General features: G+C 57.1%; 47 protein-coding genes and 1 riboswitch (2 of these 48 cut by a window edge). Of the genes, 17 read left to right on the top strand and 30 right to left on the bottom strand.

Annotated features, from left to right (window positions below; translation table 11 throughout):
* Both CHB83_RS16775 and CHB83_RS16770 read left to right on the top strand, forming a co-directional pair.
* Positions 1-1,165, top strand: partial view of a molybdopterin oxidoreductase family protein gene (locus tag CHB83_RS16775; RefSeq protein WP_089333455.1) — the 3' portion only. 1,139 nt of this gene lie to the left of the window's left edge; 1,165 of the gene's 2,304 nt are visible here — the last part of the coding sequence; the start codon falls outside the window, past its left edge; its stop codon occupies positions 1,163-1,165.
* Positions 1,166-1,178: 13 nt separating this feature from the next.
* Positions 1,179-1,640: a molybdopterin oxidoreductase gene (locus CHB83_RS16770; protein ID WP_089333454.1), complete on the top strand. Its 462-nt coding sequence runs from the start codon at positions 1,179-1,181 to the stop codon at positions 1,638-1,640.
* Between the two features lie 145 nt (positions 1,641-1,785).
* On the opposite strand, the gene CHB83_RS16765 is transcribed toward CHB83_RS16770, so the two are convergent.
* A complete protein-coding gene (locus CHB83_RS16765) occupies positions 1,786-2,892 on the bottom strand; it encodes an alkene reductase (RefSeq protein WP_089333453.1) in 1,107 nt (368 codons plus the stop codon).
* Between the two features lie 130 nt (positions 2,893-3,022).
* On the opposite strand from CHB83_RS16765, the gene CHB83_RS16760 reads away from it, so the two are divergent.
* From CHB83_RS16760 to CHB83_RS16750, 3 genes are all read left to right on the top strand, one after another.
* Complete coding sequence (locus tag CHB83_RS16760) at positions 3,023-3,445, top strand: winged helix-turn-helix transcriptional regulator (RefSeq protein WP_089333452.1); 423 nt, start codon at positions 3,023-3,025, stop codon at positions 3,443-3,445.
* A 425-nt stretch (positions 3,446-3,870) separates the two neighbouring features.
* Complete coding sequence (locus tag CHB83_RS16755; protein WP_089333451.1) at positions 3,871-4,848, top strand: Na/Pi cotransporter family protein; 978 nt, start codon at positions 3,871-3,873, stop codon at positions 4,846-4,848.
* A gap of 253 nt (positions 4,849-5,101) precedes the next feature.
* Positions 5,102-5,746, top strand: coding sequence for a thiamine phosphate synthase (locus CHB83_RS16750; RefSeq protein ID WP_089333450.1), 645 nt, complete (start codon positions 5,102-5,104; stop codon positions 5,744-5,746).
* A 34-nt stretch (positions 5,747-5,780) separates the two neighbouring features.
* Here the strand turns inward: CHB83_RS16750 and thiH are convergent, their stop codons facing one another.
* From thiH to CHB83_RS16635, 24 genes are all read right to left on the bottom strand, one after another.
* A complete protein-coding gene (gene thiH / locus CHB83_RS16745; RefSeq protein ID WP_089333449.1) occupies positions 5,781-6,890 on the bottom strand; it encodes a 2-iminoacetate synthase ThiH in 1,110 nt (369 codons plus the stop codon).
* Between the two features lies 1 nt (position 6,891).
* Positions 6,892-7,665, bottom strand: a complete 774-nt coding sequence (locus CHB83_RS16740) for a thiazole synthase (RefSeq protein ID WP_089333448.1) — start codon at positions 7,663-7,665, stop codon at positions 6,892-6,894.
* Positions 7,662-8,288 carry a thiamine phosphate synthase gene (locus tag CHB83_RS16735; protein WP_089333447.1) on the bottom strand — a complete coding sequence of 209 codons (627 nt, stop codon included), beginning with the start codon at positions 8,286-8,288 and terminating at the stop codon, positions 7,662-7,664. Before CHB83_RS16735 ends, CHB83_RS16740 begins: the two co-directional genes overlap by 4 nt.
* Positions 8,289-8,292: 4 nt before the next feature.
* A complete protein-coding gene (gene thiD, locus CHB83_RS16730) occupies positions 8,293-9,057 on the bottom strand; it encodes a bifunctional hydroxymethylpyrimidine kinase/phosphomethylpyrimidine kinase (RefSeq protein WP_179225548.1) in 765 nt (254 codons plus the stop codon).
* 4 nt (positions 9,058-9,061) lie between these two features.
* Positions 9,062-10,933, bottom strand: a complete 1,872-nt coding sequence (thiC, locus tag CHB83_RS16725; RefSeq protein WP_089333446.1) for a phosphomethylpyrimidine synthase ThiC — start codon at positions 10,931-10,933, stop codon at positions 9,062-9,064.
* A gap of 30 nt (positions 10,934-10,963) precedes the next feature.
* Positions 10,964-11,167, bottom strand: a complete 204-nt coding sequence (thiS, locus tag CHB83_RS16720; RefSeq protein WP_089333445.1) for a sulfur carrier protein ThiS — start codon at positions 11,165-11,167, stop codon at positions 10,964-10,966.
* Positions 11,168-11,247: 80 nt separating this feature from the next.
* Positions 11,248-11,344: riboswitch (TPP riboswitch) on the bottom strand.
* Between the two features lie 274 nt (positions 11,345-11,618).
* The gene (locus CHB83_RS16715; RefSeq protein ID WP_089333444.1) at positions 11,619-11,921 is read right to left on the bottom strand and encodes a DUF3861 domain-containing protein; all 303 of its coding nucleotides are present in this window, start codon (positions 11,919-11,921) and stop codon (positions 11,619-11,621) included.
* A 121-nt stretch (positions 11,922-12,042) separates the two neighbouring features.
* The gene (locus tag CHB83_RS16710) at positions 12,043-13,431 is read right to left on the bottom strand and encodes an efflux transporter outer membrane subunit (protein WP_089333443.1); all 1,389 of its coding nucleotides are present in this window, start codon (positions 13,429-13,431) and stop codon (positions 12,043-12,045) included.
* 91 nt (positions 13,432-13,522) lie between these two features.
* On the bottom strand, positions 13,523-16,708 hold the full coding sequence (locus CHB83_RS16705; RefSeq protein ID WP_089333442.1) for an efflux RND transporter permease subunit: 3,186 nt from the start codon (positions 16,706-16,708) through the stop codon (positions 13,523-13,525).
* A gap of 18 nt (positions 16,709-16,726) precedes the next feature.
* Positions 16,727-17,908, bottom strand: coding sequence for an efflux RND transporter periplasmic adaptor subunit (locus CHB83_RS16700; RefSeq protein ID WP_089333441.1), 1,182 nt, complete (start codon positions 17,906-17,908; stop codon positions 16,727-16,729).
* 508 nt (positions 17,909-18,416) lie between these two features.
* Positions 18,417-19,178, bottom strand: a complete 762-nt coding sequence (locus CHB83_RS16695; protein WP_089333440.1) for a LytR/AlgR family response regulator transcription factor — start codon at positions 19,176-19,178, stop codon at positions 18,417-18,419.
* The gene (locus CHB83_RS16690) at positions 19,175-20,317 is read right to left on the bottom strand and encodes a sensor histidine kinase (protein ID WP_089333439.1); all 1,143 of its coding nucleotides are present in this window, start codon (positions 20,315-20,317) and stop codon (positions 19,175-19,177) included. The genes CHB83_RS16695 and CHB83_RS16690 overlap by 4 nt, the downstream gene beginning before the upstream one ends.
* Before the next feature lie 269 nt (positions 20,318-20,586).
* Positions 20,587-20,985 (bottom strand): response regulator, encoded by a 399-nt coding sequence (locus CHB83_RS16685; protein ID WP_089333438.1) that lies wholly within the window; start codon positions 20,983-20,985, stop codon positions 20,587-20,589.
* 5 nt (positions 20,986-20,990) lie between these two features.
* Positions 20,991-22,301, bottom strand: coding sequence for a sensor histidine kinase (locus CHB83_RS16680; protein ID WP_089333437.1), 1,311 nt, complete (start codon positions 22,299-22,301; stop codon positions 20,991-20,993).
* Positions 22,274-22,426: a PAS domain S-box protein gene (locus tag CHB83_RS24415; protein WP_143437166.1), complete on the bottom strand. Its 153-nt coding sequence runs from the start codon at positions 22,424-22,426 to the stop codon at positions 22,274-22,276. The genes CHB83_RS16680 and CHB83_RS24415 overlap by 28 nt, the downstream gene beginning before the upstream one ends.
* Positions 22,427-22,653: 227 nt before the next feature.
* A complete protein-coding gene (locus CHB83_RS16675; protein ID WP_089333436.1) occupies positions 22,654-23,286 on the bottom strand; it encodes a hypothetical protein in 633 nt (210 codons plus the stop codon).
* 824 nt (positions 23,287-24,110) lie between these two features.
* Positions 24,111-24,749 carry a DUF1349 domain-containing protein gene (locus CHB83_RS16670; RefSeq protein ID WP_245855376.1) on the bottom strand — a complete coding sequence of 213 codons (639 nt, stop codon included), beginning with the start codon at positions 24,747-24,749 and terminating at the stop codon, positions 24,111-24,113.
* 318 nt (positions 24,750-25,067) lie between these two features.
* Positions 25,068-26,594: a carboxypeptidase regulatory-like domain-containing protein gene (locus CHB83_RS16665; protein WP_089333435.1), complete on the bottom strand. Its 1,527-nt coding sequence runs from the start codon at positions 26,592-26,594 to the stop codon at positions 25,068-25,070.
* A 167-nt stretch (positions 26,595-26,761) separates the two neighbouring features.
* Positions 26,762-27,274, bottom strand: coding sequence for a hypothetical protein (locus CHB83_RS16660; protein WP_089333434.1), 513 nt, complete (start codon positions 27,272-27,274; stop codon positions 26,762-26,764).
* A gap of 79 nt (positions 27,275-27,353) precedes the next feature.
* Positions 27,354-28,874 (bottom strand): hypothetical protein, encoded by a 1,521-nt coding sequence (locus CHB83_RS16655; RefSeq protein WP_089333433.1) that lies wholly within the window; start codon positions 28,872-28,874, stop codon positions 27,354-27,356.
* A gap of 165 nt (positions 28,875-29,039) precedes the next feature.
* Positions 29,040-30,395, bottom strand: a complete 1,356-nt coding sequence (locus tag CHB83_RS16650; RefSeq protein WP_089333432.1) for a hypothetical protein — start codon at positions 30,393-30,395, stop codon at positions 29,040-29,042.
* 80 nt (positions 30,396-30,475) lie between these two features.
* Complete coding sequence (locus tag CHB83_RS16645) at positions 30,476-31,870, bottom strand: CsgG/HfaB family protein (protein WP_089333431.1); 1,395 nt, start codon at positions 31,868-31,870, stop codon at positions 30,476-30,478.
* Positions 31,871-31,887: 17 nt separating this feature from the next.
* Positions 31,888-32,319 (bottom strand): curli production assembly/transport component CsgF, encoded by a 432-nt coding sequence (locus CHB83_RS16640; protein WP_089333430.1) that lies wholly within the window; start codon positions 32,317-32,319, stop codon positions 31,888-31,890.
* 31 nt (positions 32,320-32,350) lie between these two features.
* The gene (locus CHB83_RS16635; protein ID WP_089333429.1) at positions 32,351-32,959 is read right to left on the bottom strand and encodes a CsgE family curli-type amyloid fiber assembly protein; all 609 of its coding nucleotides are present in this window, start codon (positions 32,957-32,959) and stop codon (positions 32,351-32,353) included.
* A gap of 373 nt (positions 32,960-33,332) precedes the next feature.
* Here CHB83_RS16635 and CHB83_RS16630 point away from each other — a divergent pair, with 373 nt between their 5' ends.
* From CHB83_RS16630 to CHB83_RS16590, 9 genes are all read left to right on the top strand, one after another.
* Entirely contained in the window at positions 33,333-35,321 is a 1,989-nt protein-coding gene (locus CHB83_RS16630) for a tetratricopeptide repeat-containing sensor histidine kinase (RefSeq protein WP_089333428.1), read from the top strand.
* A 109-nt stretch (positions 35,322-35,430) separates the two neighbouring features.
* Entirely contained in the window at positions 35,431-36,054 is a 624-nt protein-coding gene (locus tag CHB83_RS16625) for a response regulator transcription factor (RefSeq protein WP_179225547.1), read from the top strand.
* Between the two features lie 237 nt (positions 36,055-36,291).
* Positions 36,292-36,504: a hypothetical protein gene (locus CHB83_RS16620; protein WP_089333426.1), complete on the top strand. Its 213-nt coding sequence runs from the start codon at positions 36,292-36,294 to the stop codon at positions 36,502-36,504.
* The gene (locus CHB83_RS16615; RefSeq protein WP_089333425.1) at positions 36,501-37,355 is read left to right on the top strand and encodes a UDP-2,3-diacylglucosamine diphosphatase; all 855 of its coding nucleotides are present in this window, start codon (positions 36,501-36,503) and stop codon (positions 37,353-37,355) included. Before CHB83_RS16620 ends, CHB83_RS16615 begins: the two co-directional genes overlap by 4 nt.
* 16 nt (positions 37,356-37,371) lie before the next feature.
* On the top strand, positions 37,372-38,391 hold the full coding sequence (locus tag CHB83_RS16610) for a glycosyltransferase family protein (RefSeq protein ID WP_089333424.1): 1,020 nt from the start codon (positions 37,372-37,374) through the stop codon (positions 38,389-38,391).
* 97 nt (positions 38,392-38,488) lie between these two features.
* Positions 38,489-39,922 (top strand): GH1 family beta-glucosidase, encoded by a 1,434-nt coding sequence (locus CHB83_RS16605; protein ID WP_089333423.1) that lies wholly within the window; start codon positions 38,489-38,491, stop codon positions 39,920-39,922.
* 58 nt (positions 39,923-39,980) lie between these two features.
* On the top strand, positions 39,981-42,704 hold the full coding sequence (locus CHB83_RS16600) for a choice-of-anchor I family protein (RefSeq protein ID WP_089333422.1): 2,724 nt from the start codon (positions 39,981-39,983) through the stop codon (positions 42,702-42,704).
* 209 nt (positions 42,705-42,913) lie between these two features.
* Positions 42,914-43,987, top strand: a complete 1,074-nt coding sequence (locus CHB83_RS16595) for a fatty acid desaturase family protein (RefSeq protein WP_089333421.1) — start codon at positions 42,914-42,916, stop codon at positions 43,985-43,987.
* 288 nt (positions 43,988-44,275) lie between these two features.
* A complete protein-coding gene (locus CHB83_RS16590; RefSeq protein WP_089333420.1) occupies positions 44,276-44,698 on the top strand; it encodes a hypothetical protein in 423 nt (140 codons plus the stop codon).
* 53 nt (positions 44,699-44,751) lie between these two features.
* On the opposite strand, the gene CHB83_RS16585 is transcribed toward CHB83_RS16590, so the two are convergent.
* Positions 44,752-44,955, bottom strand: coding sequence for a hypothetical protein (locus CHB83_RS16585; protein WP_089333419.1), 204 nt, complete (start codon positions 44,953-44,955; stop codon positions 44,752-44,754).
* A 1,152-nt stretch (positions 44,956-46,107) separates the two neighbouring features.
* On the opposite strand from CHB83_RS16585, the gene CHB83_RS16580 reads away from it, so the two are divergent.
* Both CHB83_RS16580 and CHB83_RS16575 read left to right on the top strand, forming a co-directional pair.
* Complete coding sequence (locus CHB83_RS16580) at positions 46,108-49,122, top strand: SusC/RagA family TonB-linked outer membrane protein (RefSeq protein WP_089333506.1); 3,015 nt, start codon at positions 46,108-46,110, stop codon at positions 49,120-49,122.
* 25 nt (positions 49,123-49,147) lie between these two features.
* Positions 49,148-50,737, top strand: a complete 1,590-nt coding sequence (locus CHB83_RS16575; protein WP_089333418.1) for a RagB/SusD family nutrient uptake outer membrane protein — start codon at positions 49,148-49,150, stop codon at positions 50,735-50,737.
* A gap of 322 nt (positions 50,738-51,059) precedes the next feature.
* Here CHB83_RS16575 and CHB83_RS16570 read toward each other — a convergent pair whose 3' ends face one another.
* The 3 genes from CHB83_RS16570 to CHB83_RS16560 all read right to left on the bottom strand — a co-directional run bounded on the left by CHB83_RS16570 (position 51,060) and on the right by CHB83_RS16560 (position 56,312).
* Entirely contained in the window at positions 51,060-52,412 is a 1,353-nt protein-coding gene (locus CHB83_RS16570; protein ID WP_089333417.1) for a BNR repeat-containing protein, read from the bottom strand.
* Between the two features lie 30 nt (positions 52,413-52,442).
* A complete protein-coding gene (locus CHB83_RS16565; RefSeq protein ID WP_089333416.1) occupies positions 52,443-52,817 on the bottom strand; it encodes a hypothetical protein in 375 nt (124 codons plus the stop codon).
* Positions 52,818-53,144: 327 nt separating this feature from the next.
* Entirely contained in the window at positions 53,145-56,312 is a 3,168-nt protein-coding gene (locus CHB83_RS16560) for a glycoside hydrolase family 2 TIM barrel-domain containing protein (protein ID WP_089333415.1), read from the bottom strand.
* A 276-nt stretch (positions 56,313-56,588) separates the two neighbouring features.
* Here CHB83_RS16560 and rhaM point away from each other — a divergent pair, with 276 nt between their 5' ends.
* Positions 56,589-56,969 (top strand): L-rhamnose mutarotase, encoded by a 381-nt coding sequence (gene rhaM / locus CHB83_RS16555; protein WP_317044796.1) that lies wholly within the window; start codon positions 56,589-56,591, stop codon positions 56,967-56,969.
* A gap of 58 nt (positions 56,970-57,027) precedes the next feature.
* On the opposite strand, the gene CHB83_RS16550 is transcribed toward rhaM, so the two are convergent.
* Positions 57,028-57,671 carry the end of an alpha-N-arabinofuranosidase gene (locus CHB83_RS16550; RefSeq protein WP_089333413.1) on the bottom strand. It continues 961 nt past the right edge of the window, so only the last 644 of its 1,605 coding nucleotides appear in the window; the start codon falls outside the window, past its right edge; the stop codon is at positions 57,028-57,030.

Below are 57,671 nucleotides of genomic sequence, written 5' to 3'. Positions count from 1 at the left end.
GCCAGGCTTCCGCAACTGGGGTAACGAAGAGCATATTCAGCAGTTGGCCGACCTGTGGAACGTTCATCCCGACCAGATTCCGCATTGGTCGCCACCCACGCACGCCATGCAACTCTGGCGCTACTGCGAGCAGGGCTCCATCAAGATGCTGTGGATCAGCGGTACCAACCCGCTAGTTTCGCTGCCCGACCTGGCACGAGCCCGCAAGATTCTCGCCAAGGAAGACTTGTTCGTGGTAGTGCAGGATGCCTTCTCCACGGAAACCACAGCCCTGGCCGACGTAGTACTGCCCGCCGCTATTTGGGGGGAGAAAACCGGCTGCTTTACCAACGTGGGGCGCACGGTGCATATTTCCCATAAGGCCGTTGACCCGCCGGGCGAAGCCCGCTCCGACTTCGATATCTTCGTGGAGTACTCCCGGCGCATGGATTTTCGAGACAAAGATGGTAATCCACTGCTGACCAGCACCTGGCAAACGACTGAAGACGCCTTCAATGCCTGGCGCGAGTGTACCCGTGGCCGCATCTGCGACTACACCGGCATGAGCTACGCCAAACTCACGGGCGGTTCGGGCATTCAGTGGCCCTGCAACGAGCAATACCCCAATGGCAAGACCCACTTGTACGAAGATGGTGTTTTCAGCACCGACATCGACTACTGCGAAACCTACGGTCACGACCTCGAAACCGGAGCACCTCGCACCAAGGACGACTACAAACTCCTTGACCCCAAAGGCAAAGCCTTTTTGAAAGGCGTGGATTATGAGCCTCCCCACGAGGAGCCCGACGAGAGCTATCCATTGTGGCTAACCACGGGCCGGTTGGTGTACCATTTCCACACGCGCACTAAAACGGGCCGTTCGAAAGAACTGCACGCTGCGGCACCGGATAGCTACGTGCAACTCGCTACCGAAGACGCCGCCCGCTACGGCATTGTTGAGGGCGATATGATAGAAGTGGAGTCACGCCGGGGCAAGATATTGGAGCCTGCTCGCGTGGGCGACATTGAGCCGGGGCTGGTTTTTATTCCCTTTCACTATGGTTACTGGGACAAGTCTGATCGGCCGCGCGCGGCTAATGAACTGACGTTGACTGAGTGGGACCCGGTCAGCAAGCAGCCCCACTTCAAGTATGCTGCCGTCCGGATTCATAAAGTTCACGCCTAGTTCCGTTCTACTTATGCTTCTTAGCCACTACCTAGGGCTGCTTGAAAATAGCGAAAAGCAGCTCTCCGACGCCTTTGAGTACGTTTCCCGGAAGCACAAAGATGAGCCGGATATTGAGCAAATCTGCCAAAAGCTCTCGGCTTGGTCGCGTGAGCACCATGGCAAAGTCATGAGCTTTTGCCAGAAGTACTCCGAACAGCAAAGCAGCGAGCCTGATAAACTAAAGCGCGACTTGTTTGCCGAGAAGCGTAGCGGGAGCCTAACCCTGTTGCGCGACCTGCACGACTTGTGGCTACTAGCTCAGGAAGTACAGTTGTGCTGGATTGTCATCCGCCAAGCGGCTTTGGGCCTGCGCGATGAGGAACTGAAAGCCACCCACGAGTTTTGCAACGCCCGCACCAAGCGTCAAAGTGACTGGCTACTCGGCCGCATCAAACAAGCTGCACCCCAAACGCTGCTGGTGGCCGAGCAATAGGCTAGCTTTCGCCTGTGTTTCTTTACAAGAAGGATACTGCGTTGTACTTACTTGAAACAGGACGTTCTTTTTAGTACCTCGTGCAGCTAAGCATATTGTTCATGGCAAAAAGGTAGCCGTTCCCGGTTTTGAGACGACAATTGTACTAACGCGCTCTGGGATAATCGACATACCCTTTTTCTTCGCCAGCATAGTACGTATTCTGGTCTCCCTGCGCCAGCGGCAGGTGGTGTGCGAAACGCTCTACCAGGTCTGGATTGGCAATGTAAGGGATGCCAAATGACACCAAGTCAGCCAGACCGGCTTCGAGAATGGCATTACCCGACTCCTGTGTGAACCCCCAATTAGCCATCAGCCTTCCACGGTAATTCTGGCGAAAATGATTGAAATAATCATTCTGCAACACCTCGACTGGCGTACCGGTTAAGTCTTCCGCCGGGCCGACAATGTGTAGATACGCTAAGTTGTAATCACTCAGCTTCTGTAGGAGGTAGCGGAACGTGGGAATGGTTTCCTCATCCGGCGTCATAATGCCTACGTGACTGATGGCCACAGGTGTAAACTTGATGGCTACGCGGGTGCTGTCCCAGATTTCGAGCACAGCATCCAGGATTTCAAACACAATGCGGGCCCGGTTTTCAATGCTGCCACCGTATTCATCCGTTCGTTGATTGGTGGCTACACTTAAGAATTGAGGAATTAGCATGCCGGCTTGGGCGTGTACTTCCACTCCGTCGAAGCCGGCATCTTTCGCGTTTTTAGCGGCCTGCTTATAGTCTTGGATGGTCTTTTTGATTTCTGCCGCAGTAAATTCCCGAGGGGTGAGCGAGTCCTTGAAGCTTTCCGGAGTAAAAGACCGGGTTCGGGGATTAATGGCGGAAGGGCCGGCGGGTAGCTGTCCATTGAAGAAATCCGGATGGGAGGCTGCCCCAATATGGCCGAGTTGGGAGAAGATCAGCCCACCGTTCGCATGTACTGCTTGGGTTACGCCTTTCCAGCCTTCTATCTGTTCGGGGGTATAAATTCCCGGTACATTGATAAACCCAATAGCGTGAGCATTCACCCAAGTGCCTTCGCTCAGGAGCAAACCCGCGGAGGCACGCTGCGCATAATATTCCGCCATCAGCGGAGTGGGTACTAAACCGGGGTTGGTTGCCCGGCCACGCGTAAGAGAGGCCATTACCACCCGATTCTTAAGCGTTAGTGTGCCTACCTGGTAGTTTTCTAATAGAGGTTGTGCTGCTGTTTCCATGCTTTTTTCGGCAAACTTAGGAGGCCTGCCAGGGCAGCACAATACGGGAGAATGGAATGGCATAGGGCTAAATTTATCCCCTCTACCGGATGGAAGAACAACCTCTATCTTTGAGGAAAGTACCCTTGTGATGTACAAACGAAAGATACCCCTGACGATGGACTGCGGCCTGCACTTGACGAAGGAAGTGCTAAATGGCAAGTGGAAACCCGCGTTGCTGAACGCCATTGCCCTGGGGGTGAGACGGCCAAGCGAGATCCTACGCTTGTTGCCGGGTGCCACCCGCCGGGTGCTGAGCGTGCAGCTAAAAGAACTGGAGGAACACGGGATGATTGAGAAAAAGACCTATCCGCAACTGCCGCCAAAAGTAGAGTATTCGTTGACGGAAATTGGCTGGTCGCTCATGCCTATCATTGATGCTCTGAACCAGTGGGGCGATACGCATCGAACCTTTTTAGAAACCGTAATTAGGCAGGATCCCAAAGTGGTTCATATTACAAAATCAGCTTGCCAGCTTCAGCACCTCTCAGTAGGTGAGCAGCAGGTAGGGTAAGTAGGTTGCCTACGTTCAGGCTAGTTCCATTATCAGCAGATAGCAGGGCGGTGGCGAGACTGCCCACGCTCATTTGGAAACAGTGCTTCATCTGCCTTTAGTTAACGACTGATAAGTAAACGTTATCAGTCGTTATTAAATTGAAGCTTAGCGTAGCTAATTTGGTCGGTCTACTCCTTATATATATAGTCGCCTAAAAACAGTGACTGCCAACAGTGCTTTTGCCAGTTACAATAGCTTATTCCGTACAGAGCTCGGTAGGCGAATTATTCTTAGATGCTCTGTGTGAATAATGGATAGTGTCTTGGCTTAAGGAAAGCTGACTTCTTTTCCCCAGATAACAATTTGTTCATCTGCGTGCCATGGCCTTAGCTGTGTGTGCTGCGTTGCATAGATTACTGTTGATTTGCTGAAGCACTAGCCTTATGAATTCCTCGCTTGTCTCCATCATCCTGTTAGCGGTTAGTGGGCTGGTGTTGTTTCTGTATGCTGTTAGTCGCCTGGCCTTAGCGCTGCGCCATGTAGCTGGCGACCGAGTGAAAGGCATCCTCGACCGTTTCACCAGAACGGTACCCATGGCTATTCTAACTGGCACCGTAGTAACGACCCTGCTCGACTCTTCATCCGTTGTTATCATTTTGGCCATTGCACTGGTAAGTGCTGGGGCGCTGCCGTTTCGTAATTCTCTCGGAGTAGTACTTGGGGCTAATATTGGTACCACTATTTCCAGTCAGCTATTTGCCTTTGACTTAGGGCAATACGCGGTGGTAGCCATGCTGCCAGGCTTACTGATGTTGTCGTTGAGTAAAAAGCGGCAGGGCCGTACGGCAGGAAGGGCGTTGTTCTGCTTTGGCTTGCTGTTTTTTAGTTTGTTTTTGATTGGGGAAGCGGCAGCTCCGCTTAAAGATTACCAAGGGGTGCAGGCGTGGTTGCTGAAGTTGGAAAACCCTGTTCGGGGCGCCGGGACTGGGGCTCTGCTGACCCTGATTATACAATCATCATCAGCCACGCTTGGAATGGTAATTAAACTGGCTGCCAAGGGTCTTCTCTCCTTGCCTGCTAGCATTGCCGTAATGCTAGGCGCCGAGTTAGGCACCTGCTCCGACACACTACTTGCCACTGTTGGACGAGGACGACCAGCTTTGAAAACGGGGTTGTTCCACTTAGGCTTTAATATAGTATCCATCAGTTTAGGCCTGCTGCTAATTGACCCGTTTACAACACTGGTATTACGTATTGCGGGCCATACTGACGTAGCCCGCCAGATTGCACATGCCCATGTGCTATTCAATGTAACGGGAGTAGTACTGGTTGCTCCATTACTTCCGTTGTGTCAACGTCTATTAGAAGCCTGGCTACCAAACCGAGACTCGGCTCCCACTATAGCAGTTCAACCCGCATAGTGGGGGTGTCCTAGCCCATGCAGATGCTAAAAAAATAGGATATATGCTCTGGAAAGCAAATTCCTAAACCGTGCGGCTTTTACTGCCGCTGTCACCTAGTTAGTGAGATTCTGCTGGTCTAATACTCAGCTAACAAGGAGCAAATAACATTGCTTTATGTAAGTAATAAATGGCAAAAAAAGGTTATTTTTATGCTATATACTTAATTATACTACTTTTAACACTTTAAATTAATTACTGCCAGAGTACCGTTATGGTTGTACCTCCGTTCAGCTTGCTATCAATTTCGCCACCCGAACGCGTAGAAAACGAGGTTGAATTGTTATGTCAGCTATTTGCTCAAGGTCTTACAACGGCACATATCCGCAAGCCAGATTGGTCTTCGGATGAGCTAACGAACTACTTGCAACAGATACCAGCAGTATATCTCCACCGCGTAGTAGTCCATAGTGCATACGAGTTAGCGCTTCAGTTCCCTATAAAGGGCATTCACTTAACAGAGAGCAGCCGTCGGCAGCCTACTATTGGCACGCTACTGCAGAAGCTGCGCAGGCGTAGTATATCGGCCTCATTTCACGATCTGAACGCAATAGCTACTGATCGACGGCAATACGACTACGTGCTTTTAAGTCCCATTTTTGATAGTGTTAGCAAAGAAGGGTATAAGAGCAATTTCTCTTTAGCAGAAGTACAAAATACCCTGGCTGGCTGGCAGCGCCACAACACGTACATCCCGCAGGTAATAGCGTTGGGCGGTGTACTACCCAGCAATATCAGAAGCATCCAGCAGGCAGGGTTTGCCGGTGCAGCGGTGCTGGGCGGTATTTGGCAGCAACCAGACCCTATTGTAGCCTTTAAAAATCTACAGGCAGAAATCAATCAACTCAACATCCAATAGCCAGTAAACAGCTGCGTAGTGTACAATTGCAACTCTACATCAAGGCGTGGTCCCAGTCTTTCCATACTGGCTCGTAGCCTTGCCGGCGGAGCATGGCGGCAATTTCGGCGGGGCTACGCTCGTCGGATATCTCAAATTGCTCTAATGACTCTGGCTCCACGATATACCCACCCGGGTTCGTTTTGGACCCAGCACTAATAGATGTTATACCCAACCTAATGATGTGGTCGCGGAACGTTGGCGTTTCGCGGGTGGAAATAGACAACTCCACTTCCTCATTTAGCAACCGATAAGCACAAATTAACTGTACCAGCTCCCGGTCCGACATTTCTACTTTGGGCTGTACTAGTCCTTCCGCGGGACGCAGGCGGGGAAACGACAAGCTATACTTTGTTTGCCAGTAGGCCCGCTCTAAGTAATCGAGGTGAAGGGCGGTATAAAAGCTGTCGGTGCGCCAGTCTTCCAAGCCAAACAGCACTCCCAGACCCATCTTATGAATTCCAGCCTGGCCTAGTCGGTCGGGTGTTTCGAGGCGGTAGTAAAAGTTGGACTTCTTTCCCTTGGGGTGATGCTTCTTATAGTCTTCCTGATGGTAGGTTTCCTGGTATACTAACACGGTGTTTAGGCCTTCTTGCATAAGAATCTCATAGTCAGACTTATGCAGTGGCTGCACCTCCATCGACAAGTGAGCGAAATGCGGCCGCAAGGTGCGCAGTGCTTTTTGCAGGTAGTCTACTCCTACTGTCTGGTTGGCCTCCCCCGTTACCAGGAGCACATGCTCGTAGCCCCACTCCTTCAGCACTGCCGCCTCCCGCAGGATTTCAACACTACTCAACGTGCGCCGGCGAATTGCATTATCGAGGCTGAAGCCGCAATAGGTGCAGATATTCTGGCACTCGTTCGACAAATACAAAGGCACGTAAAGCTGCATGGTATTACCGAACCGTTTGCGCGTCAGCTGGTGACTAAGCTGGGCCATTTGCTCTAAATAGGGCGCGGCGGCCGGCGAAATCAAGGCCTTAAAGTCTTCCAACGTCCGCTTAGGCGTACGCAAGGCATGCTCCACATCGGCGGCAGTTTTAGCGTAGATGCTGCTTTTGGTAGCATCCCAGGAGTAAGTATCGAAAACCGAACGAAAGCTCATGTTAATCGAGGAAGGCGGTTAGAGGACTACTAGCGGAGGCATGGGCTACTGGCTCCGCTAGGCGGGCTTCGTACGCTATGCGGCCAGCTTCCACGGCTAGCCGGAACGCTTGCGCCATTGCCACGGGTTGGCCCGCCACCGCAATGGCCGTATTCACTAGCACCGCATCGGCACCTAGCTCCATGGCTGCAGCGGCGTGCGAGGGAGCCCCAATGCCTGCGTCTACCACCACGGGTATCCGACTCTGACCAATGATAATTTCCAGGAACTCTCTAGTTAGCAAGCCTTTATTACTACCAATAGGAGCTCCCAGGGGCATAACGGCGGCCACACCTGCCTCTTCCAGCCGCTTGCACAGCACAGGGTCGGCATGGATATAGGGCAAGACTACAAAGCCCTGCTTCACCAGTTCCTCGGCGGCTTTCAGCGTCTCCACGGGGTCGGGCAGGAGGTATTTGGGGTCAGGATGAATTTCCAGCTTCAGCCAGTTGGTTTCGAGAGCTTCGCGGGCTAGTTGGGCAGCGAAAACGGCTTCCCTCGCCGTACGCACCCCCGACGTATTGGGCAGTAGCTGAAACTGCTCGTGGCCCAGGTGACGCAGCAAATCATCTTCGGCGTCCGCTACATCAACGCGCTTCAGGGCGACGGTCACGAGCTCCGAACCCGAGGCTAGCAGCGCCTCCTCCATTAAAGCGGTGGAGCTGAACTTACCGGTGCCCGTGAAGAGGCGGGATGAAAACTGCCGATCGGCAATAACAAGGGGCTGAGAAGTCATATGTGAGTAACCTGGGGGTACAATTGGTCAAGAAAAAGCGCGGCTTCGGCGGCAGGGTCGGCAGCGGTAGAGATGGCGCCCGACAATGCCACGCCGTGCAGTCCTGCTTCCAAGAGCAGACCCACATCGGACTTTAGGATGCCCCCAATAGCAACAATAGGCACGGTGATACCAGCGGCTCGCACTTGCTGCAACAGGGCCTGATAGCCAGCCAGCCCTAGGAGGGGGCTTAGCTTCTGCTTGGTGGTAGTGAAGCGCAACGGCCCCAAACCAATGTAGTCGACGCCAACCGCTGCCAGCCGCTCAATATCCTGGAAGGTATTGGCCGTGCCCCCAATGATGAATTTCGGCCCGAGCAAAGCACGCGCACTGTCGGGGGCCATATCTTCCTTGCCCAGGTGCACGCCATCGGCTCCTATTGCGCGGGCTAGGGCGGGGTTGTCGTTGATCAGCAGGGTAGCCTTGTAGCGCCGACATACCTGCTGGGTGGCACGGGCTAGCGTTTCCCAGTCGGCGGCCGACGCGTTTTTCACCCGCAGCTGTACCCACCGAACCCCACCCGCACAGGCTTGCTCCGCCTGTTGGGGAGTAGCCGCAATGAAATGTAGTTTGCTTATCCTCATGGCATTACCTGGATGAAACATGATACCCCAACAGCGTTGGATTACTACCCAAGACGGTGGCCGTGTACTCCTTGCCCGCTCGGCAGGCCTCCACCAACGACGCCCCTTTGGCAAGGTGCGCTAGCACTGCCGCAGACAACACGCACCCGCTCCCGTGCTTCTCCCCCTGGGGCAAGCGGGGGGCAGAAAATAGGTGCTCCTCCCCGTTCATCATGAGTACATCCGTGGCAAACGGCCCCGCCTCATGGCCGCCTTTCAGTAGCACAGGGCAAAACGCACTAACCTCCCGAGCCGCTTGCAAGGCGGTATCGGCCGGCCAAAGCCGTAGCATTTCCGGTTGGTTGGGCGTCAGTAAGGTTAGGGAGGCGCATGCCGCCCGCACCAGCTCCCGCGGTGGCCCCTGGTGAAACTCGTAGCCCGCACTTGCCTTCAGCACCGGGTCCCAGATGATGCGCACTTGCGGGTTTTGGTTTTGCAGCCACCCTAGTAGCTCCGGCAGGTACGCCAGGTTTTCAAATAATCCAATCTTCACACAGCCAATAGGGAAGCGCGCAAACAACAGCCGGGCCTGGGCTAGAATATCTACCGAGGAAACCCAACTCACGCGCTCAAAGGCTAGGTCGTTTTGGAAGGTAAGGGCGGTACATACCCCCAAGCCATATACTGCGTTGCTTTCCAGCGTTTTGCAGTCGGCCAGCAAGCCAGCTCCGCCGCTAGGGTCGAAGCCGGCAATGCTGAGAGCGTACGGGCGAAGCGAAAACCTGGGCAAAGCGCTACAGGTAGATTTCACTGCCCCTGTCCACAAACTCCCGGGCTTTCTCCGCCAGCCCTTTCGTCAAGGCTTCGTCGGCGGCTACCTCCTGCTGCGCGGCAAAGTCGCGGACCTCCTGGGTGATTTTCATGGAGCAGAAATGTGGGCCGCACATGGAGCAGAAGTGCGCAACTTTCGCCCCATCGGCCGGCAGGGTTTCGTCGTGGTACTCGCGGGCCGTGTCGGGGTCCAAGGAAAGGTTGAACTGGTCTTCCCAGCGGAACTCGAAACGGGCCTTGCTGAGCGCATTGTCGCGGTACTGAGCGCCTGGGTGACCTTTTGCCAGGTCGGCGGCGTGGGCCGCAATCTTATAGGCAATGACCCCGTCTTTCACGTCCTTTTTATTAGGTAGGCCCAGGTGTTCTTTAGGTGTCACGTAGCAGAGCATAGCCGTACCAAACCACCCAATCATGGCGGCCCCAATGGCCGAGGTAATGTGGTCGTAGCCGGGCGCAATGTCGGTGGTGAGCGGACCCAGCGTGTAGAACGGCGCCTCGTGGCACTCCTTGAGCTGCTTGTCCATGTTGGCCTTAATCAGGTGCATGGGCACGTGGCCAGGGCCCTCAATCATTACCTGCACCTCGTGCTTCCAAGCAATCTTGGTCAGCTCACCCAGAGTTTCCAGCTCCGCGAATTGAGCCTCATCGTTGGCATCGGCAATAGAGCCCGGCCGCAGCCCGTCGCCTAGGGAGAAGGCCACGTCGTAGGCCTTCATGATTTCGCAAATCTCTTCGAAGTGCGTGTACAGGAAGTTTTCCTGGTGGTGGGCCAAGCACCACTTGGCCATGATAGATCCTCCCCGTGACACGATGCCGGTCACGCGCTTGGCCGTGAGGGGGATGTAGGGCAGGCGCACCCCGGCGTGAATGGTGAAGTAGTCTACCCCCTGCTCAGCTTGCTCAATGAGCGTATCCCGGAATAGCTCCCAAGTCAGGTCTTCGGCCTTGCCGTTCACTTTCTCCAGGGCTTGGTAAATGGGCACGGTACCCACCGGCACGGGGCAGTTGCGGATAATCCACTCGCGCGTTTCGTGAATGTTCTTCCCTGTCGAAAGGTCCATGAGCGTATCGCCGCCCCAGCGGCAGCTCCACACGGCCTTGTCTACCTCTTCTTCAATACTAGACGTTACGGCCGAGTTGCCGATGTTGGTGTTAATCTTTACCAGGAAGTTGCGCCCAATAATCATGGGCTCACTTTCCGGATGGTTGATGTTGGAAGGAATTACGGCGCGGCCCGCCGCCACCTCGGCGCGTACAAACTCCGGGGTGATATAGCCCTGAGGCGTGTTGGCGCCAAAGCTATGCCCCTGGTGCTGAACTCGCAGCGCATCATCAGCCATTAGCTGGTCGATGCGCTGGTTTTCCCGGATGGCAATGTACTCCATCTCCGGGGTGATAACGCCCTGGCGAGCATAGTGCAGCTGCGTTACTGTGCGGCCCGCCTTGGCCCGCAGTGGGGGCCGAATATGCTCAAATCGCAACTCATCCAAGCGAGCGTCAGCAGCGCGCTGCTGTCCGTATTCGGAGGATATACCAGGCAGCTTTTCTACGTCGGCGCGGTCCAGAATCCACTTTTCGCGCAGGCGAGGCAAGCCTTTTTTCAGGTCGATGGTGACGGTGGGGTCGGTGTAGGGGCCGCTGGTGTCGTACACCGTCACGGGCGGGTTGTGCTCAGTAGGGTTGGTGAAATCAAACTTGCGCTGGGTATCCGCCAGCACTATTTCGCGCATTGCCACCCGAATGTTGTGGAGCTGGCCGGGCACGTAGATCTTGCGCGAGCCAGTCAGGGGCGCGCGTTCCACCAGCGTTTGCTGGGGGGCGTGGTCTTTTTTCATCGGAAAGGAAGAATGAAGGGAATGCGTAGGCTAGCCGCCCTGCGTAGCGCGGATGATGGTAAGGCGGTCGTTGGTTTGCAGGGGGTAGCTGGCCCACTCCGGGCGGGGCACTACCATCTCGTTCACGGCCACGGCCATGCCGCGCTGGCTGGCCACGTTTAGCTCCGTTAGCACCTCGGCCAGGGTGCGGGCAGTAGGCGCCTCTTGGCGCGTATTGTTTACATAGTAGACCATGCAACTAAGGAGGTTAGTTGATTGATAATCTGACTATAAACAATAGGAAGTGTGCACCATGAGCCCACTAGGGCACACGCGTGCTTTCTGCTACTTTTCCCTTCGCAGGTATCAGCCTGATCAGGTTCAAAGGGTATCATCTCAGTCCTGGCTAGCAGGACACCCCTAAAGTTTACGCCGCTAACGTAGCGCAAAGGCCTGGAAACGCCAAACACAAAATTTGGGTAGCACAGGGGTTAGCAACTAGTGCCTGGGCATAAACATGACCTAACCAACTGGCAACAAGCCGCCTGACTAAGAGAGCTTACCACCCACTACATATGCATACTTTATTCCACCTACAAGCAACGAGGCTACCTTACCCCAGCCGATTATCTGTCGGTTGAGGTAGGGTAGCCTCGTTGCTTGTAGGTGCAATCCTTGTGGAATTGACTCCGTTCTGCTGACCGGCCTAGGCCGGATCGGGCGATTTGAGGCGCTTCATGAAGGCCCCAAAGGCTGGCCCAAACTCTTCGAATAGCGGATGCTGCCGGTTTTTCAGCAGTACTTCACCGAAGAGCTTCAAGCCAATAGCAAACTCCGTAGCCTGGCCTGGTTCCACAAACGGGTCACGCTGCTGCATTAAGCTGATGATGCGGAACAGGTCGTCGTGGTTCTCAAATTCCAGCTTTAACGGTTCTGGCTGAGAACTATCAGGTTGCGGGCTGTGCACTTGCTCTAGGTGCAGGCGGTAGGTATATGCGCGCTTACTCATGGCAAAATGACTGTATGGAATGAACATTCAATAGGTTGCGTACCCGGTTGCGGGGCTAGGCTGGCGACAGTTTTAAACTAACCGCCAAGTAGTACCTGCGCACTGGGGTAGCCCAGGTGGCTTACTGCCAGCCGCCGCCCAAAGCCCGGTACAGCGTCGTCACGGCCTGTAGCTGCTGCTGCCGGTCATTGATGCCATTGAGTTGGGCTTGTAGCAAGCTTTGCTGCGCCGTAAGCACCTCAGTGTAGTTTGCAAAGCCATTCTTTAGCAGGGCTTGGCTGTAGGTCACCGATTTTTCCAGGGCATCGAGCTGCTGGGTGCGCACGGCAGCCTTGTCGCCAGCGGCTTGGTAGGAGTATAGGGCGTTGGAAACTTCCTCCCCGGCCGTGAGCAGAGACGTTTGCAAGTTCAGGCGTGCCTCCGTCTGCTGGGCTTCCGATACCCGTAGGCGGGCTTTGTTGGCGCCCCGGTTGAGGATAGGCTGCACCAAGCCACCGCCCAAGGCATAAAATACCGCCGTAGGGCTAATCAAGTTTTCCGGCTGGAAAGTGGAGTAGCCGCCATTTCCGGTGAGCGTGAGGGCTGGGTAGAAGTAAGCGCGGGCCGCGTTAGTCAACTCAAAGGCAGAGCGGTAGGCGTACTCAGCTTGCTGCACATCGGGGCGGTAGCGTAGTAGCTGGGCGGGCACCCCAGTTTGCAGGGTGCTCACAACCTCCTGGCTTTGCAGGGTGCTCCGCGGAATGGCGCCGGGCACGCGGCCTAGCAAGGTGCTCAGCGTGTTTTCTGTTTCCCGAATCTGCTGCTTAAGGTCGGGGATGCTGACCTCGGCGGCGTAGCGGTTGGCTTCGCTCTGCACCACGGCCGCCCCCGTCACAATACCGGCCGTTTTCAGGGCCTGCATGGTTTTCACGTCCTGAATGCGGTTTTGCACGGTTTGCTGGGTGATGTCAAGCTGCTGGTCTAGGGCTAGCAGGAGATAGTAGTAGTTTGCTACGTTGGCTACCAGGCTGGTTTGCACCGTGCGCTGGTAGGCCTCGCTTTGGCGCAACTGGGCCAGGTAGGCCTTTTTGGAGCTGCGTAGCTTACCCCACAAGTCGGCCTCCCAGCTTGCAATACCGAACAGCTGGTACTGGGTACCGGCCGGAAAGGAGCCCAAGCCGTTGAAGGCGGCTTGCTTGGCGCGCGTTACGTTGCCGGTGGCAGAGAGCGTAGGCAGAAAAGCGGCCTGGCTCTGGCGGAAATAGGCATCGGCCTGCTGCACCCGGGCTGCGGCCACTTGCAGATCGAGGTTATTGGCAATTCCCTCGGCAATCAGGCTTTGCAGCTGCGGGTCGGTGAACAAAGTCCGCCAGGGCAACTGGGCTAGCGTGGTCGTGTCCGTGGGTACCACGTCGCGGTACAAACCCTCCACTTTGGTGGTGGGCGCCTCGTAAGGCTTCGTGACCTGACAGGAGGAAATATAGAAGAGCAGCAGGAGGCTGCACAGCCACCGCAACTTGGAAATAGTCATACTCAGGAAAGATCTAGCGTTCAGAAATGAGTCCCGCCCTGGCGCCCTTGACGTAGCGAGGAAGCTACCCAAGGCCGCAGGCGAAAGTCCCTTAGTGGGCCGGCAGTGCCGTCGGGACCAAAGGCCGGGCTGATGTATCGGCTGCTGCCGGTTCAGCCTCAGCCGCTACTGGCGGGCCACTGATGCGCTCCTGCAGGCTTTGAAACATGATAAAGAGCACCGGAATCACGAACACCCCGAACACGGTTCCGATCAGCATGCCCCCCACGGCGGCCGTACCAATGGAACGGTTGCCCACGGCCCCGGCCCCGGAAGCCAGCATCAGCGGCACCAAGCCCAAAATGAAGGCAAATGATGTCATCAGGATGGGGCGGAAACGGGCCCGCGCGCCTTCAATGGCGGCTTCCACTAGAGACATGCCGTGTCGGCGCCGCTCCAGCGCAAACTCCACAATCAGAATGGCGTTCTTCGCCAGCAACCCAATGAGCATGATGAGCGAAATCTGCAGGTAGATGTTGTTATCGACCCCGAACAGGCTGGCGAAGATGAAGGCCCCGGCCAGGCCGATGGGCAAGGACAGCAACACCGCGAAGGGCAGAATGTAGCTCTCATACTGGGCGCTGAGCAGGAAGTACACAAACACTAGGCACAGCCCAAATATGTATACCGTCTGGGAGCCGGCCGATATTTCCTCCCGGGTCAACCCCGAAAACTCATAGCCGTAGCCAGCCGGTAGGGTTTGCTGGGCCACTTCCTCAATGGCCTTGATGGCATCACCGGAGCTGTAGCCCGGCTTGGGGCTACCAGTAATGCTAACGGCCGAGTACAGGTTGAAGCGGTTCAGCGTTTCGGGGCCGAATACGCGAGTCAGGGTGATGAACTCGGTGATGGGGGCCATGGTGCCGTTGGCCGAGCGCACGAAGATGCGGTTGAGGCTTTCGGGATTAGTGCGGTAGGCGGCGTCGGCCTGCACCATCACGCGGTACTGCTTACCAAACTGGTTGAAGTTGGACGCGTACAAGCCGCCGAAGTAGCCCTGCAAGGTGGTCAGCACGTCGCTGGACGTAAGGCCGGCTTCTTTGGTGCGAGCCACGTTCACATCTACTTGGTACTGCGGAAAGTTGGGGTTGAAGCCCGTGCTAGCAAACAGAATTTCCGGCCGCTGGCTCAGGGCCGCAATAAACTGCTGGCTGACTTTGCCCATGGTGGCAATATCACCACCGGCCCGGTCTTGTAACTGCACTTCGAAGCCGTTGCTGTTACCAAAGCCCTGCAAGGTAGGTGGCGAAAAGAAGATGATTTTGGCATCGCGGATATGGGCCGTGCGGGCAAACAGCTCCCCGATGGTAGCCGCAATCGGCTGGTTTTTGCGCTCATCCCAGGGGTTGAGCTCCATAATTACCATGGCGTAGGAACTACCCGCGCCATTGAGGAAGCTCTGCCCGGTGATGCGGCTGTGGGTGTGCATCAACGACATGGTGCTGGCAATGCTGTCTACCTCGTTGGCTACCTTCTGGGTGCGCTCTAGAGAGGCCGACGCCGGCAGGCTGATATCGGCGAAGATGACGCCGCCGTCCTCGTTAGGCACGAAGCCCGCCGGCGTGGTGCGCAGCAGCCACCAGAAAATACCGCCCGCCAGCGCAATGCCCGCCAGGCCTATCCACTTGTGGCGGCTCAGGAAGCTCACCGAGCGGGTATAGCGCCCCGTCACCGACTCAAAACCGGCGTTGAAAGCAGTGTAGAACCGTTGCAGCAGACCACTCTTGGCGTGCTCGCCCTGAGGATGAGGCTTGAGCAACAGGGCGCACAAGGCTGGGCTCAACGTCAGAGCATTCACGGCCGAAATCAGGATGGCAATGGCCAGCGTGAGGCCGAATTGCTTATAGAACACGCCTGCCGAGCCCGTAATGAACGACACCGGCACGAATACGGCCGCCATGACCAAGGTAATGGAAATGATAGCGCCGGTAATTTCGCTCATGGCCGACAGCGTGGCCGCCTTGCCGGAGGTAGCGCCGGCGTCGAGCTTGGCGTGCACGGCTTCTACCACCACAATGGCATCATCGACCACAATACCAATGGCCAGCACCAAGGCAAACAAGGTGAGCAGGTTAATGGTGAAGCCAAATAGGTTCAGGAAGAAGAACGTGCCCACAATGGCTACCGGCACGGCAATGGCCGGAATGAGAGTGGAGCGGAAATCCTGCAGAAAGAGGAACACCACGATGAATACCAGTACGAAGGCTTCAATCAGGGTGTGAATCACCTTCTCGATGCTGGCATCCAGAAATTTGTTGGCATCAGTGAGGGTAGCCGTGTGCACGCCTTCGGGGAAGGAAGCCGAAGCCTGCTCAATGAGCTTCTTGCTATTCTCTACCACTTCCTGGGCGTTGGAGCCTGCCGTTTGGTTAATGGCGATAATCACGCTAGGCTTGCCCTGGGTGGCCGAAGTGCTGGAGTAGCTGAGCGCGCCCAGCTCAATACGGGCAATATCTTTGAGGCGCAGAATCTGGCCGGTATCAGTCGTGCGAATCACGATGTTACCGTACTCGGAGGCCTGCACTAAGCGGCCTTTGTACTTAAGGATGTACTGAAACGCCTGCCCGCTATTTTCGCCAAACTTACCCGGGGCGGCTTCAATGTTTTGCTCAGCCAGCGCCGCCGATACATCCCGCGGAATCAGGCCGTAGCTAGCCATTACGTCGGGCTTCAGCCAGATGCGCATGGAGTAGTCGCGCGAGCCGAAGGCCGACGCGTCGCCTACCCCACTCACCCGCTGAATCTGCGGAATCAGGTTGATTTTGGCGTAGTTCTGCAGGAAGGTCTGGTCGTAAGCTGGGTTGTCGCTGTAGAGCGAGAAGATGAGCAGCATGCTGCTTTGGCGCTTGCTCACCGTCACGCCGGTTTGCGTAACTTCCTGGGGCAAGAGCGGCGTAGCTTTGCTTACCCGGTTCTGCACGTTCACGGCGGCCAGGTCGGGGTCGGTGCCTTGCTTGAAGTACACGGTGATGGTAGCGGCGCCTTCATTGTTGGCGGTGGAGGTCATGTAGGTCATGTTCTCTACGCCGTTGATTTGCTCTTCCAGCGGCACTACCACGGAGCGCAGTACTACGTCGGCATTGGCGCCGGTATAAGCGGCTGACACCTGCACGGTAGGCGGCGCAATTTCCGGGTATTGCGACACTGGCAGCGACACCAGTCCCAGCACCCCCAGAATCACCAGGAGCACGGAGATGACCGTCGAGAGGACGGGTCGTTCGATGAATATCTTAAACATGAGTTGTTGCGAAGTAGGTTAGCGGGGCGAGGCCGAGGCTGTAGTATCGGGCATAGCGGGGCGGGGCTTAATGGCTTGGCCATCTTGCAGGGCGCTGACGCCTTCCGTTACAATCTGGTCGCCGGCTTGTAGGCCCTCGCGCACCACGTAGCGGCGGCCGTCGGGCAGCGCCTGCACCTGGATTTCGGTATTTTTCACCTTGTTATCGGGGCCCACTACATAGGCGAAGTGCTTGCCTTGCAGCTCATAAGTAGCCGACTGGGGCACTACCAGGGCGCTGGGCACTTGCTGAGGCAGGCGCACTAGGCCGGTAGCTCCGCTGCGCAGTACGCCCGCGGGGTTGGGGAAGCTGGCGCGCACCGTAACGGAGCCCGTTTGGGTGTTTACGAGGCCACTGGCCGCTTCCACGCGGCCCGGCTGGGCGTACACGCTACCATCGGACAGCACGAGTTGCACGCTGGGCAGCTTGCTGAGGCGCTCCTTGCTGGTGGTGCCGGGCGTAGCTTGGCTGAAAGCCAGGGCGTCTTTCTCGTTGATGGAGAAATAGGCCCGCACCGTACCAATGCTGGCTACAGTGGTAAGAGGTTCAGCAAGGGAGCTATTAACCAAGGAACCCAGCTTATAGGGCAGGGTGCCAATTACCCCGTCGGCGGGGCTGCTGATGCGGGTGTAGCTCTGCGTCTTTTGGGCGTTTTGCAGGGTAGCACGGGCCTGGGCCAGGGCCGCCCGCCGCGACTGGAGCGTGGCTTGGTAGGCCTGCAATTGATAGTTGCTCAGAATGTTCTGCTCTACCAGCGGCTGGGTTTTCTGCACGTCGAGCTGGGCGGCCGTTACGTCGGCCTGGGCACTGAGCACGGAGGCTTGGGCGGAACGCACCTGCTGGTCTGACTCGTCACTGTTGAGGCGGAACAGGAGCTGGCCCTTCCGCACCCGGGCGCCTTCATCCACTAGCACCTGGTCGATGAAGCCATCAACCTTGGGGCGAATTTCAACGTTGGCCTGGCCTTCCAGCACCGTGGGATAGTCCGTATGCAGCACCGCCGTTTGGGGCGTGAGCGTCAGCACGGGGTAGTCTTTTACTTGCTGCTGTTGCGCACCAGGAGGCCCCCCGGCGGCTGATTCCTGTTTTGAGCTGCAAGAGGTAGCCCCTACCAGTAAGGTGAGTAGGCAGGCGGCCAGAGATGGAGCGACTTGTTTCATGCCACGAAGGTCCTGCGGGCCGCTTCGGGCCGGAAATCGAACTTCGTGAGTGCCGCTTTCGGGTAGTTGAGTGCCGAAAAACCAGCCGCGAATTTTGCAGCGACTGCACGACACGGACGCTTACCTGGCGTAATAAGACCTCGCTCTGTACGCCGGAAGCCAATTTCTCCTTAGCGAGAAACCTCTGCTTTAGCTCTTATGAGCAGCACTTTATCAACCGTATCCAATCCCTCATCGACAACGCATCTCCGCTAGTGCGCAGTGAGTTACTATCTAAGACAGAAACTGTATTTGCTATAGCCAGCTACACGGCCACCCTTACTGCTCACCGAGCAGAGGCAAAATGAATGATGGCCAAGAGCAGCTTTACCCTGCGTACCTCAGTGAAGAGCGGAAATGGACTTTCGCAGGTACTGCTATTTTCTAGAAAATGGAAAATTTCCGTCCTCTGAAAACGTTCTGCTATCAGAACTGTAGCTCGACCTCAAACCCACTGGTTATCAACCGTCTACTTGCCCAGCCATTCCTTAAACTCGGTGGCCCGGTCGCCGCTTACTAGCACTTGCTGCCGGGCCGATGGCTGTAGTTCCAGCTCCAGGCGACCCGCAGAATAGTTGTGAATCACATCAATAGCGGGTAGGCTTACGAGGTATTGCCGGTTCACGCGGAAGAACTGCCGTGGGTCAAGCAGCTGCACCAACTTGTCGAGGCTGTAATCTACGGCCAGGTGCTGGCCCTGCTTGGTCACTAGAAAGGTGGCACCTTCTTCAAAGCAAAAGTAGGCTACCTCCGTGGTTTCAATGCTGCGCAGCTTCTGGCCCACCGTCACCATAAACCGGTCTTTGTGGGTGGCGGCGTCTTGGGCAGGCTGAATCAGGCGCAGCAGGGCGGGCAAATCGGCGGGGGTGAAGTGCTGCCGTAGTTTCTGGTACTTACTCATGGCGGCCACCAGCTCGTCGTAGTTCACGGGCTTAAGCAAGTAGTCGATGCTGTTCACCCGAAATGCCTGAATCATATACTCATCGTAGGCCGTGGTGAAAATAATGGGCGTACTGACTTGTACCTGCTCGAAAATGCGGAAGCCGAGGTCGTCTTCCAGGTGAATATCCAGGAAAATCAGATCGGGGGCCGGGTGCTCGCGGAGCCACGCTACCGAGGCCGCTACGGAAGGCAGGCGGGCCAGCACCTGAATAGTGGAATCATACTTGCGCAGTTGGCCCTCCAGGCGCTTGGCCGTCAGGTTTTCGTCTTCGATGATGAGTACGTTCATGCGGAAAGCAGGGGAATACGGACGATGAATTCGCCACCACCTTCGGTTATTTGCACGGGGCGCCCAGTAAGCAGGTGGTAGCGGTTATGAATGTTGGTTAGGCCCACGCCGGTAGAGGCGTAGGTGGCAGGCCGCCGCTGCAGCGTATTGCGCACTACTAGGTCTTCGCCATCCAACTCAATGTGTACGAGTAGGGGCTTCTGCTGCGACATGGTATTGTGCTTCACCGCATTTTCTACTAGCAGCTGCAGCGTGAGTGGCGCAATCTGGTAGGCGTGCCGCGCCGCCTCTGGCACCCGTAACTGCACGTCGAACTTCTCGTCGAAGCGGATTTTGAGCAGGAAGGTGTAGGATTGAATGAAGGCTAGCTCGGTTTGCAGTGGCACTAGGTCGTGGTCTTGCTGCTCAAGCGTGTAGCGGTAGGCCCGGGAAAGCTGGTCGATAAACTTCTCCGATAAGTCGGCATCTACGTGCACTAACGACGACAGAATGCTGAGGCTGTTAAACAGGAAGTGCGGGTTTACCTGGCTTTTGAGGGCGGCAAGCTGTACGTGCGCCTTCTCGGTTTCCAACTGCTGGGTTTTGGTGGCAATGACGCGCACGCGCTGCTGGGCGCGGGTGTTGGCCAGCAAGTAAAACACCGACAGCATCAGCATGAGGAAGTAGCCGTTGAGGGAACGGCGCCATACGGCCAACTCAACGGCTCCCGCTTTGCTGCGCGCCACAATCAGGCCATGCTCGGCAAACTCCTGGTCTATCAGGTGCATGGTAGTGCCAAACAACAGGATAAACCCGACCGACAACCCAATGCAGATGCCTACCGTGAGGAGTTGAACGTTCCAGGGCAAATCCAGGGAAAAGTCTTCCCCGAACCGTCGTTGCAGCCGAATTTGAATCCACTCCACCGCGTGCACCCACCCCCAAAACACCAGCAGTATAACAATGGCCCCGCTGAGCACCGACGGCAACACTTGCAGCAAGCTAATCCACGCCCCGCCTAAGTTCTTCCAATGCTCTCCCCAATGGGCATAGTTCAGATACACCAAAATGGGGTAGTAGATCAGGGTAAGGCTAAACGCGACTCGCCACTTTTGCCGGCCGGTCAGGCGGGTGGTGGCAGGAAGAAGGGGAACAGACATGCAGTAGTAAGGTCAGTGAGCCCGGCCTTACTACTCCGGTTGGCGGAGGCCAGGCTAGGCGCATACCTTAAAAGTAACCGGTTGGGGGCGGCAGCTTCTGCTCAAGCTCCAGGAATGCCCAATAATCCCCCACGAATCGGGAATTTGGCCGGGTGAATTCAGCACCATGCTCTTCTTTCTACCAGCTATACTGCCCTTTTGCCCTGAGTAAGCCACCGAATGGCTGGTAAGGCCTTACACTCTTTCTCTTCACTTAGTATACAGCGGCCTTACCCTTGATGTTCTGCTACGTAGGCATGAATTGCCTGTACCTGTATACCATCTAAGGGCTTGTGAATAAACCCGATGACCAGAGGAAACTCTTCCGACCGGACCTGGTCGGCGGGAGCCAGGGAGGACGTGAGAATGTAAATGAAGCAGCGCCCCGTGAGTTGGGCTTCGTAGGGCTGCAAAGCCGACAAAAAATCCCAGCCATTGAGCACGGGCATGTTCAAATCCAGCAGGATAACATCGGGTACCGACTCCTGGGAAATGGCGTGCAGAACAGAGTCCAAGGCCTTCTCGGGCGACTCAAAGGAGTGCAGTCCTTCGCCAAAGCCTTCGCGCTGGAATAGTTTCTCGGTGAGGAATACGCTGATGAAATCGTCATCCACAAGGAATGTCCGCATATGTATTAGGGGAGATACAAGGAAAATTCGGTGCCAATACCCGGCTGGCTTTGCACCGTAATGTGGCCACCAAGAGCCGTTACGTAGGCCTGAACAAAATAAAGCCCGAGCCCCCGGCCACTGGGCTCGGCATGAAACCGTTTGTACAACTTAAATACGTCTGCCCCTGCCCTTGCCCGGTCAAAGCCCGATCCATTGTCTGCCACGGTCACGTGCACGCCTCCCGTGGGAATAGCCTGGCCCGTCACTACCACCCGCAACGGGCGCTGAGGCTCCCGGTATGCAATGGCATTGACCAGCAAGTTGCGGAAAATGTTGAATAATTGAGTATGCGTACCATATACGGTCAGTTCGTCGGGCATCAGAACCGTTAGTGTCCCGCCCGATTGGCACAGCGACTCCCGCACCCGGTGCTGCACTTGCGCTAGCACTTGGCCCAGGGGCACTACCGTGCGGTTTCCAACCACCCCATGGGTTTCACGAACCGAAAGAATGGTCGTTAGCTCGTGCAACAAGCCGTCGAGCTGCTGCAAGCTGAGAATCAGGTGTTCCTGCACCTGCTCCTGCTCCGAGCCGTGGGGATGTAGCATTCGAGCCAAGCCCAAGGCATTGGCCAACGGCCCCCGCAAGTTGTGCGATACCAAGTAATTGAACTCCTGCAAGTCCTGGTTGTGCTGGTATAAGTCCTGCGCCAGTCGTTCCTGCCGGGCCTCCGTTTCCTTACGCGGCGTAACGTCACTGAAGTACACTGATAACCCTTCGCTGGAGGGGTAAGCCTTCACCTCTAACCACATTTCGCGCGGAATAGAATACGCCTCAAATTTGACCGCGTGCCCTACCCTCTTTGCGTGCACAAAGTGCTCGTAGAATACCTCTGACCCAGTTTCGGGGAAAACTTCCCAGTAGCCCTTACCCAGTATTTGCTCTTCTTTCAGCTTGAGTAGTCGCTCCACTTCCGAGTTGAGGTAGGTGATGCGCCATTCATTGTCCATGAGAAACACGGCATCCGTAATACTCTCAAACAAGGTGTTGAGCGTGTGCGCTTGTTGGGCAATGAGCTGGTGCGAGGCCGTCAGCTCGGAAATATCCCGGCACACCACGTGTACGCCCGTAATGGTGCCGTCTTCAATGAGGGGTACTTTCGATACGCTAAGCACTTTGGGCACCGCCCCGCGAAATTGAACGGCCACATCGAAGGTCACAGACTTTCCCTCAAAGGCTTCGAGGAGCTTTTGCTTGAATAGGGGAATAAGATGTGAGGGTAGAAAATCGTTGATGTGTCGCCCTACTACTCCCGGTTTCGGGAGGTGGAGCAAGGAAAGGCCGTGTTTACATCCACAATGACCCCTTCCCGGTTTTGGAACAGTAAGAAGTCTAGGTTATTCTCAAACAGAGACCGAAACCGTTGTTCATGGTCTACTGATGGCGCCGGCTTATTCATAAAACGGACACGTAGATAGATTGCACGCAGTTACTGACGCCTACTTAGTTTTCACTGGGTATACCACGATATTGCCAAGCTATAGTGGAAGAAATACGAGAAGAAGCCCGAGAAGTTCCCTTAAGGCTCCATCTACGCATATTTTAGCAGGGAATAGTTACATCAAGCAGCTATCTTGCTCTTGGATGGCAGGTGCAAGGACGCCCCAGAACGGTTACGCCCGCACGCTAAGCCACTAGACTAAGCGCGCGGCGCTGGAACAGTGCATACACGTTGGGTTGCAACTCCCCGCTGGGTAAGGTATGCACGTAGGGATGGTGGTCGATGAGTGCGTAGCCGCCGCCCAAAAAAGCCGCTAACTGGCTTAGCTCGTACGGATGAGCCAGAAAATCGCCTTCCCGCAGGGGGCCACCCGGCAGGGCTACGCTAAGCATCACCCAACCCTGGCCGGGCTCCACCATGTGGTCGAGCAGCTGACGGTAGGCAGTGAGGTGAACCGGGAGCGTAAGCACGCGCAACATGGCCCGGTCGTGCCAGAGCAGTACGGGCCCTAACTGGGGCAAATGGCGAGCCTGGGTGACATCATCAACCAGCCAGAGCACGCGCTCGGCTTGCACGGGTTCTAGCTGTTGCTGGTGAACCTCCAAGGCCCCAGGGCTCAGGTTGGCGGCAATAAGGTTGGTATACCCCTGGGCCAGCAAATCATCTAGGAATGAGGCGCTGCTGGATCCTAAATCGAGGATGGGAGCATCCAGCGGCAGGCCCGCGTGAGTTAGCAAGCGAGAAGCAATCTGGTTTAGTGGGGTTGACGAAGCAGGTACAACAGGCTCTTCCGAATGGAAGGTGGGAGTAGGGCACATAAGAAGCTATAACGGGATGACTAACGGAAGAGATACCCTCTAGAGCTACGAAAACGGATACCAAAGCAGTTCTTCTGCCCAGCCAGCACCTTAGTTAGCGCTCAAGCACTGCACTTACCCGAAAGCGCTGAATTGAGCGAGCAACAATATGGCTCTTCCCCTACTCCCGGCGCTATGCGTTGTGCCACCGTGGGGCCTTCGCGGAGGCGGATAGTCGGAGCGGTTTGGAACGCAGCCGACAGGAAAACGATGGACTAGACCATTTGGTACTCTGCCCCCACCTGCTGCCTGTATTTTGCACTTTAGTGGTGTGTACTACTACTAAATTACAACTTGGTAATCAGCAGAATAGCTAGCCGTAAACAAGCTACTACCCCGTCAACACCTCCGCAATCAAACAGTACGAGGGCGCAGCACCGAAGCTGAGCAGTGGCAAAGCGCATTGCTGTCTCCCGGTACCATTTGAAGCAGACAATTTCACTTCCACTCTGCGGTAGAAAACCTACTGCGTAGGCTTACAAGCATAGGGTGGTACTGCTACGCCTCATTCCTTTATTCTTTGTGCCGCTGATGCACAAGAAATATGTCGTTTTAGAAACCTATTCTTCGTAGTGCAGTCGGCTTAGCTGGCCTCCGTATGGCAATATTTGCCCAAAAACATTAAGGTAAAACGCACTTGTCTACCTACTGTCAAGCTTGGCATTCTCTTCCTAACGCACCGCAGCATTACCCGTAGCTGTATGTAGCGCGGCGGTGTTGCACACACAAGAGCGCCGGTAACCCCGGCGCTCTTGTGTGCTACTCAACTAGCTGGGGCTCCACTCCTATTTCGTACCCGCAACGGGAGTAATAGAGAATTCTTCAAACTCTACGGGGAAGCCTTTGCCATCGGGGGCGGCGCACATTAGGCCTACCTGTACTTTTTGGCCGGGCGTGGGTGGGAAGTAAGCCAGGCGCAGCATCTTGAACTCCTTATTGTCGAAGGAATACTGAATCTCTACGTAGTCGCCCTTGCGCAGCAGCGTAAGCCACACGGCCTTGGGGCTATCCTGGCGGGGCACCACCGACCAGTCCGACACATCCCGGGTCACCACGGCACTCACGTTTTGCACACCCTTCACGTACTCAATGCCCGTCTTGATCCAGTTCTTCTCGTCTAAGCGGATCATCAGCCCGGCTTGGTCATATAGCTCTTTGTAGTGGCCCACTACCTTCACCTTGGCCAGGAAGTCGCCCTCCTGCTCTTGGTAGTAGAAGTGCCCATTGTCGCGAATGAAGCCGTAGTGCGTCACGCGCCAAAAGTCCGTGCCGCCCTCTACTTGCACCTGCATTTTCGTGGGCGTGATGGTGGTTTTCTTGGGCGCATTCTGCCAGCGCATAGCGGAAAAGGATTGGGCCGAGGCGGAGAGGGAACTCAGCCCCAGCGCGGTGAAAAGAAGGGCAGTAGCCGGTAGTGTTTGCATAAGGCACAAGTAGGCGCTGGCTTTGGTGGTAGAGAACCAGCAACAGTTAGGTGGATGAAAGGCGCAATTAGAGGTACAAATAGCAGGCGCATCATCCGGCAAAGACCTTGGTTGAAGCAACCGATATTTTCATGCCTTACGGCACTGGTGCAAGCTATACATATAGCATCCTGCTTTCTGCATCTCTTACTGCCATAAACGCATACACAACTACCCAAACCAGCCTACTGGCTACAATGCAAAATGGGTGGCAGAGCAAGAGTTTGGTGACTAACTCTTGCTCTGCCACCCACTTCCGGGAGCTTACATAGCGCCGCGTTACTTCCAATCAGGTAGCGAAGCGTTCTGAAACAGGCGCGTACGGCCGTAATCAGCCAAACGCAGAGTCCACACGTCGGGGGCACTGAGGCCGTCGTTTACTACATTGACAAAGATGACCCGGCTGCCGTCGGGAGAAATGCGGGGGTACAGGTCATTCGTACCATCGGGCTTATCGTCGACACTGGTAGGACCGGCCGCCGAAAGGTCTACCACTCCGGTGCCATCCAAGTTCTGAATAAACAGGTGGGCATTCAGCTGCCGACCCGTTACGTCGTCAAGGCCCGCCAGGTCGCGCGAGTACAGAAACTGCCGGCCATCCAGGCTAAACGTGGGGGAGTCTAACCGGCCAGGTAGGTTGGTTAGCACTTGGGTGCGGTTTGAGCCGTCGGCATTCATTAAGTAGACTTCCGAGTCAAACACCTGGGAGCCGATGGTTTGAACCAGCACGCGGTTGCCCTGGGCCGTCCAGTCGCACTCCCGGAAGTGCCGACCAGCGGGGGCCGTGCTCAGGAGCGTGCGCCCCGTGCCGTCGCGGTTGATGCGGTAGAGTTGATCGTAGTGGGTGTACAGCAACTGGGAGCCATCCGGCGACCAGCAGTAGCCCAGGCCCTCGTTGTAGTACCCCTCCACCGACAGCGTTGTGATGCGCCGCGGGTCGGAACCGTCGCGGTTCATGGTGTATAGCTGAAACTGGCCGGTGGCATTGGAGGTGTAGGCAATCCGGTCGCGGTTGGGGCTCAGCTTGGGGGCAGTTTCAATGAAGGCTGACGTGGTAAGACGCTGAGACTCGCCAGCCGCATCGGCCGCGTAAATGTCGGTGTTGCCATTCATCTGCCGCACATAGAGGTACCGGTTTTCGGGGAGGGGTTTGGTTTGGAAGCGCCACACGTCGCCGCGCACAACAATTCCGGCCTGGTCTCGCACCAGCACCTGCCAGAAATACACGGTGTTGTATTTGAGGGCCGTCACGGTCACCGCCGTATCGCGGGAGTTGGTGAGCAGTTGGGCGCGGGTGGTAGAGTTGCTTTCGTAGAGCACTACGTCGCTGCGGAGGGAGTCGGCCTTGCCATCGGGGTCCGTCACGCGCCAGCGGAGCGTCACGGAAGCCGGATCTACCCCAGTGGCTTGGTCGGCGGGAACTGGGGATGCCGGTAAATTGGGCGGGCGGTTGCTGCCGGTGGCTCGTTCCAGCACAATGGTCATGGCGGTGGCCCCGCCCTGGGCAATGGTTACCGGAATGTCCTGGGCGGTGTAGCCGGTTCTGCGGGCGGTGATAGTGTACTTGCCCGTACCCAAATTGGCGAGCACAAACCGACCCTGAGCATCAGTGGTGAAAGAAGAGGTAGCAGGGTTGGTAGTAATCACCACGTTGGGCAACGGAAGGTTAGTGCGGCTTTCCAGCACTAATCCTTCCAAGGACCCAAGCTGCGAAGGCTCAATGGTGTTTTCTTCGCAGGCAAGTAGCAGAGGGCTTAGCAGAAGTACCAGCAGCCAACTAGCCCTGGTACGCAATAAACTATACATAGAAAGGAAGACGAGTTCGAGGCAAAAAGGAGCCGAGCTCCGGAGGCAAAGCAAGGTAGCACCTGCGCTAGATAGCAGAGCTCACCGCGTTGTCGTCCCACGAAGCAAACCACCTCCCGCAGACAGCCGTGAGGCACAGTCCGCGGGAGGTGGCAGCACAGAAATGGCTAGGGGCGGTAGGTAGCCTGCCCTTGTTGAATAGTCATGTTGATTCCGTTGCCTACCATCTTCACCTCGTAGCCAGGGGGGGCCTGCGAGCCGCTTTCCACTTGCCGAAGCTGATTGTTGGCGCCCTGCTGTAGCACTGAGTACTGACGCTGGTTTACCGTCAGCTGCTGGTCTACCAGATTACGCGTACCACTTTGGGTAATTTCGGAGGTAGTACCGTAGCCAGTGATGGTGCTTAAAGCCACGTTTTCCGTGCCTGCCTGCGTGATGGTGGTGAGGTTGCTACTGCCTACCTGCGTGATTTGCGCCATGTTGGCCGTACCCTGCTGAGTGAGCTGAGCCACGTTCAACCGCCCCGTGGACACCAAGGCGGCGGGGGTGCCCTCCACTTGTTCCGGACGTAGCTCTTGCAATAGTTGCTGTTCCGTAGCAGCGGCACTTTGGGCCCGGCCCTGGTGGGCGCTTATAGCGAAAGTAGCCGCGGCTAGGAAAGCAAAGAGGTTTGTTTTCATAAGAAGGTAGAAAGAAGAGCACCTAGTGTTGCCTGAGCTCAGAACGATTAAGCCCCCCAGATGGCGGCCGCTAGCTACCTTACTGGTTTTGCCTGATGACCAGCACATTGCCGCTACCCGACTGAGAGGTTTCACTGCGGTTGCCGTACTGGCCCTGGTAGGTGCGCACCGAGTTATACTCGCCTACTTGCTCCTGGCGGGCGTAGTTGTTACTGCCGTACTGCTCAATTAGGGCCTGGTTGCCATTGCCGCCCGCCTGCACCTGCACGGCTTGCTGGGCGGCGCCGTACTGGCGGATGGTGACCATGCCGCTCTCCTCGCCACCGGCGGCGGCAAAGTTGGTTTGGGTTTGCGAGGCCACGTGCCGCTCACCCGTTTGCTCAACGGTAGCAATGTTGTAACCGTTTGTTTGAGCTTGCGTAGCTGTGTTCTGCTTGCCGTTTTGGGTAAGGGTAGCTGCCTGGTTTTGCCCTGACTGGGTTTGCGTAGCACGGTTGGCCGTTCCTAGCTGAGTGAGGGTAGCGCTAGATAAGACCGTACCCTGCTCTTGGCGGCTGCTGTTGTCACTACCCGTTTGCGTAACCAAAAGCGTGCTCTGCGCAGATGGAACAGAAGCGCCTTCGCTTTGCTGCTGCACTTGGCTGACCACGTTGCGGTTGCCGTTCTGGGAAATGGTAGCCGACACGGACGTTCCTCGCTGCAGCTGATTAGCGACGTTACTCACGCCGTTTTGCGTGGCGGCCACTTGTGAAAGCGAGCCTTCCTGGATTTGCATTAGTCGGTTGCTACTACCCATTTGAGAGGCGCGCGCCGCGCTGGCCAAGGAGGTCTGGGTCTGAGTTAGGGAGTTGTCGTTGCCATCCTGCGTAGCCTCGGCGCCGTTGCTGCCGTTGCGCTGTACCTGCGTAGCAACGTTTCGTACTCCCACTTGGCCAATGCTGCCGCGCTGCCCCCCTAGCTTGAAGCTGCCAACCTGATCTTGGGTGGCGCGGTTGCTGGTACCATCTTGGGTGATGGTTGCAACATTTTCGCCGCCACCCTGCTGTTGTGAGGCGTAGTTGGCGGTACCCGTAGTCTGGTTCACCAACAGTCGACTGGGAAAAGACCCATCCTGCACCTGCACGGCCGTGTTGTAGCCGCTGCTCTGGTTTACCTGCATAGCAGAACCGACAGTTCCGTTTTGCTGCTGGCTTACGCTGTTGCCATTGGCGGTTTGCTGCACCTCCATGATCGTACCTATACCGCCTACCTGTGCTTGCGTGGCTTGGTTGGCGTTGCCTACCTGTGTGATGAGGATACGGGAGGTGCTAGCGCCTTGCGCCGTTTGGGTAGCTTGGTTGCTGTTGCCCGTTTGCTGAATAGTGGTCTGAACGTTAATCCCCGATACCTGCTGGGCCGCCTTGTTACCAAAGCCCGCTTGGGTTGTCGATGCGCTATGCATATCACCCAACAAGCTTACCTGGGCGTCATTATAGGTGCCCGTCTGCTCTATCGAAACCAAGTTGTTATTCCCTGAAGTCGTTATCTTCTGGGTGTTGTTTTGGGCCGCAGCGGCACCGGCCGCTAGCAAAGCGGCAACTAGGAATGTAGCTTTTTTCATGGGCGTAATGATATGATGGGTGGAAGGCTGAAGCCAGGGGTAATAAATCAGTGGCAATAAATTCTTTAGCTAAATCAAGGTAGTTATTGTATATAATCTATCAAATATTATTTATAAACAAATTAATTCATTTATAGTAGCGTAACCGCATCGAAAAGCGGATGCTTACTGATTTTGCTTGCTGATAATTCGGCTGTTGCTACCCTCCTGGAATACCTCGCTGCGGTTGCCAAATTGTGCTTGGTAGGTCTCTACGGAATTATTGAACCCTGCCTGCTGCTGACGGCCATAGTTGTCGTTGCCGTTCTGAAATAGTACCGTGTGGTTGTTCGAACCTTTGTCTTGTTGCTGCGCGCCCCGGTTACCGTTGCCGTACTGGATGGTATAAGCTGAAGTGTTGGTGCTAGTTTGCGCCTGGGACGCCTGGTTGCCAGCTCCATCTTGCTCAATGTAGGCTGTGGTGCGCGGGGTAGTCTGCCGCTGTTCCGCGCGGTTGCCGTTGCCGGTTTGCGTAATGGCTGCGTCCTCTGCGCCGTTCCACTGCTGGTCTTGGGCCGCCACGTTTCGGTTACCTACCTGGCTTACCGTTGCCTTACCGCTCCCGCCCTGCATTTGGGTAGCCACGTTGCCCACGCCGTGCTGGGTGGCCGTAACCTCCGATACCACGTTGCCATTCTGCTGCTCCTGCACCAGCGTATTGGCACTTCCTACTTGGGTGGCCGTGCTACGGGAGCCCAATGCCACCTGCTGCTGCGAAATGGCATTGTCGTTGCCTGACTGCGACGCCAGGGCCTGATTGGAGCCATTGCTTTGGTCCTGACTGACGCGGTTGCGCGTACCATTTTGCTCAATTATGCCGCGCTGACCACCCAAGCGGAAGTTGCCGGTTTGCTCCTGCATAGCGCCGTTGCCGTTGCCTACCTGGCGGACATCGGCGTGGTTGTTGCCGCCCGATTGTAGCTGGTGAGCCTGGTTGGCACTCCCCCCTGACTGGTGAACCGTGGCCGTTTCCGTAAACGGATTGGAGTTGGCTTGGTGCTGCACCGCCGTATTGTAGCTCCCTAGCTGCGTGGCCGACAGAGTGGAGTTGGAAAGGGCGCCTTGTTGCTGCTGGGTGGCGCGGTTGCCCGTACCCGTTTGCGAAAGGGTGGCGGTGTTCGTGTACCAGCCGTTCACTTCCTGGGTAGCCACATTGCTAGCCCCTACCTGCGTAATGTGAGCCTTGGAATCCATAATCAACAAGCTCTGGGTAGCCTGGTTGCCGCTCCCCGACTGCAAAATGAAGGCTTCATTACGGGGGCCCTGCACTTGCTGATTGATGCGGTTGCCGGAGCCGCTCTGGGTAGCAGCCGCGTTGATATTTTCGCCCGCAACGGCGGCCTGAGCCATGTTGTGCGCCCCCGTCTGGATTACCGTTACCGCGTTGTCGGAGCCCGATGAGGAAAGCCGCTGGATATTGTGTTGCGCACTCGCTACCCCTGTGGTTAGTAGCGTAGCTAGTAGAAAGGTGATTTTTTTCATGAGCTCGGGAAGCCTGAGAAAGGCCAAAAGATGGAAGTAGATCGAGAAAAAGAAGACGAAACAGAAGGGCAGGCACCCTACTACCTAGCAGGGGCCCGCGGCAGCAGGTAAAACGCCACGCCGGCCCGGGCACTCCAATAAAAGTCGTTGTAGCGGCCTAGCCGTACTTGATCTAGCCGATCGGAGAAGTAGTAGTGATGATCGACGCCCAGCGTAAAGCCAAGTCGGCTGGAAGCTAGTAGCTCAAGCCCGGCCCCTGCCACCACGTGTGGGAGCACCACGGCGGAGCCCGTTGCTGGAGCGCGCAGGGTAGCTCCGCCCCCAACCACCAGGTAGGGAGTAAACTGCTCCCGCGGAAAAAACCGGTACTGAGCGCACAGTTCGGCGTAGTTGAATTGAGCGCGGTAGCTTTCCCCCGCCCCTAGCGCAAACCGCCCTAGCTGCAAGGCCCCCGCCCACCGGCCGCTGCCGGCTCCTTGGTACTGCAAGGCTACCTGCCCGCCCCCGCGCACTTGCGGGTTGCTCAGGTCGCCGGTGTAGCGCACGGCTGCCCCTGTAACGGCAATGCCTAAGGCCCCGCGCCGGTCGAGTTGCTGGCGGCCAAGCACGTCTACCTGCTGATTATCGGCCTTCTCCGCAAAGTAGGCCGTAATGCCGGGGCCAGTGGTTTCGGCTGGGTTGCGAGGAGTCCATAGTCCATCGCGCATGCCTTCGTACACCATGGCCTGCACCGATTTTTCAATGGCATCCTTCACGGCAATTTCCGTGGGCTCGTTGTAGGTGAAACCCGTCTCGGCTTCCAGCAGGCGCTGAAACTTCACAAACCGAAACATGCTGGCTCCTACTTGCTGAGACAGGATGGTTTTGGTGGTGTACACGGTTTTCAGAATTTCGCCGGTGCTGGTGCTAATGGCCCGCAGGTACACTGTTACCCGATCTTGCCGGTACTGGCCCGAAGCCCCCGCCCCAAAGTAGCGCAAGCCCGCCCCCCCCGTGAGCATGTTGGCGTCGTACGAAACAATGCCGCCTTCCAGCAGCACCCCTGCAAACAGCAACGACGGTAGTACCGGCTGGGGCTTGCCCGTGAGTTGGGAATACTCGGCCCGACTGGAGCGAATGATTTTGCGCTCGTTGAGCAGGTTGCTCAGGTTTTCGCGCTCAATGGCGTTAAACCACTTCGACTCTTCCAAGGCCCGAAGCAAAATGCTGGTAGCACCCTGGGTGACGGCCGTGGAGAAACTAGTGCCGTTGTCGGCGGGCTTGTACTGGCCGGTTTGGTCACGAAACTTATACACGGCCACCACAATGCGCTCCTTGGGCTCGGGTAGCTGGCGCAACAAGCTGTTGCCTTGCAACTCTGCTCCTAAACGCGCCCGCTCCTCCCGGACCGGCTGGTGAAAATAGGCGGCACAACTACTCAGCCCCAATAACAGCCCTCCCAGCACCCAACGATAATATGGTATTGCTTTTTTCATTCGGCAGGTGCCAGCGCCTATAGCCCTGGTATGGTAATCGTCGTTTGGTTGCCCGTACTGGTATCCAGGATATTAATGGAGAAGCCGGTTCCGTTGGGGTTCACCCCTATTTGGTAGGTGCCTACAGAATAGTTTCCCGGCCGGAGAGGGTCGGCACCCGTACCAAATTGGTTGCCCACGAGGCGCTGGGCCAGCTGCCCCAGAATCTGCTGGTTCAGGCTTTGCTGAAACTGCTGCAAAGGGTCGAGTTGGGCGGGCGCTTGGGGGGCGTTTGGGTCCTTGGTGGAGTTCTGGGCCTGAGCCGAGCTTTGCAGCCACTGATAGTTGAAAGAGTCGCCGCCGAATGCCGGGTTTACGGGGCGGTAAATCAGGTCTTGGGCCGCAGCCGGATGCCACCCAAGCACAGCAACGAGGGCAGCGAAAAAAGGAAGCAGTACAGTTGTTTTCATGGACAGAACAGAGCGGGCGGAAGGGAAAGGACTAGTACACTTCAGTACCAGGATTATCGGCGGTGGTATCCAGTTGCTGGCTGACGTTGCGGGCGTTGATGAGGTAGTCGAGAGTTAAGCTGAGGCTGTAAGCGACGGCGTCCTCAATGGCGTCGTTGTTGGGCGACAATGGCAGGTCTACCAGCGCATTATCATTGACGGTGACGGAGATGAGCGTGGTGGTACCCCGACCGGGCTTCTCCTGAATGACAACCGTGTATTCGCCCAAACCCTGGGGCGGGTCCCATTGCCCGTAAAACAGGCCGTAGAAGTCGCGCCCAATCTTGGTGATGGTCTGGTCGATTACCAGGCCGTTGATTTCTGCTTCGGGCAACTGGAGGCGGTTGTTTTGCAGGGAGTCGGGTGTGGCAGTGGCTTGCAAGAGCAGGCGCAGGGCCTCTTCTACCTTGGCCGCGGGCAAGGTGCCTGGAGTGGCGGCGGGGGCACCCCCCGTGGGTGGGGGGCGTTTTGCTGGCGCTGGCGCCGGCGCGGAAGCTTTCGGCTTCACCTGGGCGTAGCTGGGCGGAGCAGTTTGCAGCATAATGCCACCCAATAGCACTAGCCAAAACCGCCTGCGAAACGTCAGCAAGGTGTTTACCATGGGTGGTGCCCACCGGTACCTGAATAAGATAGTGATAATCGTAAGCAACCGCACAGACCAATATTTATTCAATATTCAATTATTTAGTTGAATAATACTATAAAAATATGTTTTTATTGTTATCGACTCAACTGTACTAGGAAAGTAACTCACTCCTGCTGCATGTCCTTGGTTAGCAGTCTATGACACTGTTCCTTATCTCATACCACAAGCGAGCAGCACGGTCTGTCCACGCAGCACCTCTGCCACCCTGCCCTTTACCCGCTGATTTGTAGATGGAAGCTGTTACTTCAGCCGGAATAATGACCCGCTGCTTACCGGGCACGCTGAAATTTCGTAAGTTCCTGCTCCGACCTTTTTTGCCATTTCCCCTTTGTTTGCTGCGTACCGTTTTCACTTTCTCTGGTTAGTAAGCTTTCTGCTAGTAGAAGGCACTGCGCAGGGTTTTGCTCCTGCTTCAGTAACCGAGCAACCGTTGCCGGGTCCGGTTCCCGGCCGGCCAGCAACGCCTAGTGCTTCCTCACCAGCGCATTCGCCAGCGGTAGGTAGCTTACGGCAGTTTTTGCTGGCGCATCGGCAGCCAGATACGGTCCGCGTAAACCGCCTCAATTCCCTGGCCCTTTTGCTGCGCTCAAATAGCGCCACTGAGTCGGCTACTTTGTTCAGGCAAGCCCTGGCATTGGCAACGCACCTGCACTACATGCGCGGCCAGGCCGATGCCCTATTCGGGCTGGGCTACTACTACCGGGAACAGAGCCGCTACGTGCAGGCATTAAACTATACTCAGCAGGCCCACCAGCTCTACGTGCGGTTGCAGGACCGCTTCAACGAAACGCGAGCCATCTATGGGCTGACGCGCATTTACTTTGAGCAAGGCCTATATGGGCAATCCTTAGCTGCCAACCTGGCGGGGCTACAGCTGGCCCGTACGGAAAAGCTTACCAAGCCAGAGCTATTTCTCCGCATCCAACACGGGCTCACGAGTACGGCCCTGGGCGAGTACGACCAGGCCCGCCGCAGCCTACTTCGGGCCCTGGGCCTAGCTAAGCAACTGCACGACGCCATCGGGTATGGCCACGCCTACACGGCCTTGGGCGAGCTAAGCGAGCAGCAGCAGCAGTGGGCTCGGGCCCAGTACTATTATACCCAGGCCCTACGTAGCTACCAGCCCGTGTACAACGAGCAAGGACTGTTGCCTACCCGCATCAACTTGGTAAAGATGGATGAGTACCAAGGCCGTGCAGCCCAGGCACTTGCCCAGGGACGCGTCTTACTGCGCGAGGCCCGCACAACCCGGGAAATGGCGCGCTTGCAACTCGTTCTATCCCGTGCTTTTTTGCGTACTGGCCAGCTCGACAGCGCCCAATACTACGGCATGCAGAGCTTGCGCCTGAGCCGAACCAGCAACCTTAAGGAGGAGGGCGCCGCGGCCGCCACGCTCTTGGCTAGGGCAGGAGCCCAACAGGGCGATTTTGTGGTAGCCTACCGTTACCAGCGGGAAGCCGGTGCCTACGCCGATAGCCTCACAGGAAATGCTACCCGGCGCCGGGTAGCAGCCCTACAATTCCGCGCCGAGCAAGAGCAGGAAGCCAGCCAGCGCCGGGAGCTGGCCCAGCAGCAGGAACTGGCTGATCTGCGCCAGCACCAGCAGCAGGCTATTTTAGCGGTGCTGACCCTGCTTGCTGGCGGCATCGTGGTCTGGACGTATAAGCGGCGGCAGCGTCTGCATGAGGAAGCTCTGCGCAAGCGTCTCGCGGCCGATCTGCATGATGATGTGGGAACGTTGCTTTCCCAAATTGCCCTGCAAAGTGGCCTTCTGCAAGAGGGCCTAGCTGATGTGGAAGGTCAGCGCGAGCAATTAAACCAAATTGCCGACGCCAGCCGCACGGCCGTCCGCCAACTGAACGACGTGGTATGGAGCCTGGATGCGCACAATGACCACCTGCCTGATTTGCTGGACCGCATGCGCGACTACGCCTACGAGGTGCTGCCGCCCGCGGGCTTTGAAGTCACTTTTGAAGTTCCTGCCGCCCTGCCCGAACAGCGGCTACCAGTACTGCTGCGCCGCAATCTGTATCTTATTTACAAGGAAGCTCTGCACAACATTCTGAAGCATGCCCGCCAGGCCAACCAGGTCACGATAGGGTTGTACTTGCCCGACCCCGGCCGTTTAGTGCTCAATATTGCGGATAACGGCCAGCCAGCTACCTCAGTTGTTGAGAACCGCCCCTACCAACACCAGCGCCGCACGGGCCACGGGCTGCGCAACATCAGCCAGCGGGCCGCTGCCGTGGGCGGCGAGGCCATTGCCAGCATGGGCCCTACTGGGTTTCGCCTGCGTGTGCAAATGCCCCTCACGTAAGGGGGTGAGTAGGCTAGGCTGCGGGGGTAGTACGGCTTTACTTGCGTGCAAGCTCCATCGCATGAATATGCGATACCGCAGCGTCATCAGGCCGCCTACCTTTGTCACCATGCAAGTTCCACTGGCCATCATTGAAGACCAACCAGCCATTCGGGAGGCGCTGCATACTTACTTGTGCGCCCAGCCTGAGTTTGACTGCGTGTTGGTTGCCGAGTCGGTGGAGGAACTACTGGCCGACCTTGCGGCCGGAGCGCCTAAGCCCCGCTTGGTGCTCTCTGACATTGGGTTACCGGGTATGTCGGGTATTGCGGGGATAGCGCAGCTGCACGAGCTAGCGCCCCAGGCTGAGGTAGTACTGATTACGGTGTACCAGGATGCCGAGCGAATTTTCAAGGCTATGTGTGCGGGTGCCGTAGGCTACCTCGTGAAAACCACGCCCTTGCCCGAAATTAAGCAGGCCCTGCTGGACGTCTTAGCGGGCGGCTCGCCCATGTCGCCAGCGGTAGCGCGCCACGTTATGCGTTACTTCCGGCCCGCCGCGCCTACCAACAATCTGACGGCCCGCGAGCAGCAGATTGTAGAAGCCCTGGAGCAAGGCCTCAGCTACAAGCTCGTGGCCGACCGCCTTGGTATTAGTATTAATACGGTGCGAGCTTACATCCGCTCCGTGTACGACAAGCTTCAAATCAACTCCAAAGCCGAGCTACTACGCCGGAGCAAAAGCCATCTATAGCTATTAGCAACTACGTTATCTATCCCTATTCTACCCACCATTGATAGCCGACTATAGTGCTACGTCTATTTCATCCACTGCCTCCTGGACTAGCCGGGAGGCAGTGGTGAAATAGGCACTACCACGGCGGGCATTGGGGCAGCGGCACGCACAACGTAACCCACTAGCAACATCTCCGCAATACCTGATTAATAACTACATGCGACTTTTGAAGCGAATCAAACTGGCTCGCTCAATATGCACGCACCCACCACGATTCCCTTGCTGCGCCACGCAGCAAGCTGGCTAGGATCGGCCTGCTTCCAGCTGATGTTGGTGGTAGTGTACGGGCTCCATCTGGCCAAGTCCTTTCGCTCCCCCTTCCGGGCCAGTGAACTTCCACCCAAGCCGCTGCGGCCACGCTTTTGGGCCCGCACCCCTACCATCACCATAGCTGGTAAGCGCCCGTGAAAAAGCGGCGCCCCCTGGAAGTTGCCGTTATTTCCGATGTGCACCTGGGCACCTACGGTTGCCACGCGGCAGAACTGTTGCGCTACCTCAAAAGCATTCGGCCTAAAGTGCTGGTGCTGAACGGCGACATCATTGATATCTGGCAGTTCAGCAAAAACTACTGGCCCCCCGCCCACATGCGCGTGGTGCGCTACTTGGTGCGCCTACTAAGCCAGGGCACCCAAATTCACTACCTCACGGGCAACCACGACGAGCTACTGCGGCGCTTCGCGGGTACCCGGCTAGGTGCCCTCTCCATCGCCAATAAGCTGGTCTTGGACTTGCCTGCCGGCAAGACGTGGCTATTTCACGGCGACGTCTTCGACGTGACTATGCGGCACGCCCGCTGGCTGGCCCGCCTGGGGGCCCACGGCTACGACGCCCTGATTCTGCTGAACCGCCTCGTAAACTTTTTGCTGGCCAAAGTAGGTCGTCCCCGGGTGGCTCTTTCCAAAGTAGTGAAAGACCGGGTGAAAGGAGCCGTACGCCTAATTGGGGACTTCGAGCAGACTGCCGCCACCATTGCCGCCGACGCGGGCTACCGCTACGTAGCGTGCGGCCACATTCACCAGCCCGCCCTGCGGCCCATTCAAACCGCTGCTGGCAAGGAGGTAGTGTACCTCAACTCCGGCGACTGGATTGAGAACCTGACGGCTCTGGAGTACACCACAACCCAGGGCTGGCAGCTTTACCACTACGCCGCCGACCCCGCCATGGAGCTGCCCGCCGTGGCCGATGCCGACACCACCCACGAAACCACCGACGCCCTGCTGGCCGGCTTGCTCGCCGAGTTTAAACTCGCGGGCTGCTAACTCCTTACCCTGCTGTATGCCCCGCATCTTATACGCCATTCAAGGCACTGGCAATGGCCACCTGAGCCGGGCACTCGACATTGTACCGCTCCTGCAGCAGCGAGCCAGCCGCCTCGATGTGCTTATTAGCGGGCCGGGAGCAAATACTATTTTGCCCGTGCCGGTGCGCTACCGCTACCACGGCATGGGGTTCGTATTCGGTAAAAAGGGTGGGGTCGATTTCTTGAAAACCTTCTGGCAGCTTAACTCGGCCTCTTTCCTGCGGGAGATGCGCGCCCTGCCCGTGCAAGACTACGACTTGGTCATCAGCGACTTTGAGCCCGTATCGGCCTGGGCCTGCCGGCGGCGGCGCGTGCCGTGCGTGGCCCTTAGCCACCAAAGTGCCGTGCTGCACTCGGCCGCCCCTCAACCCAAGCAGACCGACGTGGTAGGCCGCACGGTGCTGCGGCACTATGCCCCCGCCACGGTTTGCTACGGGTTTCATTTTGCTGCTTACGCGCCCGATATCTACACGCCGGTTATCCGCCAGCAGGTGCGCTGCCTAATGCCCCGCCAAGAGGAGCACTACACCGTCTACCTACCCGCGTTCGACGAACCCCGGCTCGTGCACCGCCTGCGCTACCTTAGTCGCACCACAAAGTGGGAAGTATTTTCCAAACACAGCACCAAGGAAGCCCGGTACGGCAATGTGTGGGTGCGGCCAGTGAGCGGGGCAGCCTTCACCGACAGCATGGCTCGCAGTACCGGCGTACTCTGCGGGGCCGGGTTTGAAACGCCGGCCGAAGCGCTGTTTTTAGGCAAGAAGCTGCTGGTGATACCCATGAAAAATCAGTACGAGCAAGCTTGCAACGCTGCCGCCTTAGCAACCCTAGGCGTTCCGGTAGCCAAAAGCCTCAAAGATAAGCACCTGCCCCTACTCGACCACTGGCTGCAACACGGGCGCCCCACACCCGTGCACTACCCCGACGAAACCGCCCAAATCCTAGACCGAGTTCTTACGAAGCACGTTGCCCAGCACCCGGCGCTTCTCGTATGAGCACTACTCGCTTCTTCTGTCCCGGCATAGGGTGTGGAAGAAGCAGAAAGCGGCAGCGCCCACCTGCCCCCTTGCTCATGGCTTCCTTTCTCTGCTAATGGCTGCATTACCTTCGGCTTTTTTCCCGCCTACCACCCCCGCGTCCTATTCCCGTTCTGATTTTGGACCCAATTTTCACTGGGGCGTATCGACGGCGGCTTACCAAACGGAGGGTAGCTGGGCCGCAGACGGTAAGGGGCCCAGTATTTGGGATGCGTTTGTGCGGGGCCGCCGTGCCATCAAGGGCCGCCATACCGGCGACGTAGCCACCGACTTTTACCACCGCTGGCCCGCCGATTTGGACTTGATGCAAGCACTGGGCATTCCCGACTTCCGGTTCTCGGCGGCCTGGGCCCGGGTTATGCCCACGGGTACGGGCCCGGTACACGCGCCCGGCCTCGACTTCTACGACCGGCTGGTGGATGGGTGTTTGGAGCGCGGCATCAGGCCCTGGCTTACGGTATACCACTGGGACTTGCCGCAGGCGCTGCAACAACGGGGTGGCTGGACCAACCGCGCCGTGGTGGGCTGGTTAGCCGACTACGCGCACGTACTGGCTGCCCGCCTCGGCGACCGGGTGCAGCATTGGATGGTACTGAATGAACCGATGGTGTTCACTGGGGCCGGCCACCTCCTGGGGGTGCACGCACCGGGGCGGCGGAGCTTGGGGGCTTTTCTGGCGGCCACTCACCACGCGGCCCTGGCCCAAGCCGAGGGCGGCCGGGCTCTGCGGGCGGCACTACCGGCATCAACAAGCATTGGCACCACGTTTTCCTGCTCTTACCTCATGCCCTGGCGCCCTGGCCTCCCGCGCGACGAGCGCGCCACTCGCCGCGCCGATGCCGTGCTCAACCGGTTGTTCGTGGAGCCCGCCGCGGGCCTAGGCTACCCCGTAGCGGATGCGCCCTTTCTGAGCCGATTGGAGCGCTACATGCAGCCTGGCGATGAGGCCGCCTTGCCCTTCGCCTTCGACTTTTGGGGCGTCCAGAACTATACCCGCGAGGTGGTGCGTCATGCTCCGTACGTGCCCTTGCTGTGGGCCAATTTGGTGGGCGCTGTTCGGCGGGGTGTGCCATACACCCAAATGGGCTGGGAAGTTTTTCCCGAGAGCATTTACCATATGCTCAAGCAGTTTGGCGCCTACGCCCAAGCCCCGCGCTTGCTAGTGACGGAAAACGGTGCTGCCTTCCCCGACGTGCTGGTCGCCGGCACGGTACCCGACGTAGCTCGCGAGGCCTACCTGCGCGCTTGCATTGGGCAGGTGCTGCGGGCCCAGCGGGATGGTGTCCCCGTGGATGGATATTTCGCCTGGTCGTTTACCGACAACTTTGAGTGGGCCGAAGGCTACGAGCCCCGCTTCGGGTTAGTGCACGTGGAGTACGAAACCCAGCGTCGTACCGTGAAAAACTCGGGGTACTGGTACCAGCGGCTGCTGGCGGGCGAAGAAGTATGCACGGAACTGTTTCGTCACGATTCCATAACAGCCTTGTAACCTTGCCGTAACGGCCTCCCGGTAGCTTTGACGCATTCTCTCACCAGCTTCCCTTGGTATGCGTCAACTTATACTATCCGGCACGAAAATCGGTCTGGCTTTGCTTACTACCTGCGCGGCTCCCGCCATGGCTCAGTCGGTGCGGCAGGGTTTTGAAGGCACCGCCGCCGACACGTGGGGCTTCGTAGCTACCCCCGCAACGTATTCAGTAGCCGCCGACAACGACCAGTGGGCTGTTCTGCCCCAGGTGGGTACGGGAAGCCAAGCAGTGGCCCCGGCCGCCGGAGCACAGCTATGGGGCATGCGCGACTTGCAAGGCCCCGTTACGGGTGATGTTTCCATCTGGCACTTTCTTGACTTTGCCCCCGTAGCTATCCAGGCCGGGCCCGATGCGGCTACTAGCGTGTCGTTTCAGTATTTCAGCAATGCCTTCGATGCATCTGACTCCCTGGCCTACGTAGTAGTGTACGATAATGGCACGACCTGGCCCGCCACTAAAACCTATACCCAGCTCAACAAGGACACGCAGGGGTACCGCACTGTAACGGTGGCAGTTCCGGCCACGGCTACGCACGTGCGCCTGCGGTTGGCCGCCCGCCAAAACGGCAACGACGACTGGGCCGCCTGGGACGAAGTAGCCCTGGGGCAAGCAGCCGTGGTACCGGAAGTGCGCTGGGCTTCCGCCACGGCAGTAGTAAACGAGGAAGCGGGCACCGTGAGTTTGCCTGTAACAATTTTGAACCCCAGTGCCACTGCTACCACCGTACAAGTAGCGCTCATTCCTGGTTTGACTACCGCCACGGCGGGCACCGATTTTACGTTTGCGGCTACCCAAACCCTGACCTTTCCGGCCGGCGCTACCGGCCCCCAAACCGTTACTATCCCGCTCTCCAACGATGCTGCGGCGGAAGGGGCTGAATACTTTTCTCTTCGCCTGCAAAACCCTACGAATGCCACGCTAGCCGCCGGAGCGTCTGAGATGCTAGTATACATCAAGGACAACGATGGGGTAGCTCCGGTACAGGCCCGCAACCTAACCTTAACCCAACTTGGTAGCTACCAAAATGGAGCGGCCGGGACCAACTCCGCCGAAATCGTAGCTCATGACCCAACCACCCAGCGTGTGTACGTAGCTAACTCCGTGGGAAGCAAGCTGGATATTCTGAGCCTCGCCAATCCTTCGGCCCTCACGCCCATTGCCTCCATCAACCTGCAAACCTACGGCGGTATCAACTCCGTAGCCGTGCGCAATGGTGTGGTGGCATGTGCCATTGAGAATGCCAATCCGCAGCAGAACGGGGCGGTAGTCTTCTTCGACCAGAACGGCACTTTCCTTAAGCAGGTAACAGTAGGAGCCCTACCCGACATGATTACCTTCTCGCCGGACGGGCAATACCTCATCACCGCCAATGAAGGGGAGCCGCAGTCGAACTACGCAGTAGACCCAGAAGGCTCTGTATCGGTAATTGACTTTTCGGGGGGCGTAGCAAGCGTATCGCAGGCGAGCGTAACTACGGTTGGATTCACCAGCTTCAACGGGCAGGCGGCGGCCCTGCGCACGGCTGGCATCCGGCTGTATGGCGGCACGGCCGCGGCCCCCAGCACGGTAGCGCAGGACCTGGAGCCGGAGTACGTGGCCGTTTCCAGCGACTCGCGCACGGCATACGTCACCTTGCAGGAAAACAACGCCATTGCTACGCTCGACCTGACTACCAAGCAAATCACGGCATTGCGGCCGGTAGGCTACCAGGACCACCGTCAGGCTGGCTTCGCCCTTGATGCTTCCGACCAGACGCCAGACATCCTACTGGCAAACTGGCCCATCAAAGGCATGCGCCAGCCCGATGCCCTGGCAGCTTTTGAAGTAGCGGGGCAGCGCTACCTGCTCACGGCCAACGAAGGCGACTCGCGTGAGTACACGGCGCTGAACGAAGGCAACCGCGTTGGCGATGCCGCGTACGTTCTCGATGCTACGGCTTTCCCAAATGCCGCGCTGCTCAAAAACACCCAGGTGCTTGGCCGCCTCAACGTGACCAACAAGCTGGGTGACACGGATGGCGACGGCGACTTTGACGAAATCTATGCCTACGGGGGCCGTTCCTTCAGCATTTTCAACGCTACTACCGGCACGCTGGTACACGATAGTGGCGACCTCCTGGAGCGCGTCACCAGCACCGACGCTACCTATGGCGCCATCTTCAATGCCAGCAATACCACCGGCGTACCGAGCCGTAAGAACCGCTCCGACGATAAGGGTCCCGAGCCCGAAGGCGCCACGACGGGTACCATCCGGGATACCGTGTACGCTTTCGTGTCGCTGGAGCGCGTGGGTGGGGTGGCCGTATTTAACGTGAACGACCCTACTCAGCCTCGCTTAGTAAGCTACGTGAACAACCGCAGCCTCACGAGCGGCACTGGCGACCAAGGGCCCGAAGGCCTGGTATTTATTTCGGCGGCCAACAGTCCTACCGGTCAGCCCCTGCTGCTGCTGGCCAACGAAGTGAGCAGCACCGTAGCGGTATACAGCATCCAAACGCGCGGTACGGTTACGGCTACCACGGCCAAGGCACGCCGTGCGGCTCCCTTACAGCTCTACCCTAACCCAAGTCATCACGGCCGCGTGCAACTAAACCGCACCGTTTCGGGCACGCTGTACGACATTGCGGGGCGGCCAGTGCAAGTGCTACACCAAGTAACACAGCTGGAAAGCGCGGGGCTTGCACCCGGCGTGTACGTGCTTCGGGCTGATGATGGCGCCAGCTCCAAGCTAGTGGTACAGTAGTGCCAAAAAGCAACATTACACCACTTACGCACGAGGGTCTGGTTCCGAGTTTGAACCAGACCCTCGTGTTTTTGGCAGCGGAATTACTAGAAAACAACCCTAAATGGAGCTATTGTTGTAGGGTTCTGGTTAGAAAATAATAGGTTTATCTTTTTCACGTTCTGTTGTAGTCGAAGCGGTACATAGCTGCTAGCACAGCACCGCTCTGTATGTCAAGACCCCTCAAATTCACCAACGTTGCCCGCTCTACTTTCTTTGCCACTGTCCGTCAGCGGGTTGACGCATATTTTCAGAGCCAAGAGCTCTCGCGCCACGCCAACGGCGCCATGTGGACCAAAACCATTCTGCTGCTGGTAAGCTTCGTGGGCCTGTATGGGCTCATCATTTCGGGGCAGTTTGGTGTCTGGACGATGCTCGGGCTGGCCGGCCTGCTGGGTGCCTGCTGCGCCCTGATTGGCTTTAACATTTGCCACGACGCCTTGCACGGGGCCTTTTCCGAAAGTAAGCGCGTAAACAAGATTTTCAGCCTTCTCTTCAACCTCATCGGGGCGAATCCCTACGTGTGGACTATCACCCACAACATCGTGCACCACACGTACACAAACATCCCCGGCCACGATGAAGATATTGAGGTAGCACCCGGCCTCGTTCGGCTGTCGGAAGATGAGCCAGTGCGCCCCTGGCAGCGTTTTCAGCACTTCTACGCCTTTCCTTTGTACGGCTTGGCATCCTTGTCGTGGGTAGTGCGCAAAGACTACGTGAAGTTCTTTCAAGCCTCTATTGGGCAGCACACTACCAAGCACCCGCGTCAGGAATACATCAACCTGTTTGCCTATAAGGCGTTGTACTACGCCCTGTTTATCGTGATTCCCCTGGTGGTGCTCGACATTACGTGGTGGCAGTTTTTGTTAGGCTTCCTGGGCTTGCACTTCGTGGAGGGCTTGGTGCTGGGCTTGGTGTTCCAGCTGGCGCACGTAGTAGAAGGTACGGCCTTCCCCTCGCCCGATGAAACGGGGGATATGCAAGAGGCTTGGGCCGTGCACCAACTGCGCACCACGGCCAACTTTGCGCCCAATAGCCGCTTGGCCAGTTTTCTGTGCGGCGGCCTCAACCGACAGATTGAGCACCACTTGTTTCCGCGGGTCTGCCATATTCACTATCCGGCCTTGGCCGCTATTGTCAAGCAAACCGCCCACGAGTTCAACCTGCCCTACTTGGAAAACCGCACGTTTCTGAGTGCGCTCCATTCGCACTACCGAGTACTACAGAAGCTAGGCCGCTAAGATGGCCACCCGCAAGCCCCGGCCACCAGCCGGGGCTTTTTTTATGCTCGCCGCTAAGTACCTACTTTGCTTGCTAAGCCTGCGGCTTTCCTCCATTCCCTGGCACCTTAGATGCTGTGCTACACTCCTTCGTGTAGTTATTCCGTTGCTAGCAAACGCATGCGTAGCACTTTTACAAGCTCAACAGCTGGCAGTTCTGCTTATTAAAGGCAGGGACTTACAGTATTCATTTTACTACAAAAGCTATAAATTGGCTCCCCATTCTACTTTTACCGCACGCTCACCTTTATGCTCATTAGTAATTTAGTCGACTCGGATGGTAGCCGTTGTACGCTAACGTTTGAAGAAGACAATCAGTGGCTGCGTGCCACCTGGCGCGGTTTCATCGACCAGACGGAAGCTATGCGTGGGGCTACTAACTACCTAGAAAAAGCAGTAGGTTACTCTTTTCCTTATTTGCTCAACGACAATGTGGACCTGCACGGTCCTTGGTTCGACTCGGTGGAGTGGTTGCAGAATGTGTGGCTACCGCGGGCCTTGCAATTAGGCTTGCGCCATATTGCTCATGTTGTGCAGAAAGATACCGGCACAGATATCCTGAGCGTCACCTTCCCCCAACCAGTGGACGGAGACTTGGAATTGCAGCTGTTTCATGACGTGGCCGAAGCCGAAGAATGGCTACGGAGCTGCCAAGCCCGGGCTAACAATTAGCACGGGCTCTTTGCCCTACCCAGGCAAGGACCGGCGTGCTTGGCTCTTCGGTCTTACAAGGCAGAGTTGTCGCGTAGGGCGCGCACCTCAGTCCAACTCAGTTCGCCGGCAATATACCGGGCGTACAGTCGCTCAACAGACGCCGGGGCTTTCTTGAATCGGCAGGCCGCTAGCAACTGCCGCACTACCCCAGCGCGCTGCTCGGGCGTTTGTGCGTAGGGGCCATATTTCGCATCATATATCATCACCGCCCACATAGATATGACTTAGCCTCACTGGCTTTTACCAGCGAAGTGTACGGCCATAATTCGTTATTCCCTCATTTTCCTAGTGCAGTGCTTAGGAAGCATATATACTAGGTACTGGTATTCCATAGCGCAGAAAGACAGAACATACTATGGGTACAATATTATAGTAAACGCCGAAAATGTACAGGACAAAAAACGCCATTTTGTGACATGCATTTTGTAAGCACAGGCTCACCCCAATCAGCTTTGTTCTTCACAACCAGCCTACTACAAAATGGCTTTTGCAGGCTCCATCCCGCTCAGCTTGCCTAAGCTGGCCGGTTGATTTGACTTTTTGCCCCTTGCACTTTTTGCTTCCTCCCCGTACCAATAGCCTATCGCAAAAACAGTAGCTAGTACTCAGTTTGCCCGCCTGGATGAAGGCACAATGGTAAGCAGGCCGGAGAAAGACTATCTCACAGCTTTTACACGTAGTTGGAACCTACTGCTACTATGGCACCGGAAGGCACTCTTTTATCGGAGGCGTAGCAGTAAGTGGTTATGGCACCACATGTGTTGGCAGGTTGCCAGCAATGCCGCCGTTGTAGGCAGCACATACCCGTCGGTACACAAAGGCATAGACGTGTAAAAGTTATATCCGGGCGGATGCTACCTGTACGGCGCAGTTCCACTGTCATGATGGCAACAGATCCAGTGTTGCTGTTTGCGAAAGTACTGTAACACCTTAGTGCAGCTAGCAGAAAGAGTACCCTGGTAAGGCTACGGCACCGGGCTTTGCTAAGCTGAAATATGCTACGCCAATTCTTACCTCCGGTTACGCCCATCGCCTTGCCATAGCCAACTCTATTACGTAAATATCTTTATATCAGAAATATACACAACCAAACTATCATCTACCACTTCTTGCCGCTACGGTGAGTGCTTAATTACTACCCCTATTTCGACTAAATCGCACCGTCTTATGCGGTAAGGGGGCATCCTATATTTATCCTAGTAAAACGCAGCCTTTGCTGTCCCTACTTCTCTGCGTCAGAAGACACCCACAATCTCCTGACGAGCGGTCTACTCTCATGAGCCAAGAATAGGCCGCCTTGCCCGAACTGCGCTTACGTCCAATTCCCATTCACACCATTCTAGCTTGGAATGGCTAATTCCCACCGTATGAAAAGAGAATCTCTACTCTTTTATGGGACGCTCATATCCCTCAAGGCCGCCGCTGCTAGCGAGCCGAACACTACTTCCCTACTCGCCCCCGGGCCTCTCCCCCTTCCTGCTACGGCCATTGCACCGGTAGCCATGCCCGACGTGACCGTGAGTGGGCGCGTAACCGACGAAAAAGGCGACGGGTTACCGGGCGTTTCGGTAGTAGTGAAAGGCACTTCCATTGGCACTAGCACCGACGACCAGGGCCGGTATACGCTGGTGGTGCCAGAAAGCAACACCAATGGCACGCTAGTCTTCTCGTTTATTGGCTTCACTTCCCAAGAGACTTCTATTAATGGCCGCACGGCCATCAGCATGCAAATGCGCGCTGATGCGCAGGCTCTCAACGAGGTAGTGGTTGTGGGCTACGGCACCCAAAAGCGCTCTGACGTAACGGGTTCGGTGGTATCGGTACCGCAGGACCGCCTTGAGCGCCTACCGGTTTCCAACATTGCACAGGCCCTGCAAGGCGCCGTGGCGGGCGTGCAGATTTCGGCTCCTTCCAGCGTGCCAGGCAGCCAACCCAACATTAACATTCGCGGGGTGCGCTCCATCACGGCCAACACTAACCCCTACGTGATTCTCGACGGGGTGCCGTTTCCCGGCAACTTCAACGACATCAGCCCCAGCGACATTGCCTCCATCGAAATCCTGAAAGATGCCTCTGCCACTGCCATTTACGGTACGCGTGGCTCCAATGGGGTAATCCTGGTAACCACCAAGCGGGGCAAAAGCGGTAAGGCCCAGATCCGGTACAATGGCTACGCCGGCCCCGAGTACATGAACAACACCCTGCGCCCTATGAACGGGGCAGAGTATGCGGCGAAGTACCGGGCCTATACCATTCAGCGCAACATCAACCAGGACCCCGTGCCCAACTTTGGGGAGCGAGCCAACTACGACGCCGGCCGCGAAACTGATTGGATTGATTTGATTTCCCAGCGCGGTTTCATCCAAGACCACAACGTAGCTATTTCAGGCGGCACAAACGACGTGAAATACTACGTATCGGGCGACTACTTCAAGCAGCAAGGAGTATTGCAAGGGTATCAGTTCCGGCGCATCTCGCTACGCTCCAACCTCGACGCCAACCTCACGCCATGGTTGCGCATTGGTACCTCGGCCTTCTACGCCAACTCCAACGACGACGGCGGCCGCGTGAACTTGGCCCTGGCGCAAGCTGCCAGCCCCTACGGCACTCCCTTCAACGCAGATGGCAGTTACAATATCTTCCCGCAGTTTCCGGAATTACTCTACGCAAACCCCCTGCTGGGCCTCACCACCGAGCGCACCAGCCGCGTAAATCAGCTTACGGGTACGGGCTACGCCGAAGTAACGCCTACGTTTGTGAAGGGGCTGACCTACCGCCTCAATGCCAGCTACTCCTACCGCCCCTACCGTGCTACCTCCTACGTAGGCCGGGCCGCCAACAACCTGATTGGGGCCGCGCAAATCCTTAACGACGAGCGCCATAACTACACCATCGAGAATATCCTCACCTATAATAAGGACATTGGCAAGCACCACTTCGACCTGACTGCTCTCTATAGCGCGCAGGAGAATACCTACTTCACAACTACTGAAAACGGCAGCGGCTACATCAACGACGAGATTGGCTTTAACAGCATTGGGTCGGGTAGCGGCATTCCTACTATTAGCTCCTACGACGAGCGTCGCTCCCTGCTCTCGCAAATGGGGCGCCTGAATTACTCGTACGACAGCCGCTACTTGTTCACGGTGACGGCCCGCCGCGACGGCTCGTCGGTGTTCGGCGCCGATGCCAGCAAGTATGCTACGTTCCCCTCGGTGGCCCTGGGTTGGAACATCGCTAATGAGCAGTTTCTGAAAGGCATTTCAGCTGTTAACCTGCTGAAGCTGCGTGCGTCCTATGGCATTACAGGTAACGAAGGAATTGGTCCTTACGGCACCATTACTGGCCAAACGGCCCTGCAATACACTTACAACGGCGTGGCAAGCACGGGTTTGCGGGCTAACCGCATTGGTAACAGCAACCTGAAATGGGAGCAGACATCCAGCTACAACTACGCAGTGGATTTCAGCGTGCTGGACAACCGCATTGGGGGTACCGTGGAATACTACGATGCCAAAACCAAGGACCTTTTGCTGAACCGCAACTTGCCCATCATCACGGGGTACGGCTCTATCCTCGACAACATTGGGCAGGTGCAGAACCGCGGCGTGGAAATAACGCTGAACACGGTGAACGTGAAAGCCGGTAACTTCATCTGGTCAACCAGCGCAAACTACACCCGCAACCGCAACAAGATTCTGGCCCTTAATGGCTCCGATGATATTGGCAACCGCCGTTTTGTGGGTAAGCCCCTCGGCGCCATTTACGACTACCGCATGATTGGTGTGTGGCAGACCGGGGACGACGTGAAAGTGGACCCTACCGCCAAGCCCGGCGACCTGAAGTTTGCCGACATCAATGGCGACGGGCAAATCAGCAGCCTCGACCGGGAATACCAGGGCACTGAGCTGCCCAACTTCACAGGGGGCCTTACCAACACCTTCGAGTACAAAGGGCTCAGCCTGCGCATCTTCCTGCAAACGGCCCAAGGCATCTTGCGCAACAATCCGCTGCTCAACCGCGCCGACTTTGCAGGCCGCATCAACCAGCCAGCCGCCATTGGCTACTGGACGGCCGAGAACAGGAGCAACGACCGGCCGAGCCTGGTGTTTGTGAATCCCCGCGGTTATGGGTACCCCAAAGATGCCAGCTATACCCGCCTCAAGGACATTACCCTGAGTTACACCTTCCCGCAAACCTTACTGGACCGAGCCAAGCTAGGCGCCGTGACGGCCTACGTGAGCGGCCGCAACCTCTACACCTGGACCGATTGGGTGGGCTGGGACCCCGAGCAGACCTACGATGCCAACACGGACCGTAACCGCGACAACTTCCCCAACGTGGCTACCTACGTGTTCGGCCTGAACGTGACTCTCCGCTAATTCCCACCCCACGCTTCTCCGTCTAATGAAACGCATTTCCCTATACCTGTTGGGCCTTCTGGGCACTGTGCAGCTGCTGAGCTCCTGCGAGAAAGAATACCTGGACGAAACTCCTAAGTCGCTTTACACCCCCCAAACTACGCTGGTTGACTCCCTGGGCTTCGAGGCCGCCATGGTTGGGCTGCAGTCGGTAGTGCGCGAGCAGTACACCTTCAGCGACCGGCAGGGCCTGCTCAGCACCATGCAAGTAGGCACCGACGCGGCCATTCCCGTGCTGTCAGCCATTGAGGGCATTGAAGTTCCCTACTACAACTACTCTCTAATGAACTCCCAAGATGGGGGCGCCGCGTATTACTGGAGCTGGGCGTACCGCACCATCAACAATGCCAACCAGATTATTGCCGGTACTACCACCACCGCTTCCCCAAGCTTGCGCCAAGGCTATAAGGACCGCATCAGCGCCGAAGCCCGCTTCTTCCGGGCCTACGCCTACAACTTTCTGGTAACGCTGTACGGCGGCGTGCCCCTGGTGCAAGAGCCCATAACCACGCCACGCCTGGATTTCACACGGGCGTCAGTAGAGGAACTGAACACCTTTATCATCAACGACCTAACTACTGCTGTGGCCACGCTGCCGCAGGTAAGTCAGCGCTCCATCAGTCAGCAGGCCCGTATTAACAAGGGAGCCGCTCAGCAACTGCTGGGGGAGGTATACCTACGGGCCGGCAAGCCCGAACTAGCCGAGCCACAACTCCAGGCCGTCATCAGCGGAGGCCAGTACAAGCTGATAACCGCCCGCTACGGCGTAAAGTCGACCCAGCCTGGCGACTACTACTCCGACATGTTTATCATTGGCAACCAGCGCCGAAGCCAGGGCAATACCGAGCTGATCTGGGGTATTGAGCAGCAGCTACTGGTGCCGGGCGGCGAAACGGCAGCCCAGCAGCGCCGCGTGTGGGTGCCTGGCTACTACAACATTCAGGGCATGCTGGTGGCCGACTCTCTGGGTGGACGTGGGGTAGGGCGCTTGCGCCTGAGCGACTGGGTGATTTACCGCCTCTACCGTAACGGCCCCGACATGCGCAACTCCAAGTACAACCTGCGCCGCCGGTTCTACTACAACAACCCCGCGTCGGCCAACTTCGGCAAGCGCGTAGTGGTAACGGGCTCCGACACGCTCCGGATTGCTCCCCATACGACCAAGTGGAATCAGTTTAACCCCAACGACGTGTTCGGCTTTGGCACCATCAAGGACTTAACCATGATGCGCCTGGGCGAGACGTATCTGCTGCTGGCCGAAGCGCAGTTTAAGCAAGGGAAAGTAGCCGCGGCGGCTACCAGCATTAATGTGCTGCGTACCCGCGCCCAAGCGGCTCAAGTAACGAGCAGCGACATATCCCTGGATTTTATCTTGGATGAGCGGGCCCGTGAACTGATTGGGGAGGAGCAGCGCCGCCTCACCCTCCTCCGTACCGGTACCCTAATCAGCCGGGTAAGCCGCCTCAATCCCACGTTTGTAACGGGTCTGACCCAGAAGAACCTACTACTACCCATTCCGCAGACAGAAATTGACTTGAACACGCAGGGACGCCTAGAGCAAAACCCCGGCTACTAGCCTCGCAACCGGTCATACAAACCAAGGCCCTTCACTACCAACAAAGACAGTTGGTGGCGAGGGGCCTTGGTGATGGAATAACATGCAACTAGTATAAGCTACTGTAAGGCTGTGTTGTAGCCGATTAGCCACCAGAGAGTAAGAAGAACCGTTCTGTTGAGCGCAGTAGAAGCAGGCCAGTTGGATTAAGTAACCACGTAGCGTGGCGGACGCGCGCCCCCTTCTACTAACAGCACCCGTGGCGTGTAGGGAGACAGTGCCGGTAAAGGCCACGTAACCAACTTCATATGGGACTAACCGCGTGAAAGCCTGCCTACTGCCGCTACCGTCGGGTTGGGGCGGCGGCTGGGCGGCTGGGGCGCGGAGGCTTCGCACGTGGTTTCCATTCCACAATGTACACGGGCTGGGCGGGTAGCTTTTCCATGGTTTCGCCGTCGCCCTGGCCCGTGCGCTGCACAAACAGGTTTACCACTCCTTCTTTTTGCCAGCGCTCCGTATCGTAGCTCGGCTCCCAGTTGCCCACCGAGGTGGTAGTCAAGTCTGTTGCGGTCCAATGGTTTTGCCGCAAATCGGCGCATTGGGCCAGGGAAGCTCGATCTTGTCGTTCCGTGTCGCGAAATAACAGGTAGGCCGCCGTTTTGTCCCCTTGAGTAGAAACCAGTAACTGAGGGCGCGAAATCGGAATTTTCTTAGTACCCACGCCACTCAGGCTGAATGGGGTAGTGCGCTGAGAAATTTGGGTGGTCTTCCAGTCTTTGCCCGATAAGTAAATCAACTGATACTGCGGCACTTGCGTACCCTGGGGGCGCCAGTAAGTAGCAATGTAGGGCATGCCGGCAGCATCCGTCGTAATGGAGGTTTGGTTGATTAGCTCGCTATTCTGCGGGATGCGGGCTGCATACTCGGCACTGGCTTCGGTGATGGGCAGCTGGTAGGTTTCGCCGGTGCTTTTCTGCCACGTCTTGCCCCCATCCAGGGAGCGGGCGTAGGCCATGTCGTGGTTGGAGGCCACGTTGGGCGACTCCCGCCACACCCAAGAAACGTGAATAGCGCCTTTCGGATCCAGGCAGGCCTGCCAATAAGCATTGCGCTTTCCCTGGCCATCAATAAGCACGCTGTGCAGGCGCGTCCAGGTTTGGGTGTGGGCCGTGTAGCGGTTCAGCACCATGTTGCCATTGCCGGAGCTACCGTCGCGGTACACGAATAGCAGGTCGCCGTTGGGGAAGCGGTGAAACTCGGGGTACGTCACGTTCTGCTCCTGTTGCCCAGTCATGGGCAGGAGGTCCGTCAGTTCTAGGCTGCCTGGTTTAGTGCTGCGGCAGTAGCGCAGCGGGTTGCCGTGGTGGTCGAAGGATACGTGCAGGTAGCCCTGCCCATCCACCATTAGGCTAATGACGTTGTGCGCATCCTGCACCTTGCCTTTGTATTTGGTCTGCTGCACCTGCCACGGCCCGGCCGGTAGGCGGCGCTTTGCCACCACTACGTACCCCACCGAATCGTAGTAGGCGGTGTACTGCTCACGCTGGTAGGTTACGACGGAGTTTTTGCGAAACACGGCTCCATTCACGTTGTTGCGCGCCCACCCGAGGCCCACGGGCGTTTGGGCAGCGGCCGGTTCGGTGAGCAAAGCAGCACCGCTGAGCAGTAGTAGAGAGAATAGGCGTGGATTAGGCATGAACAGGTAAAAGAGTTAGCGCGTTGCCCCTCAACGAATGCGAATGGTGCCCGGCGGGTCCGGGGGACTAGGCTTCGGTGGCCTGACGCTGATGGCAACCGTAACAACGGGGGCTTCAGGTGTGGCCCGCGTTATCTTGATTTCACCAATGGCATCCAGCGCAATACGGAGGTCGGCAGCGGCTACTGGCATGGCGTTTATGGTGTAACGCACTGGCTCTAGCAAGCCAAGGTCCTTGCCAACTGCGGACAGTGTGCGGCTTTTGATCTTAGTTTTCTGCTTGGATGCAATGTCAATAATGCCGTAGGTCACCAAATCATGCCACTGCGCGGGAGCATCGCCGCCTTTGTATACTACTATCTTCTTGATTTCCGCGGGCTGAATGCCATCTGGAGCAATAATCACCTCGGAATTCAGCAGGAAAATTGGCTGGGGTCGGGACTCAGTAACTCGCCTAACTGAAGCGGGAGGCACCCTATTTACCGTTGTATCCGCATTGGTGGTAACAACCTGCACAGTTGACGCATGAAGTTGCACCTGCGACTGTATGGGTGCCAGCGGCGGCTCTGGGGCGGTGCGTTGTGCTATGCTCAGCTGACTAGCACCGCAGCACAATACCATGCCCAATAGCTTCTTACCAAGAAAAACCTTGCTTGTCATGCAGCTTGCTATAACGTGGCTGAGTACGCCGCTAAAAGTATACTCTTATTCCTCATTGGGAGGCCCATTACATTACGGCTGCGGTTGCTTTGCATCAATCAGCCGCAGGGTGTAGCTGTAACTATACTTCTTGTCGAGCAGGCGGTACTGGTCGTGAGGCAGGGCACCCCAGCTGTTGTCGCCCCCTACGCCGCGCTGCTTCAGGTCTACTTGCATAGTCACGGCATTGCGCATTTTAACGTCGGTGGGGTGCTGCTGCTTTTTGCTGAGGCCGGGGTCCAGGTCTTCGGTACGGAAGGGCAATGCGCTAAAGCAAACGGGTTGCTGCTGGCCTTCCACGCGCAGCCCAAGGCCTTCCGCATTAGTAAGTGTAACCCAGCGCACATCGGTGCGGTAGCCATTCTCCTGGGGTCGGATGTAGTTGCGCGTAAACTGCCCATTCACCGAATCCTGGTAGGTACCCAGCAAAGCCGCCGTACTACGGTCGGAGTAGTTCTCGAAGGGCCCACGGCCGTAGTACTGAATGCGGTTGAAGCGGCGCGGCAGCTCCAGGCGCATTCCAAAACGGGGTAACTCGGGTAGGGCCTTGCCGCTGATATCCAGGGCGGCTGTTACTTGCACGGCTCCATCTGCCCCAACGAGGTAGTCTACCGTGTAAGGCGCGTCAATGTCGGTCAGTAAGTATTCTACCCTGATTGGCAGACCAGCCGCTGACTGCTGGCCAACCGTCACTTTCTGCACCTGGCGGGCGGCGTGGGCCGTGCGCCACGCACCCAAGCTCTGCGGCATGCCGCTGCCGAAATCATTATCGGTAGGGGCGCGCCAGAAGTAGGGCTCGGGAAAGCCATCCACCACCCGCTGGTTACGTAAGCGGTAGTCGGTCATGCGGCCTTGCTTGGTGTTGAACTCCCCCCTTACCTCGCCTGCCGTAAATGTCAGCTTATCACCTTCCTGCTTCACGGTGAGGGAGCCCGAAGAAGCAGCTGCCGGAGCCGCCGTGAAGTAAGTAGCAGCGGGTGTAAGCACAAACTGCTCGCGGGCTACTTCGTGGCCCGCCGGCACTAGTGGCGCAGCCGACTTCGTGAAGGCCATGACGTTGAGCACGTACTCGGCGCCAGCCTGGGGCGTATACGCGGGAAGTAGCAGCTGCACTTCTTTCTGCTGGCGGGCCGCCAGGGTACCCACCCGGAACGTACCCGTTTTCACGGCCGTACCGTTGCGCAGCAGCTCCCAGCGGAAGTCATACCCATCTAGGTTTTTAAAGGAGAAACCGTTGTGCACCGTTAGGCGCCCCCGAGCCGCGTTTTGCGCACTGAAGCGGATATCTTGGTACACTTTCTTCACTTCGTAGAGGCCCGGGTGGGGCGTACGGTCGGCGGCTATCAAGCCATTGGCGCAGAAGTTCTCGTCGTTTTGCAGGTAGTAGCCGCCCAGGTCGCCGCCGTAGGCAAAGAATGGCCGCCCATCGGTGGTTTTGGTTTGCAGGCCCTGATCAACCCAATCCCAAATAAAGCCGCCTTGCATGTGAGGCTTGCTCCGAATCAGGTCCCAGTATTCCTGAAAATTGCCCGAGCTGTTGCCCATAGCGTGCGAGTACTCGCACATAATGAAGGGGCGGGTTTTATCGGTAGCCGCGGCGTAGCGGCGCATGGATTCCATACTTGGGTACATGGGACACACGATGTCGGTGTTTTCCTGCTCGCCGGCCTGCTCAAACTGCACGGGGCGGCTGGGGTCGCGCTGCTTCACCCACTTGTAGGCGTCGTGAAATACCGGGCCATTACCGCATTCGTTGCCCAGGCTCCAGATGATGACGGAGGGATGATTCTTGTCGCGCTCCACGAGGCGCTCAATGCGGTCTAGATGAGCGGCCGCCCACTCGGGGCGGTAAGCGGGGTGCACTGTCTTGTCGAACCACCCCTGCAACTCAGCCCCGTAGCCGTGGGTTTCAATATTGGCCTCATCCACCAAGTAGAAGCCCAGCTCGTCGCAGAGGGCATACCACCGCTCGTCGTTGGGGTAGTGGGAGGTGCGCACCGCGTTGATGTTGAAGCGCTTCATCAGCTCCAAGTCTTTGCGCATGCCGGCCTCCGTTACTACTCGGCCGGTAGTTGGCTCCAACTCGTGCCGGTTTACGCCGTGCACTTCCACGGGCACGCCATTTACCAGCAACTGAGCATTCTTAATTTCCACAGTGCGAAAGCCAATTTTGCTGCCCGTCGCAGCCAATACTTTGCCCTGGGCATCTTCCAAGGTGAGGCGGCACTGGTAGAGTGTGGGCGTTTCGGCCGTCCAGGGGCGCACCTGCTTGATGTTTCCCGCCAGCTTGATGGTTTGCGTGCCGTTGGCAGCCACGCCAGCCACGCGCTGCTGCTGGCGCAACACCGATTTGCCCGCGGCGTCCAGCACTTCCACCGTCAGGCGCGCCGGAGTGCCCGCGGCTGGTGCAAAATTGCGCAGGGTTACATCGGCCGAGAACTGGCCGTTTTTGTAGCTAGGGTCTAGGGTGGCGTGGGTAAAGAAGTCCCAAATGGTTTGCTTCGGCAAGCTGTAGAGGTACACGTCCCGGTCGATTCCGGAAAGACGCCAAAAGTCCTGGTCTTCTAGGTAGCTACCGTCGTGCCAGCGCATTACCTGCACGGCCAGCTGATTTTCACCCGCCTGCAAGTAAGGCGTAATGTCAAACTCCGCTGGCGACTTGGCCACCTTACTCATCCCTACCCGCTGCCCGTTCACATACACTACCGCGTAGCCCGAGATAGAGCCAAACGAAAGGAGTACCTCGCGCCCGGCCCAGCCGGCCGGCACCGTAAACGCCCGCCGGTAGGTGCCCACGGGGTTGTCGCGAGCATCAATGAAGGGCTGGTTCTTAGGGAAGGGGTAGGTAATGTTGGTGTAGATGGGCGTGCCATATCCCTGAATTTCCCAGTTGGAGGGCACCGGAATCGTTTTCCACTTGGCATCATCGAAGCCGGGCTGGAAAAAGGTCGTCGGGCGCTCGGCGGGCCGGGCCACGAAATTAAACTTCCACGCCCCGTTCAATGACTGATGATAGGACGAGCGGCGGTAGTCATTGGACGTCACGTCGGCAGCTTGGTCGTACACCATAAAGCTGGCGTGACCTTTTTCCTTGTGCTCGTCAATTATGCGGGGGTTCTCCCACTCGTTGACGGCGGTTTGGGCGCGGGCAACGCTGGTAGCAAGTAAAACGGCGGCAGTAAGGAAGCGCAACGTGGCCATGAGGTGGGGAGTAAGCTGCAAAAGAACAGCATCTAAAAAAGGGCGTGCCCGCCGGCTGGGCAGACTAGATGCATCGGCAATACTAGCCTCTGAGGAACTGAAATCCGGGGGGCATTTTGGGAGATTGGGGGGTATGGATTCGGCACCAACCGCCAACACTACACCCCGTGGGCCTTCGCCTGATGCTGAGTATAGCCTCTCGCCCAAGCACTTACCTGCCAACTAGCTAGCGAATTTGCACCGCACTTCTGACCTGCATTAGGCCTAGCTACTCATTTGACAATCAATACTTTTATTCTCGCCATGATGGTACTTAGCTTCGCCTCAACCCGCCCTTTGCTTATGGAAGAAGTAGCTTTTCTGATGCGCTTAAAACCCGGCACGGCGCAGGAGTATGAACGCCGCCACGCCGAGCTTTGGCCCGAGCTAGCCGCCGCGCTGAGCACCGCCGGCATCCACGACTATTCTATCTACCTGGAGCCGGGTACAGGCTGGCTTTTCGGCGTGCAAAAGCGCCACGCCGGACACACGACTAACCAGTTGCCTACCCTGCCTATCATGCGCAAGTGGTGGCAGTACATGGCCGACCTGATGGAAACCAACCCCGACGACTCTCCCGTTGTGCAGCCCCTGCAACGGGTGTTCCACCACGATTAGGCCCTGACCGGCAAGCACCGTGCTTACCAGTCAGGGCCTGATGTGTGGGCGGGGTCAGTTACTTCAGCTCCAGCACTACCACCGATTTCGACGGCAGCGTTACGTTCAGCTTGTCGCCGCGCTTTTTGGCGCCTTTGAAAGCGGCCAGCTGAATGGTGTTGGGCTTATCGAAGGTGTTGTAGTCGCTCACGTTGCCCGAAGTCAGGATGCGACCCGACACGTTTTTCCAGCTGACGCCGGGTAGCGCCGTTTCCAGCGTCAGGGTTTTGTTGGGGTCGAGGTTCACGAGGGAAATGTGCACTGCTCCGTTCTTGTCTTTGGAGGCTGACGCGTTCAGCGCCGGAATTTTCTCGCCGTTCAGCACGTAATCGGGGCTGCTGAACTGCAAGGGCAGATACTGAGCATCTTGGTGCACCTGGTACAGGTCGAACACATGGTAAGTGGGCGTGAGCAGCATCTTTTCCTTTTCGGTGAGGATGACGGCTTGCAGCACGTTGATGGCCTGGGCCAAGTTGGCCCCGCGCACCCGGTCGCAGTGGTTATTGAAGATGTTGAGGGTAGTACCAGCCAGCAGGGCGTCGCGCAGGGTGTTTTGCTGGTATAGGAAGCCGGGGTTGGTTCCGGGCTCCACGTCGGTCCAGATACCCCACTCATCTACCAGCAGCGCCACCTTCTTTTCCTTGTCGTACTTGTCCATGATGG

This window comes from Hymenobacter mucosus, assembly GCF_900188255.1.
GTDB lineage: Bacteria > Bacteroidota > Bacteroidia > Cytophagales > Hymenobacteraceae > Hymenobacter > Hymenobacter mucosus.
Note: the sequence above shows the minus strand (reverse complement) of the source record. Positions and strands in the feature narration are given on the sequence as shown.

Bases quoted from the DNA above. Each gene is read 5' to 3' on its own strand.
- CHB83_RS16770 (WP_089333454.1), top strand. From the start codon at position 1,179: ATGCTTCTTAGCCACTACCTAGGGCTGCTTGAAAATAGCGAAAAGCAG.
- CHB83_RS16765 (WP_089333453.1), bottom strand. From the start codon at position 2,892: ATGGAAACAGCAGCACAACCTCTATTAGAAAACTACCAGGTAGGCACA.
- CHB83_RS16760 (WP_089333452.1), top strand. From the start codon at position 3,023: ATGTACAAACGAAAGATACCCCTGACGATGGACTGCGGCCTGCACTTG.
- CHB83_RS16755 (WP_089333451.1), top strand. From the start codon at position 3,871: ATGAATTCCTCGCTTGTCTCCATCATCCTGTTAGCGGTTAGTGGGCTG.
- CHB83_RS16750 (WP_089333450.1), top strand. From the start codon at position 5,102: ATGGTTGTACCTCCGTTCAGCTTGCTATCAATTTCGCCACCCGAACGC.
- thiH (WP_089333449.1), bottom strand. From the start codon at position 6,890: ATGAGCTTTCGTTCGGTTTTCGATACTTACTCCTGGGATGCTACCAAA.
- CHB83_RS16740 (WP_089333448.1), bottom strand. From the start codon at position 7,665: ATGACTTCTCAGCCCCTTGTTATTGCCGATCGGCAGTTTTCATCCCGC.
- CHB83_RS16735 (WP_089333447.1), bottom strand. From the start codon at position 8,288: ATGAGGATAAGCAAACTACATTTCATTGCGGCTACTCCCCAACAGGCG.
- thiC (WP_089333446.1), bottom strand. From the start codon at position 10,933: ATGAAAAAAGACCACGCCCCCCAGCAAACGCTGGTGGAACGCGCGCCC.
- thiS (WP_089333445.1), bottom strand. From the start codon at position 11,167: ATGGTCTACTATGTAAACAATACGCGCCAAGAGGCGCCTACTGCCCGC.
- CHB83_RS16715 (WP_089333444.1), bottom strand. From the start codon at position 11,921: ATGAGTAAGCGCGCATATACCTACCGCCTGCACCTAGAGCAAGTGCAC.
- CHB83_RS16710 (WP_089333443.1), bottom strand. From the start codon at position 13,431: ATGACTATTTCCAAGTTGCGGTGGCTGTGCAGCCTCCTGCTGCTCTTC.
- CHB83_RS16705 (WP_089333442.1), bottom strand. From the start codon at position 16,708: ATGTTTAAGATATTCATCGAACGACCCGTCCTCTCGACGGTCATCTCC.
- CHB83_RS16700 (WP_089333441.1), bottom strand. From the start codon at position 17,908: ATGAAACAAGTCGCTCCATCTCTGGCCGCCTGCCTACTCACCTTACTG.
- CHB83_RS16695 (WP_089333440.1), bottom strand. From the start codon at position 19,178: ATGAACGTACTCATCATCGAAGACGAAAACCTGACGGCCAAGCGCCTG.
- CHB83_RS16690 (WP_089333439.1), bottom strand. From the start codon at position 20,317: ATGTCTGTTCCCCTTCTTCCTGCCACCACCCGCCTGACCGGCCGGCAA.
- CHB83_RS16685 (WP_089333438.1), bottom strand. From the start codon at position 20,985: ATGCGGACATTCCTTGTGGATGACGATTTCATCAGCGTATTCCTCACC.
- CHB83_RS24415 (WP_143437166.1), bottom strand. From the start codon at position 22,426: ATGAATAAGCCGGCGCCATCAGTAGACCATGAACAACGGTTTCGGTCT.
- CHB83_RS16675 (WP_089333436.1), bottom strand. From the start codon at position 23,286: ATGTGCCCTACTCCCACCTTCCATTCGGAAGAGCCTGTTGTACCTGCT.
- CHB83_RS16670 (WP_245855376.1), bottom strand. From the start codon at position 24,749: ATGCAAACACTACCGGCTACTGCCCTTCTTTTCACCGCGCTGGGGCTG.
- CHB83_RS16665 (WP_089333435.1), bottom strand. From the start codon at position 26,594: ATGTATAGTTTATTGCGTACCAGGGCTAGTTGGCTGCTGGTACTTCTG.
- CHB83_RS16660 (WP_089333434.1), bottom strand. From the start codon at position 27,274: ATGAAAACAAACCTCTTTGCTTTCCTAGCCGCGGCTACTTTCGCTATA.
- CHB83_RS16655 (WP_089333433.1), bottom strand. From the start codon at position 28,874: ATGAAAAAAGCTACATTCCTAGTTGCCGCTTTGCTAGCGGCCGGTGCC.
- CHB83_RS16650 (WP_089333432.1), bottom strand. From the start codon at position 30,395: ATGAAAAAAATCACCTTTCTACTAGCTACGCTACTAACCACAGGGGTA.
- CHB83_RS16645 (WP_089333431.1), bottom strand. From the start codon at position 31,870: ATGAAAAAAGCAATACCATATTATCGTTGGGTGCTGGGAGGGCTGTTA.
- CHB83_RS16640 (WP_089333430.1), bottom strand. From the start codon at position 32,319: ATGAAAACAACTGTACTGCTTCCTTTTTTCGCTGCCCTCGTTGCTGTG.
- CHB83_RS16635 (WP_089333429.1), bottom strand. From the start codon at position 32,959: ATGGTAAACACCTTGCTGACGTTTCGCAGGCGGTTTTGGCTAGTGCTA.
- CHB83_RS16625 (WP_179225547.1), top strand. From the start codon at position 35,431: ATGCAAGTTCCACTGGCCATCATTGAAGACCAACCAGCCATTCGGGAG.
- CHB83_RS16620 (WP_089333426.1), top strand. From the start codon at position 36,292: ATGCACGCACCCACCACGATTCCCTTGCTGCGCCACGCAGCAAGCTGG.
- CHB83_RS16610 (WP_089333424.1), top strand. From the start codon at position 37,372: ATGCCCCGCATCTTATACGCCATTCAAGGCACTGGCAATGGCCACCTG.
- CHB83_RS16605 (WP_089333423.1), top strand. From the start codon at position 38,489: ATGGCTGCATTACCTTCGGCTTTTTTCCCGCCTACCACCCCCGCGTCC.
- CHB83_RS16600 (WP_089333422.1), top strand. From the start codon at position 39,981: ATGCGTCAACTTATACTATCCGGCACGAAAATCGGTCTGGCTTTGCTT.
- CHB83_RS16595 (WP_089333421.1), top strand. From the start codon at position 42,914: ATGTCAAGACCCCTCAAATTCACCAACGTTGCCCGCTCTACTTTCTTT.
- CHB83_RS16590 (WP_089333420.1), top strand. From the start codon at position 44,276: ATGCTCATTAGTAATTTAGTCGACTCGGATGGTAGCCGTTGTACGCTA.
- CHB83_RS16585 (WP_089333419.1), bottom strand. From the start codon at position 44,955: ATGTGGGCGGTGATGATATATGATGCGAAATATGGCCCCTACGCACAA.
- CHB83_RS16580 (WP_089333506.1), top strand. From the start codon at position 46,108: ATGAAAAGAGAATCTCTACTCTTTTATGGGACGCTCATATCCCTCAAG.
- CHB83_RS16575 (WP_089333418.1), top strand. From the start codon at position 49,148: ATGAAACGCATTTCCCTATACCTGTTGGGCCTTCTGGGCACTGTGCAG.
- CHB83_RS16570 (WP_089333417.1), bottom strand. From the start codon at position 52,412: ATGCCTAATCCACGCCTATTCTCTCTACTACTGCTCAGCGGTGCTGCT.
- CHB83_RS16560 (WP_089333415.1), bottom strand. From the start codon at position 56,312: ATGGCCACGTTGCGCTTCCTTACTGCCGCCGTTTTACTTGCTACCAGC.